This is a genomic window from Sphaerisporangium sp. NPDC049003, from assembly GCF_043197795.1.
Lineage (GTDB): Bacteria > Actinomycetota > Actinomycetes > Streptosporangiales > Streptosporangiaceae > Sphaerisporangium.
This window is the reverse complement of sequence record NZ_JBICTU010000009.1, coordinates 1-55,501: the sequence shown is the minus strand read 5'-3', so window position 1 is coordinate 55,501 and position 55,501 is coordinate 1. Positions and strand designations below refer to the sequence as shown.

The following is a 55,501-nucleotide window of genomic DNA, read 5'->3' as shown; positions in this document are numbered from 1 at the left end:
CGCCGATGGTGGCCGTCTCCCTGCGAGCGGGTTGTCGGCGAGGAGGATTCGTGGCCCAGCAGAGGCGTGGTGGACTGGGGAAGGGACTCGGAGCCCTGATCCCCACCGGGCCGGTCGTCGAGGTTCCGGGTGCGACGGGAGCGGCTCCGGAGACCTCGCCTGCATCGGATGACGGGCTGAGGCCGGTCGCGGGTGCCTACTTCATGGAGATCCCTCTCGAAGCGATCACCCGCAACCCCCGGCAGCCTCGGGAGATCTTCGACGAGGACGCCCTGCGTGAGCTGGCTGACTCGATCCGGGAGGTGGGGCTGCTCCAGCCCATCGTGGTGCGCTCGGTGGGCGGGGGACGCTACGAGCTCATCATGGGGGAGCGGCGCTGGCGCGCCTCCCAGCTCCTCGACCTCAAGGAGATTCCGGCGATCGTCCGGAGCACCCAGGACGACGCGCTGCTGCGCGACGCGCTCATCGAGAACCTCCAGCGGGAACAGCTGAACGCGCTGGAGGAGGCCGCGGCCTACCGGCAGCTCCTGGACGACTTCGGCGCGACCCACGAGCAGCTCGCCCAGCGCGTCGGGCGTTCCCGCTCGCACATCAGCAACACGCTGCGCCTCCTCAATCTCCCCGCCAACGTCCAGCTCAAGGTCGCGGCCGGCACGATCAGCGCGGGCCACGCCAGGGCGCTGCTCGGTCTCAGCGACCCTGCCGCACAGGAGCGGCTCGCCGCCCGTATCTACGCCGAGGGCCTCTCCGTGCGCACCGTGGAGGAGATCGTGTCGATGGGGGAGGCGACCGCGGCCCCCGCTCCCAAGACGCGTCGTGCCAAGGACGCGCCCGAGCCCGCACTCGTGCACCTCGCCACCCGGCTTTCCGATCACTTCGAGACCCGGGTGAAGGTCGACCTCGGCCGGCACAAGGGCCGCATCGTCGTCGAGTTCGCCACCATGGACGACCTTGAGCGCATCATCGGCGCTATGGCCCCCGGCGCGGCCAACTCCATCCGCGCCCTGGACGACTGAGTCCGCGGAGATCTGAAGGCAGGAGTCCTGCGGGTTCACCGGCCAGGCCGGGTTCAACCCGCGGGATCCAGCGGGAGGAAACGGCCTGACCCTTCTCTGCGCCGAAGCATCCGGACGGGGCGCTAGAGGCGACCAGAGAGCACATCCTGAGTGTGGTGGCTTCTCGCTGTTTCACGTGAAACGGCGAGAAGCCACCAACCAGAGGCAATGGACTCCGTCCCAGGCCGGGAGCCCCGGGTATGGACTCTTTACTTCTTCAGGGCCTGACGGATGTCGGCGACGAAGGTGTCCACGTCCTCGGGGGAGGTGTCGAAGGCGGTCATCCACCGCACGACGCCGCTGGGCGCGTCCCACACGTGGAAGAGGTAGCGGGACTGCAACTCGGCGATCGCCCCGGCGGGAAGCGCGGCGAAGACGGCATTCGACTCGACCGGCCATCGGAGGCTCAGCCCGGGGAGATCGGCTACACCGTCCGCCAGCCTGCGCGCCATCGCGTTCGCTTGGGCGGCGTTGCGCCGCCACAGCTCTCCGGTCAGCAGGGCCGACAGCTGCACGGAGATGAAGCGCATCTTCGAGGCGAGCTGGAGCGTCTGCCGCCGGAGATAGGGGCCGGCCTCGGCGAGTTCGGGGCGGAGTACGACGACCACCTCCCCGACCAGGGCGCCGTTCTTGGTGGCGCCGAAACTGAGCACGTCGACTCCGGCATCGGTCGTCAGTTCCCGCAGAGAGCACCCGAGGAAGGCGGCGGCGTTGGCCAGGCGGGCACCGTCCATGTGGAGGAGCATGTCGTTGGCGTGGGCCGTGTCCGCCAGTGCGGCGATCTCGTCCGGTGTGTAGCAGGTGCCGAGCTCTGTGACCTCCGAGATGGAGACCACCCTAGGCTGGACCTCGCTGATGTTGCCCCGGCCGCCGAGCCGCGCGGTCACGTCCCCCGGCGTCAGCTTGCCGTCGGGGGTAGGAACTGTCACGAGCTTGACCCCGAGGACCCGCTCGCTGGCCCCCGTCTCGTGGGTGGCGATGTGCGCCGTGTCGGGACAGATGATGGCCTCGTAGCGGCGTCCCAGCATCATGCTCAACGACACCATGTTGGCGCCCGTGCCGTTGAGGGCCGCGAGGCCGGTGGCGCCGTCGCCGAACTCGGCGCGGATCTGGTCGGCGAGGATGCTCGTCCACCGGTCGTCGCCGTAGGCGGGGGCGTCCCCTGTATTGGCGGCGTTGACGGCGTCGAGTACGGCCGGGTGCGCTCCGGCGTGGTTGTCGCTGGCGAAGCTCTTGGCGTAAAGCGGTTCGATCACGGGGCCAGGCTACGCCGCGCCCGTACAGGCACGCGCGGGACATGGCACCCAAGGGCCGACGGTCCTCGGTCCGTGGCGCGCCAGAGACTCAGGCGCGCCGGACGGCCGCTTCGAGGAGGCCGCGGCAGATGGCGCCGAGGTCCTTGCCCGCGGCCTCCACGGCCATCGGCAGCAGGGACGTCTCGGTCATCCCCGGAGCCACGTTGACCTCCAGGAAGTGCGGCCGGCCGAGCGCGTCGACGATCAGGTCGGTGCGGGAGAGATCCCGCAGGCCGAGCGCGGTGTGCGCGGTGACGGCCAGCTCCGAGCACGCCTCCGCCACCTCGGGCCGGAGCCGCGCCGGAGCGAAGAACTCGGTGTGCCCGGCGGTGTAGCGGGCGGAGTAGTCGTAGACGCCCTCGTCGGCGACGATCTCGACGGGCGGCAGCGCCACAGGCCCGTCCCCGAGGTCGATCACCGAGACCGCGACCTCCACGCCCTCGATGTACTGCTCGACCAGCGCGGTGTCCCCGTAGGCGAAGCAGCCGACCATGGCGGCGGGAAGCTCCTCGGCCTTGCGGACGATGGAACCCCCGAGGGCCGACCCGCCGCGTGACGGCTTGACGAAGAGCGGGAGCCCGAGCCTGTCGATGATGCGCGCCAGCACGGCCGACGCTCCGAGGTCGTGGAAGGTCTCCTTGGGCAGTACGACCGCCTCGGGCGTGCGAACCCCGACAGAACGGACCATCGTCTTTGCGACCGGTTTGTCGTAGGCGATGCGGCAGGCCGCGGGCGCCGCCCCCACATACGGAAGGGAGAGCAGCTCCAGCACCGAGCGGATGGCGCCGTCCTCTCCGCTGCCACCGTGCAGGGTCACGAAGACCACGTCGGGCGGGTCGGCGAGGACGGAGGGCACCAGGCTCGCGTCGGTGTCGCGCGCCTCCACGTCGATCCCGGCGGCACGCAGCACCTCGGTCACGCGGCGACCTGAGCGGAGGGAGACCTCACGCTCGTAGGACAGTCCGCCTGCCAGCACCAGCACGTGGCCGAGATCGCTCATCAAGAACCCTTCTTGCTTCGTGGGACCGGAAAGCGCCCCGCCGGTCGGGCGGGGCGCCTGCCGTACGTCGTCTTCAGGCTAGGTCGGGACCGGGTGTGTCCACGCCGCCGTGGGCGCGCATCGAGCCGGTGCCGAACGTGTCGCGCAGCATCAGCTCCTGCTGGACCACGCCCGCGAGGCGGCGGACGCCCTCGCGGATGCGGTCGGGCTCCGGGTAGCAGTAGGACAGGCGCATGTTCCGCGCGCCCGACCCGTCGGCGTAGAACCCGGTGCCGGGCACGAAGGCGACCCTCTCGGCCACGGCTCGTGGCAGGATCGCCTTGGAGTCGAGCTCCTCGGGCAGTGTCATCCACACGAAGAAGCCGCCGGCGGGCCGTGTCCAGGAGCAGCCGGGCGGCATGAGCGCCTCCAGCGAGCCGAGCATGGCGTCACGACGCTCGCGGTAGAGCTCGCGGAACGACTTGATCTGCTCTCTCCACGGCTGAGTCGCGAGGTACTGCCCGACGGCGAGCTGCGAGAAGCTCGAATGCGACAGCACGGCGGACTCCATCGCCAGCACCAGCTTGTCCCTGACGGCGTGCGGTGCGAGGGCCCAGCCGACGCGGAATCCCGGCGCCAGCGTCTTGGAGAACGACCCGAGATAGACCACCCCATCGGGGTCGTCCGCCCGTAATGCCCGCATCGGGTCGCCGTCGAAGCCCAGCAGGCCGTACGGATTGTCCTCCACGACGAGCACGTCGGCTCGCTGGCAGATGTCCAGCACCTGGTGGCGGCGGTCCGCGCTGAGGGTGACCCCGGCCGGGTTCTGGAAGCTCGGAACGGTGTAGAGGAACTTGACGCGGCGGCCGGAACGCGTCACCGACTCGATGGTCTCCGCGAGCGCCTCGGGGACGAGCCCCTGGTCGTCCATGGCGATGTGCACCACGGACGCCTGGTAGGCGGCGAAAGTGCCGAGTGCCCCGACGTAGGAGGGGCCCTCGGCGAGGACGACGTCGCCCGGGTCGATGAAGATCCTGGTGACCAGGTCGAGGGCCTGCTGGGAGCCGACGGTCACCACGACGTCGTCCGCGCCGGCGTCGATGCCCTCCAGGCGCATGACCTCGCAGATCTGCTCGCGCAGGTGCGGGTCACCCTGGCCGGAGCCGTACTGGAGGGCGACCGTGCCGCGCCGGGCGACGATGTCGGCGACGAGCTCGCCGACGGTGTCGAGGGGAAGGGCCGTGACGTACGGCATGCCGCCGGCGAGCGAGACCACCTCGGGCCTCGAAGCGACGGCGAAAAGAGCTCGGATCTCGGAGGCCACCATGCCGGTTGCCCGTGCGGCGTACCGATCGATGTAGGCGTCGATGCGCGACCCTTGGGCCGCGTTCCTCCGACCGTGATCCTGCTCTTCCGTCACGGTCCACCTCCTAGGCATAGCCGAGCTAGGTCATTGCGGAAAGACCAGAGTACGGCAGAGCGCGCCGGAACCTTCCCCGATTTATCACTTGAAGGGTCTTTTCTGGGCATACCAGCCCATTCCTCGCCACGCCCGGGGATCGGGCTTTCACGGCTTCTGGCCTGCTAGAAGGCATCACGGCACGACAGGCCAGGAGGTTCGATGACCAGGACCGCCGTACTCCGCTTTCACTCGGCTACCATGCCAGTTTGGAGACGCCGTAATTCGTGCGCTTTTCCGCCATGACTCGCGTTCGTCTCGCAAGGATTGGGGGCCCCGGGGTGTCGCGTCGGCTGGTGAATGTCACGCTGGACAACCTTGACGATCTACCACGCCGCTGCAGGCGGTGTGTCTTCTGGGAGCTCGATCCCGTCAGCGGGGAGCGCGCCCAGATGGTGGGTGATCCAGGGCTCGAAAAGGAGGCCTGGATCTCGGCGACCCTGCTCGAATGGGGGAGTTGCGGCAAGATCTGCTACGTAGACGGGGTACCGGCCGGCTTCGTCCTGTACGCGCCGCCGCTCTACGTGCCCCGGTCGGTGGCGTTCCCGACCTCGCCGGTGAGCGCGGACGCCGTGCTGCTGATGACCGCCCACATCATCCCGGAGTTCTCCGGCGGAGGGCTCGGGCGCATGCTGATCCAGGGAGTGGCGAAGGACCTCACCCGGCGTGGCGTCCGGGCCATCGAGGCGTTCGGCGACCTCAAGTGGGAGCAGCCGGGCTGCGTCCTGCCCGCCGACTATCTGCTCGCGGTCGGTTTCAAGACCGTTCGTCCTCACCCGCGCTTTCCCAGGCTCCGCCTGGAGCTGAAGACGGCGGCCTCGTGGCGTGAGGACGTCGAGGTGGCTCTGGAGCGGCTGCTGGGCTCCATGTCCCCCGAACGGGCGCTTCGCCCCGTCTGAGGCGATCTCAGCCCCTCGGCGGACGGCGGCCGGACCTCACAGAGCCCCCTGCGCCCGTATGCACAGGGGGCTCGGCCGCCCGTAGGAGGCGGAGGTACGGCGCGAGCTCGTACCTCAGGGCGTCTAGATGACGCCGTCGAGCTCGCGGAGCAGCATGGCCTTCGGCTTGGCGCCGATGATCTGCTTCACGACCTCTCCGCCCTTGTAAACGTTCAGCGTCGGAAGCTGGAGCACGCCGTAGTCACGCGGGGTCGCGGGATTCTCGTCGATGTTGATCTTCACGATGGTCAGCTTGTCGGCGTGCTCGGTCGCGATCTCCTGAAGGATCGGCGCGACCTGGCGGCACGGCCCGCACCACTCGGCCCAGAAGTCGACGAGAACGGGCTTGTCGCTATTGAGGACCTCTGCCGCGAAGGTGGCGTCGGTGACTGACTTGATCTCGCCCAAGGTGGTTCTCCCCTTAACTGGTGGCGTGGTCCGAGAGCCAGCGCTCGGCGTCCAGCGACGCCGAGCAGCCGGTGCCCGCGGCGGTGATGGCCTGGCGGTAGGTGTGGTCGACGACGTCGCCGGCCGCGAAGACGCCGTCGATGTTCGTCCTGGTGGTCGGAGTGTCCACCAGGATGTAGCCCTCGTCGTCGAGGTCGAGCTGTCCCTTGAAGAGCTCGCTGCGGGGATCGTGGCCGATCGCGATGAACACGCCGGTCACCGGGAGCTCGGTCTCCTCCCCGGTCTTGAGGTTGCGGATCTTGACGCCGGAGACCTTGGTCTCGCCCAGGACGTCGACGACCTCGCTGTCCCATATGAAACTGATCTTCTCGTTGGCGAAGGCGCGATCCTGCATGATCTTGCTGGCGCGCAGCTCGTCGCGGCGGTGGACCACCGTGACCGACCGGGCGAACCGGCTGAGGAAGGTGGCCTCCTCCATGGCGGTGTCGCCGCCGCCGACGACCACGATGTCCTGGTCGCGGAAGAAGAACCCGTCGCACGTCGCACACCAGGAGACGCCTCGGCCCGAGAGCCGCTTCTCGTTCGGGAGGCCCAGCTCGCGGTATCCCGAGCCGGTGGCGACGACGACCGTCCTCGCCAGGTAGGTCTCCGTGTGGGTCTTGACCACCTTGGGGTTCTGGGTGAGGTCGACCTCGGTGACGTCGTCGGCCAGGAGCTCGGCGCCGAACCGCTCAGCCTGCTTGCGGAAGTTGTCCATCAGCTCGGGGCCGAGGATGCCGTCGGGGAAGCCCGGGAAGTTCTCCACTTCGGTGGTGTTCATGAGCGCGCCACCGGCGGTGACGGAGCCCTCGAACACGAGCGGGCTGAGATCGGCGCGTGCCGCGTAGACCGCGGCCGTATAGCCGGCCGGGCCAGACCCTATGATGATCACATTACGGACGTCGCTCACGCCTCTCGCCTTTCGTGCCCATGGTGGTCGTTCGCTGAGCCGCCTGTGCGCGTCGACACGCCGCTCCGGCTCCTCGTCTCCCTGTTGTTCGATGCAGTGGCGTCAACAGATCCTAGGCGTCCGGGATTCCCTCCACGGCCAAGCGCCTTCCCGGACATGACGAAGTCCCCCGGGATCACCTGCGGGGGACTTCGACGAGATGAATGGAAAGGGCTGTATGCCCAGGTCAGGAGGGCCCTACTGCCAGCGGCCCACGGCAGGCCGCCTCATGTTCTCGCAGTTTCCGTCCACGACGTACACCCAGACGGCGTTGCGGAGACGGTCCTTCCAGAAGGCCATCACCGTGGCCTCGTTGCCCTGGTAGAGGGCCTGGTCGACACCGATCGGCTTGGCGGCGGTCTCTGAGTTGAGCCGCTTCCCGACCCTCTCGGAGATCTTGGTCACGCATCGCGCGACCGCGGGGTCCACGGAGGCGTCGCCTCCCGACCCAGGACCCGTGGCGCCGACGTAGGTCGCCAGAGGGCCGTTGAGCACGTCGCTGGAGTAGTTGAAGCCACTACTGCCGATCACGTAGCGGCGGCTCGCGGTCGTCGGTCCACCATCCGTCGCCCCTGGGCTGGAGGACACGCTTGGCAGGGCCAGGTTTTGACCGGGCCGCACCTCGTCGCCCGAGGCCGAAAGCATGGTCGCCGACACTCCGGCGATCCCGATCACGGCGGCGGCCGCCACGCTCGCCGCCGCGGGCATCGCCCACGAACGGCGCCGCGACGCCTTCCTGCGCCTGGCCGGGACGATCGAGCCGTCGTCGGCCACGACACCCAGCCCCACGATCGCGGGCTCCGGCAGCGATGGCGCTGGTCGTGCCGCCGGCACCACTGGAACGATCGGTGTCGGCGCCGGCCGTGGCGCCGAGGGCGCGGTCTCCCATGGGGAGTCGGCCATGATGCGGTCCCAGTCGGGTGCCTCGTCGAGCCTGAGCCCGCCACCGGCCCGCCTGGTCTCCGCCTCTGCGCCCAGGGCCTTGTCGATGCGGAGCGCGACGCCCATGGGCATCGCGGGAACCGGCATCGCCGCGAGCATCTCGCGTACCGCCGCCAGGTCGGCGAGGCTCTCCCCACAGGGATCGCATACCGCGAGATGCTCGCGGACCCGCACGGCCGTAGCGTCGTCCAGGAGCCCCTCTGCCAGCTCGGCGAGGATCTCCAAGTCGTAGTGCGTATCACCCGTCACGAAGTTCTGCTCCCTTCGCGGATGAGACGCGAGACAGGTCTGATCGGTTCCGCAGATGCGAAAGAATCGGGGCGAGTTTCGCCCGGCCACGCGCGCACCGGCTCTTGATCGTGCCCGTGGGCACCTCAAGCACCTGCGCGGCGTCCTCCACCGAGTAGCCCATCATGTCGACCAGCACCAAGGCTGCTCGCTGGTCGGCGGGAAGGAGCTTGAGCGCGGCCGAGACCTCCATGGAGACGTCTCGCTCACCTGTCTGGTCGGGTATCGGGGTGTCCCGCTCGGCGGCCTCGACGAGCTCGTCGTCGGCTACCGGGCGGATGGACTTGCGGCGCATGCGGTCGAGGCAGGCGTTCACGACGATGCGGTGGAGCCAGGTGGTCACCGCCGCTTCGCCGCGAAAGCTGTCTGCTTTGCGGTAGGCGGAGACGAAGGCGTCCTGAACGGCGTCAGCCGCCTCGTCAGGGTCACCGAGCGTACGCAGCGCCACGGCCCACATGCGATCGCGATGGCGGCGGACGATCTCGCTGAAGGCGTGTGGATCACCGCCGATATGGCTCGTCAGCAGGTCGGCGTCGGACAACGCTGACCGTGCGGCGTGCTGAGCCGCCGGCGGGCTATCGGGAGGAGGGTTCACAACGCGTGTCCTGTTAGGCCGATCCGGGAGAGTGCACGACTACGTCATAGATGGTGCCACGAAACTTCCCCTCAAAGGCCGGAAGGCGCGTAAACCAGATCAAAACGTACTGAGCGCTCGTGGCCTTTTCCGGGGTGAGGGTCACTGTTCCTGAGACATTCTCCTGCTTGGCGGCGGTTTTCAATGAGCTCAGGTCGGGGCTGTCGCCGACCCTGAGCTCGACCGTGGACCCGGGCGTATCACCCAGCGAGACGACCACGTCGGAGATCGTGGTCTGCTTGCCCAGCTCCACAATGAGGCCGACGCCCTTTTTGAGACCGCCGAGTTCGGCGCTCTCGTACTTGTCGGTGTGCCACTCGGTCGAAGGCTTGCCGTCGATGGCCAGGCGGGCGATCTCAGGGTGCTCGGTACGGTCGCTGCCGAGCGGGTCGAAACCGTCGGCCCTCGACGGCTTCACCGTGATGATCTTCGGGGCGGGCGCCTGCGACGCCGAGGAGGACGCCTCGGGCGACGGCGGCCGCTTGCCGAGGCTCTGGCCCAGAGTCCAGGCGCCGATGCCGACCGCGGCGATGACCAGGAGGACCACCACGGTGATCATCGCCCGGTTCGCCATGCCGCCCGAGGGTCGCTGGGCGGCCTGAGACGGAGGGCGATGGGGCACCTGCTGCCGGGGCGGCCTGGTGTGCTCGATGTCCTCGGGCGCCTCGGACCGGAGGCTGAGCGCGGGCGGCATCGCCGACACCGACACCGGAACGGGGGCGGGCCTCGGTACCTCGGCGAGGGCCTCCGCCACGGCGGCGGGGGTCGCGAGCGCGGGCAGCCCGCGCCGGGGCTCCTGCAGCAGGGCCCGGCAGGTGATGGCGTCGAGAAAACCGGGAACACCCGCCGTGACCTGGCGGGGAGTGCAGACCTTGCCGTCGTCGAGCGGGGCCGGCGGGAGGTCGACCTCGCCGTCACCCGGCCAGTGACCGGTCAGCGCGGTGTAGAGCAGGCGGCCGAGGCCCTGGGCGTCCTCACGGGCGGGGTCCTCGCTCTCGATGTCGCAGAGAGAGGCGTCCACGGCCAGGCCGAGAAGCTTGACGGTGCTGCCGGCGGTCCAGATGAGGCGGTCGGGGGTCAGGCAGAGATGGGCCAGCCCAGCCTCGTGAGCGTGGGCGACGGCCTCGGCGGCCTCCGCGACGAGCGCGGCCGCGCGCTCGGGCGCCATCGGCCCCGAGGAGACCATGTCGGTCAGGGTCTCGCCGGTGACCCATTCGCTCACGACGTAGGCCTGCCCGTCCTCCTCGGCGGCGTCGAAGACCTGGGTCAGGCGGGGGTCGGTCAGGCGGCTCGCCCCGCGGGCGGCGGTGACGACCTCGGCCACCCGCTCGAAGTCGGGGGAGAGCGTGAGAACGCAGACGGGCCGCGCGAGCACCTCGTCGATGGCCTTCCACAAGGTGGCGCCACCGGACTCGCTGACGCGGTCTTCCAGGCGGAACCGGTCGGCCAGGCGGCCACCGGGTTCCACGGCCGGGGCGCTCATGTGGCGATCCTCTCCCTGGTCGTGGGCGATGTCCGTGCGAAAACCGCCACGCCCCTCCTGCTCCTTGTCAGCCGGTGGTGCCCGATCTCCACCGTGCACAGGGCACCATGGTAGTCCGGAGCGGGTGCCGCCCGTGTTGCCCTTGGATCACGGGCGAACCGGACTTCCGGGTTACCTATGACTAGCGGCCTACCCGTCCCGCCACAAGTCCAATGATCGAGCTGATTTCGGCGATTCGCAGCCGGTGGGACGCGACCAGGTACATCAGCCCGCCGAGCCCGCCGCCCGCCACCAGCATGATCGTGGAGCTGAGCGGCGACACCCCGGCCAGTTGCTTGGTCGCCCACAGTGCGGCGAGGGCGATGACCGCGGCGGGGATGGCGGCGACGTACATGCGCGACAGGCCGGAGGCGACGACCCTGCCACCGAGCCCGCCGCCCACCTTGCGGCTGGCGAGGGTCCAGGCGACCGCCCCGCCGACCACGTACGCGGCGGTGAAGGCCAGGGCGAGCCCCATGACGATGAGGTGGGGGGGCAGCGTGAGGTACAGGATGAAGCTCAGCAGGGCGTTCACCGCGACGTTGCCCCCCGCGATCAGCGCGGGCGTGCGGGTGTCGCCGAAGCTGTAGAAGACCCGCAGCAGGAGCTGGTAGATCGAGAAGGGGACCAGCGCGAGCCCGAACACCTGGAGCACGTTTCCCATGTTCAGAGCGTCGTCCACCGAGGTGCTGCCGTGGGCGAAGATCAGCACGGTCACCGCAGGGCCCAGCACCATGAGCAGCAGCCCCGACGGCACGATCACCGAGCAGACCAGCCGCACGCCGGAGGCGAACTCCTCACGGATGGCGCCCAGCTCACCCTCGTGTACGTACCGGCTCATCCTCGGGAGCATCGCGGTGATCACCGAGACGGCGATGATGCCGTAGGGGAGCTGGAACAGCTGGAAGGCGTAGCTGTACGACGCGATGCCGGCGACATGGCCGGCCTTCTGCTCGAGCGCCTTGGCGGTGGCACCCGTGGCCAGGTTGGTGGTGACGATGTAGCCGACCTGGTTGAACCCGACGAAGGCGAGCGTCCACACGCCCGCCCTGCCCATCTCGCCGAGCCGCGCGTTGCGCAGGTCGAACCGGGGCACGAACCGGAACCCCACACGGTGTACGGCGACGATGAGGACGATCGACTGGATCACGATGCCGGCCGTGGTGCCGATGCCGAGAAGGGCCAGGTCGGACGATGTGACCGCCTCGATGTCGCCGCCCGCGTGGCTGACGAAGTGGTAGAAGAGGCCGACCGCGATGACCACGAGGTTGTTGAGCACGGGCGCCCACATCGGCGCCGCGAACCGGTCGCGGGTGTTCAAGATGGCGCCGGCGATCGCGCCGATGCCGAAGAACGCGATCTGGGGAAGGATGAAGCGCGCCAGCGTGGTGGCGACCTGGGCGCTGCGGGGATCCAGGTCGGTGGTGAGGAGCGCGATGAGCAGCGGGGCGCACAGCACCCCGAGCACGGCGATGGCCAGCAGCGCCATCGTGGCCACGGTCATCAGCCGCTGCTCGTAGGCCCGGCCGCCGTCGGCGTCGTGCTTCTGCGCCTTGACGATCATCGGGACGATCACACTGCTGAGCACACCTCCGATGAGGAGGTCGAACAGGATGAACGGGATCGTGTAGGCGACGTTGTAGGCGTCGCCCAGGGCCGCGACGCCGATGGCCGACGCGAGCACGGCCGTACGTACGAAGCCGGTCAGGCGGGACACCATGGTGCCCGCGGCCATGACCGCGCTGGCGCGCAACATCCGGCTCATGAAGGCCCCTCTCGATGTTGTGCGGGTTCCGGTACGGCTCGCGGGCCGGTCCGCCCCGGCCTGCGGCCCTTCGCGGAGCGCCGGGCGTGGCGGCGCAGGACGCGCAGCATCACGGCGGCGAGCACCACGGTGAGGGCGGCCCCCACGATCACCAGGACGATCGCGGTGTAACCGGTCATGCGAACGGTCACCTCGACCGGAAGGCCGTAGCGCACGCCGCTCTCGCTGGTGAGCTGCACCTTGACCGTCGTCTGGCCGTCGCCGTTGCCCATCATCGGGATGTCCAGCGACCTGGTCTTGCCCGGGCTGATGGTGACCGGAGACTCGTACGTGCCGATCGTGAGGAGCTTGCGGTTGCCGGACGTGATCTTCACGCCGACCGTGACCTCCTCGTCCTGGAGGTCGTTGCGGATGCTGATCGGGACGATGCCGTTCTTCCCCGCGAGCGTGCGCTGCTCTCCCGTGGAGACGGAGATCGCGTCGGTGCGCTCGCTGACGGCCGAGTCGATCTGCTTGAGCAGCGGGTTCGCGCTGCCCGTGCGGCCACGCCAGGCCGTCGAGGTGAGCCTCAGCAGGGCGGTGTCGAAGACCCTGCGGTGGTCCTTGGTGACGGTGGCGGTGAGCTCCGCGCGGTTGCTGAGCTTCTTGACGTCGCTGATGTAGGACTTGGCGAGCTCGGCCTGCTCGTCCTTGTCGGTGTACACCAGGTCGGTGCGGGGCACGCCGTCCTTCGGCGGCTTGACGGAGCTCAGGGAGACCGGCTTGAGCCACGGCGCGGAGGCCGCAGTCTTCAGCACGGTGGTGACGAAGGCCGGGTCGGGATTCCAGCGGCGGGGCGGCGCGGCGATGACCGAACGCGCCTCCTCCGGCCGTTCGGCGCTGATCATCGCGGTCTCGGCGAGGAACCGCTGGCTGATGAGGGTGGTGGTGCCGGGAGCGGTCGTGCCGGTCGTCGTGAGGAGCTGGCTGAGCACGGGATCGGCGAGCAGCACGTTGACACTGCCCTGGACGGTCGCGAGCGAGGTGGCGGCGTCGGGCGTGTAGGCCGGCGGAGGGCTTGCGGGAAGGGCCGTGGAGGAGAGCAGCACCGTGCGGACGTCGCCTACGGCCAGCACGTCGAGGGCGTCGTGGTCGATCACGCCGCCGACCGGCCAGTTGGTGGCGGTGCCCACCTCCTTGCCGAGCAGGTCGCTCGCGACGGAGGCGCCCTTGTCGATCGCGATGCCCGTGGCGGTGTCGAGCCCCTGGTGGCTCACGGCGGCGACGTCGGGGTCGGCGTACGGGGTGGCGATGACGGGAACCTTGGCGAGCGAGGCGCGCAGCCTCTGCAGCCACTGCGCGACACCCTGGTCGGCGGTCTTCCTCGTCGTGGCCGTGCCCGTCTTGAGGCTGTAGTCCTTGGACATGGCCTGCGCGTCGTCGAGGAGGGCCGGATCGACGAACCAGCTCACGCCCTTGGACGGCGTCTCAGCGATCTTCAGGACCTTGCCCAGGCGCCCGTCGTCGGCGACCGCCTGCCGCAGGCCGTCGTCGACGAAGGTGGCGTCGTCGCCGCGATGCGGCTGGTCGACGATGGGAAGCGCCCAGGCGATCTTGGTGCGGGTGATCGGCTGGTCCTTCGGTGCGTACGGAAGGAACGTGCGCTGGGAGGCCAGCGGCCGGCCCACGCCGTCCACGAGCTCGATCGTCAGGGGGTAGACCCCGAACCGGACCATCCCCAGCGAGGCCGGGGTGACGTTGAACTCCCAGGGGAGCTTGCCCGAGGCGGGGAGCTGGCTCACGTAGACCGTGCTCCGCGAGGAGTCGAGGATCTGGCCGCCGTCGGCGAACGCCTGCATCTCGGTGCGGTTGGCGAACGGCTGTCGCGAGAAGCGCAGCCGGACCGAGACCCCCGCGAAAGCGGTCGCGCCGGTGTTGGTGACCGAACCCGAGATCGAGATGGGTGTGGCCGGCTCGCGGGGCGCCTGCGGTGTTATGGAGTCCACCACTATCTGGGCGTCCTGACGGCTGGAAGCCGGCGCGCTCGTGATCCCCCTCGTCTCCGCGGTACTAGTGGAGGTCGTGCCCACGGGGCCCGTGACGGCCCCCGGGGCGATGGCGGCACTGGCGATGGCCGCCGGGGCGATGAGGAACGCGGCGGTCAGAACGGAGATCAGGGCGGCTCCGCGGGTCACGTGCCGGCCAGGGGTGGAGTTCGGCGCACGCCCAGAATGGTATGGCCTAAAGCAGAGCGGGCGGCGATTCGCAGCGGGGGAGGCCCATCACGGGCCGTACTTCCCGGGAGCCGGGCATCCGCACGGTCCTGTGCCGCGCCGCCTGGAGGTCCACGTACTTCCCCGGGGTGAGTGTGAGCAGGTCAAGGGCCCTCAGCCGCAGGGCCGTACGGCGCTCCCCGGTGGGGGTGTACACCAGGTCGTCGGGGTCATGCGAGTCCGCCAGGCGCTCGTCGATCAGTACGGTGAGTTCATCCGGGAGCAGGAGGGGTGACACCGATGTGGCGGCGTAGTCGGTGGCGGAGTTGACCAGGAAAGCGGGCGCCGGCCGCACCCGCCGCGCGCCGAGCAGCGCGCCGACGGCGCCGGGCCGAGGGGGTGAGGCGACCGTCGTGACCACGGCCACGGGCTCGCGTGAGCTGCGCGTCGTCACCTCGAACACCGTGACCCGGATGCACGAACCAGGCTCGACGCCGAGAATTTCGGGGAGGTCGTCGGCGCACGTCAAGGCGCGCGGAAGCCGTACGATCTCATGGTGGATCTGGTGGGACAGGAGCCGGCGGTGGATCGCGAGGGCGTCTTTCATCTCTCGTGCTCCTTGTCTTGTCCGGGTGCCCCCGACAGATCTGCGACTGACCGTAACCTGGTGATCGCATGGGGCGTGTTCCCGGGCGGGTTACACCAGGGCTAGCGCGGAGATTCTCTTCCGTAACCGAAGGACCTACCCAGCTTGTCCGTCTCAAATCTGAGCGTTAGTCAGCAGAGGGCCGTGATCGACCTATTCCGGCGGATTGCCCCAGTCGCCGATGAGCTCGGCGAGCTGTTCGCCACGCATGGGCACGAGCTCGCCGTCGTCGGCGGGTCGGTCCGCGACGTCTTTCTCGGGCGCATCGGGAACGACCTCGACCTGACCACCGACGCCCGCCCCGAGCGGGTGCTGGAGATGGTCAAGGGATGGGCCGACTCCATCTGGACCATCGGCATCGACTTCGGCACGGTGGGCGTCCGCAAGGGCAGCTGGGTCCTGGAGATCACCACCTACCGCAGCGAGTCGTACGATCCGAAGTCCCGCAAGCCCGAGGTGGTCTACGGCGAGACCCTCGAAGCCGACCTCGAACGACGCGACTTCGCGATCAACGCGATGGCGGTGCGGCTGCCGGGGCACGAGTTCGTCGACCCCTACGGCGGGCTGTCCGACCTCGCCGCGAAGGTCCTGCGCACCCCGGGCACCCCCGAGGCCTCCTTCGACGACGACCCGCTGAGGATGCTGCGGGCGGCGCGCTTCGCCTCCCAGCTCGGCTTCGCCGTCGATCCGCCGGTCGTCGCCGCCATGACCTCGATGGCCGACCGCATCGAGATCGTCTCCGCCGAGCGCATCCGTGACGAGCTCGACAAGCTGATCTGCGGCGAGCACCCGAGGGAAGGCCTGGGCCTGCTGGTGGACACCGGCCTCGCCGCCCATGTGCTGCCCGAACTGCCCAAGCTGCGCCTGGAGATCGACGAGCACCACCGGCACAAGGACGTCTACGAGCACACGCTCATCGTGCTGGAGCAGGCGATCGCGCTGGAGGCGGCCGGCGCCGACCGCGTGCTCCGCTGGGCGGCGCTGCTGCACGACATCGGCAAGCCCAAGACCCGGCGGTTCGAGGAGGCAGGCCGGGTCTCCTTCCACCACCACGAGGTGGTCGGCGCCCAGATGACCAAGAAGCGCCTCGCCGAGCTGCGGTTCCCCAAGGACGTCGTGGCCGACGTCTCGCGCCTGGTCGAGCTGCACCTGCGTTTCCACGGCTACGGCACCGGCGAGTGGACCGACTCGGCCGTGCGCCGCTACGTACGCGACGCCGGGCACCTCGTCGAGCGGCTGCACAAGCTGACCAGGGCCGACTGCACGACCCGCAACAAGCGCAAGGCCCAGGAGCTGTCACGCACCTATGACGACCTGGAGGAGCGCATCGCCCGCCTCGCCGACGAGGAGGAGCTGGCGAAGATGCGGCCCGAGCTCGACGGCAACGAGATCCAGAAGATCCTCGGTGTCGGTCCCGGGCCCGTGGTCGGCAAGGCCTACAAGTTCCTGCTTGAGATGCGCCTCGACGAGGGCGTCGTCGGCAAGGAGGCCGCCACGGCGGCACTGGTGGAGTGGGCGCGCGGCCAGGGCGTCGTCCCCGGCTGAGCCCTTCGCCCGTTCATGGGCCGGCCGGGTCGTCCACAGGTGGACGGCTGTTTCGCGGGGTCGTCCACAGGCCGGGCCGGTCCTCGTGGCGGGGTACGCGGCCGGGGTTAGGGTGACCGAGTGGACGCCCGAACGCTGACCGATCTCGACCGCAGACACCTGTGGCACCCCTATGCCCAGGCCTTTCCCGCCGTCCCCGCACACCCCGTCGTGAGGGCCGAGGGTGTGCGGCTGACCCTCGCGGACGGCCGTGAGCTGGTCGACGGCATGTCGTCCTGGTGGGCGGCGATCCACGGCTACAACCATCCGCGTCTCAATGCCGCCGCCCGCGAGCAGCTCGACGACATGGCCCATGTGATGTTCGGCGGCCTCACCCACGAGCCCGCCGTGCGGCTGGGGCGGCGGCTGGCGGAGATGACGGGCCTTCCGAAGGTGTTCCTCGCCGACTCCGGGTCGGTGGCCGTCGAGGTGGCCATCAAGGCGGCGATCCAGTGCACGGGCAGGAGCCGCCTGCTCACCGTCAGGGGCGGCTACCACGGCGACACGTTCGGCGCCATGTCGGTGTGCGACCCGGTCAACGGCATGCACCACCTGTTCAGCGGCGTCCTTCCCCAGCACGTCTTCGCGGACAGGCCACCGGGCGGCTACGGCCGGCGTCCGGGAGGCTCCGAGGATCATGAGGTCGACGAGGCCTATCTCGGCCATCTGGCGGACCTGGTGGCACAACATGCCGGTGAGCTGGCGGCGATCATCGTGGAGCCCGTGGTGCAGGGAGCGGGCGGCATGCGCTTCTACCACCCGGCCTATCTCCGGAGGCTGCGTGAGCTGGCCGACGAGCACGGCGTCCTGCTCATCGCCGACGAGATCGCGACGGGCTTCGGCCGCACGGGCGAGATGTTCGGCTGTGACCACGCGGGCGTCAGGCCCGACATCATGTGCGTCGGCAAGGCGCTGACCGGCGGCTATCTGACCCTGGCGGCCACGCTCTGCACCCTGGAGGTGGCCGAGCGGGTCGGCGTGCTGATGCACGGGCCGACGTTCATGGGCAATCCCCTGGCGGCGGCCGTCGCCGACGCCTCACTGGCCCTGCTGCATGAGCGCCCCTGGCGAGACGAGGTCAAGCGCATCGAGGCCGGCCTGGTCGAGGGGCTGGCCGGCGCGGCCGGCGCTCCCGGAGTGAGGGATGTCAGAGTGCTCGGGGCGATCGGCGTGATCGAGACGGTGCACCCCGTGGACACCTCGAAGGTCCAGGACATCGTGATGGAGCACGGCGTCTGGCTGCGGCCCTTCGGGCACCTCGTCTACACGATGCCGCCCTACACGATCGATCCCGACGATCTGGCACGCGTCACCACCGCGATGACGGCGGCCGCGGCCACATTGCCGGCCTAAGTGATGCCGCGGGGTCGCGCGGTTACTGGGTGACCCTTTGGGGGGAGAGGGGGGTGGCCTTTCCGGCGATCAGGCGGTAGCCGAGGGCGCTGAGGACGTATCCCACCGAGGCGATCACCAGCACGAGGTAGGACTTGCCGTTGGCCGGGAGGATCAGCGCCACCACGGAGGCCGCCAGCACGAGCATGCCGTTGAAGAGCATGTCGTAGATCGAGAACACCCGGCCCAGATAGGCGTCCTCGACGTCGCGCTGCACGATCGTGTCGGTGCAGATCTTCACGCTCTGCCCGGTGACGCCCAGGACGAAGCCCCCCGCGAGGAACCCCACCTGCTGGAACGGCAGGCAGAGCAGCAACTCAAGCACCCCGCCCGTGGCGAGCATGATCGGGATCCACGTCTCGGGACGGAAGCGCTCGGTGGCCCACGGGGTGATCAGCGCGGCCACGAAGAAGCCGAGGCCCGAGGTGGCGAGCACCCCTGTGATGTGGCTCAGGCCCGCCTCGACGTCCGTGGTGAAGTAGAACCGGTAGAGCATCACGGTCATGACGATGAACATGCCGTACAGGAACCGGTGGGCGCCCATGCTGGCCAGTGCCGCGGCAGGGGCCCTCAGGCGCACGATGTGACGGGCACCGTCGATCATGCCGGTGACCACGTTGCGTACGGCCTCGCGGGCCTGCGGCCGGTTCGGGTCGTACGAGGGCCCGAGCAGGGCCCTCCGCATCGTGGAGGCGATCAGCGAGCTCAGACCGAAGACCACGCCCGAGACGACCAGCAGCATGGCCGTACCGCTGTGCTCGGCGCCGAACAGGAGGCGGAGCAGGAACCCGATCCCGGCCCCGATGAACGTGACGATCGTGCCCGAGGTCGGGGTGACGGCGTTGGCCAGCATCAGGCGCTCGCCCTCGACCACGTGGGGAAGCGCGGCGCTGAGAGCAGAAAGGAAGAAGCGGTTGACCCCGAGCACCGCGAGTGCGGCGCCGTAGAAGCACCAGTCGGGGGCGTTCAGCGCGACCAGCAGGGCGGCCAGGATCAGCAGGACCCCGCGGACCACCGGCGCGATCACCAGGATCTGGCGGCGCGACCAGCGGTCGATGAACACCCCGGCGAACGGGCCGAGGATCGAGTAGGGAAGCAGGAGGACGGCGAACGCGACGGCCGCTTCGGCCGCGCTGGTCTGCTTCTCAGGCATGAAGAAGGCGTAGCCCGCCACGGCGAACTGGAACACGCCGTCGGAGAACTGCGAGACCAGGCGGGTGGCGAACAGACGTCTGAAGTCCCGGCCTCGAAGGACGGCACGAAGGTCGGAGACGTAGGACACGCGGGTCAGCCTACTGGCCCGGTGTCGAAGGCCACATCGGGAACATCCCCGATATGCCCCAAGGGGAGAACGCCCACCGCTTCGGTCGAGCGTGGTGGAAAGCGGCTTTCACCGGGGTCTGGTCGATTACCACGCCGTTGATCCAGTCGCGTCCCATTCCGGTTCGCCCGAGGTAGACGCTTGGTCCACCTGGGAGGACCTTTCCTTATCCGGGGATGACGCTTGTCCAGCGAACGGGCCTGACGGAGGGCCGGGCGCATGACCTGAGCACACATGATCACGTACCCTCGATCGAGTGACCAATGACGAACAGGTCGTGCTCGTGAACGCCGAAGGCGAGGCCATCGGCACCGCTCCCAAGTCCGCTGTGCACGGCGCCGACACGCCCCTGCACTTGGCGTTCTCCTGCTATGTCTTCGACGGCGAGGGAAGGGTCCTTCTGACCCGGCGCGCGTCCCACAAGCGCACCTGGCCGGGGGTGTGGACGAACAGTTGCTGCGGGCACCCTCTGCCGGGTGAGCCTCCCGTGGAGGCGGTCGTCCGCAGGCTCTCCTACGAGCTCGGGCTCGCCGCCGACAGCCTCGAACTGATGCTCCCCACGTTCGCCTACCGCGCGGTGATGCAGGACGGGACGGTGGAGCACGAGATGTGCCCGGTCTACCGGGCCATCGTCTCCAGCGATCCGCGGCCCAATCCGGACGAGGTCGGGGAGACCCGGTGGATGCCCTGGAAGGAGTTCACCAACGACGTCATGAGCGGGCTGCTCGCGATCTCTCCGTGGTGCGGTGAGCAGGTGCCACTGCTCCTCGCTCTCGGCGCCGACCCCGCCGCCTGGGAGGCCGCCGACCCGGCCGACCTGCCCCCAGCGGCCAGAAGCCCTCGATAGGACCTCCCAATACACGAAGAAGCGCCCGGATGATTCCGGACGCTTCCTCATCTCTGTGCCGGCGTCTCTGTGCCGGCGGCGGCCCCGCGCGGGCCACTGTTCGCGTACGGCCGCCGTCGGGCGCTCCCCGGGTGGGTCAGCGCTCGATCTCGCCGCGGATGAACTTCTCGACCCACTCGCGGGCGTCGTCGTCGGAGTACTGCTCCGGCGGTGACTTCATGAAGTAGGACGAAGCCGACAGGATCGGCCCCCCGATGCCGCGGTCCATGGCGATCTTCGCGGCGCGCACCGCGTCGATGATGACGCCGGCGGAGTTGGGGGAGTCCCAGACCTCCAGCTTGTACTCCAGGTTCAGCGGGGTGTCGCCGAAGGACCTGCCCTCAAGGCGGACATAGGCCCACTTACGGTCGTCCAGCCACGGCACGTGGTCCGACGGGCCGATGTGGACGTCGGCCTTGGCCATCTCGTGCGGGATCTGCGACGTGACGGACTGCGTCTTGGAGATCTTCTTCGACTGGAGGCGCTTGCGCTCCAGCATGTTCATGAAGTCCATGTTGCCGCCGAAGTTGAGCTGGTACGTGCGCAGCAGCTCGACGCCGCGGTCCTCGAAGAGCTTGGCCATGACGCGGTGGGTGATGGTCGCGCCGACCTGGGACTTGATGTCGTCGCCGACGATCGGGACGCCGGCGTCGGTGAACTTCTGCGCCCAGACCGGGTCGGAGGCGATGAAGACCGGGAGCGCGTTGACGAAGGCCACGCCCGCGTCGATGGCGCACTGGGCGTAGAAGCGGTCGGCCTCCTCGGACCCCACGGGAAGGTAGGACACCAGGACGTCGACCCTGGCCTCCTTGAGCACCGCCACAACGTCGGCCGGAGACTCGTCGGACTCCTCGATCATCTCGCGGTAGTACTCGCCGAGACCGTCGTAGGTCGGGCCACGCTGCACGGTGACGCCCGTGGGCGGCACGTCGCAGATCTTGATCGTGTTGTTCTCCGAGGCCACGATCGCCTCGGACAGGTCGCGGCCGACCTTCTTGGCGTCGACGTCGAACGCCGCGACGAACTCCACGTCACCGACGTGGTAGTCGCCGAACTGGACGTGCATCAGGCCCGGCACCCGGCTGGCGGGGTCGGCGTCCTTGTAGAACTGCACACCCTGCACCAGCGCCGCGGCACAGTTGCCGACTCCGACGATGGCTACGCGCACGGAACCCATCGCACTCGCTCCTTTACTCATTCGTCTTATCAGGAACGGGCTCGGCGTCCTGCGCCCCCGCCCTGTCCGCTCTTGGCCGGACGGCTTGCGCTCGTTCGGTATCGATCAGCTCGTTCAGCCAGCGCACTTCACGCTCGACTGATTCCAAACCGTGGCGCTGTAATTCCAAGGTGTAACTGTCCAACCGCTCACGCGTGCGGGCGAGAGCCGTGCGAACCCCGTCGAGTCGCTCTTCCAAGCGGCTTCTGCGACCTTCAAGGATGCGCAGCCGTACCTCGGCCTCGGTGTGGCGGAAAAAGGCGAAGTGGACGCCGAAACTCTCGTCTTCCCAGGAGGAGGGCCCCGCCTGGGTGAGCATCTCGTGCAGGCGCTCCTTGCCCTCGGCCGTCAGCTTGTAGACGATCTTCGACCGCCGGCCGGTGAGTGGCAGAGAGGTGTCGCGGGGGGTCTGCGTGGGGGTGCATGGACCGCCCTCGTCCGGCGCCTCCTCCGCGATGAGACCGTCGGCCAGAAGCTGCCGAAGGCACGGATAGAGCGAGCCGTAGGAGAACGCACGAAACATGCCGAGCAGGGCATTGAGCCGTTTCCGCAGCTCATAGCCGTGTAAGGGAGTCTCGTGAAGCGAGCCGAGCACGGCCAGTTCCAGGACTCCGCCCCTGCTGACCGCCACTGGAACCGCCCCCTCTCGCATCGATGTGCTCTGCCGATGTATCGAGTCGATACATCCAGAGGATACGTCGCGTCGGCATAGTGTGCAATCGGCAAAAGCTCAAGCGGTTGGGCGGAATAGTCAAAAAAGTCGTAGTCTGACGCTCATGTGGTCACAGCGAGGGGTCGTGGACTACGGCCTCGCGAAGCGGGCGACCGTACAGTCGCTCCGCTCCGGTCGCGCGGCCAGGAGCGACGTGTGCGATGCGCATCCCTACCTTCTGCGTGCCGCCAGGTATCACGGTGAGCCCACCGAGCGCGTCTGCCCAATATGCGAATGCCGGAACGTGACCCATGTCACATATGTCTATGGCGACCAGCTAGGCCGCGGTGCGGGTCGTGTAAAAGCCACGTCAGACCTTGTTCAGATGGCCCACGAATACGAGGAATTCCGGGTCTACGTTGTTGAGGTCTGCCAAGGTTGTTCATGGAATCACCTGACGGTTTCCTTCGTCCTAGGCAACGGCGGGCCACCGGGCAACTCCGGCAAAGACGGACAGACCGCGGAGACGTAGTCCAGCGAAGTCGAGCTTCACGGCTCAGGAGGCACGCCTCTCCGCCTGACGCTGACAGACGTCGAAGACCCTCCAGATCGCCAGATGACCCAACGAGGACGCGTGAGTTACAGCAGCTATGGCTCCGAGCCGACCGGCCGCCCCGACCCAGTCGAGGGCCCCGGCGGACCAGCTCGCCCCGGGCGGCGCCGTCGCTCTGCCCCAGATGGCGCGCCCGCCGGTGGACCCCCGTCGCAGCGCCCCGCACCCGACCCGGCCTCCGGGCGCCGTGCCGCGCCGCCGCAGGGCGGGGACCCTGGCTGGGGCCCGCCGCAGGGCCGCTCCGGTGACCCGAGGCAGGGCGCGGGCGACCCCCGCTCCCGCCCAGGCTCGCCCGACCCGCGTTCTCGCTCCGGATCCGCGGACCCGCGCTCACGCCCAGGTCCCGCCGACCCCCGCTCGCGTTCCGGCTCCCCGGACCCGCGCTCGCGGCCCGATGCCTTCCCAGGTGGTGGCGATCCGCGTCGTGCTCAAGGTGAGCCCCGGGGCCGGCGCTCCGAGGCGGCCTTCGAGGACACCCAGTCGATAGGGCAGTTGCCTCCGCCCGGCCAGGGCGCGCCACGGCGCGAGGTCTCCGGCTCGGAGACCGTCGTGAGCCGTGACATGGGCGGCAGGCGAAGCCGCAGGTCGCCCGGCGGTCCCGGGCCGGGTGCGCCCGGTGGCAGGGGTCCGGGCGACGGGCCTCCCGGTGAGGGCCCGGGCAGGCGGCGGCAGAGGGACGACGAGCCGCCCGGCCGTACGGGCTGGAGGCGGTTCGTCCCCAACTGGAAGATCGTGATGGTCGGCTTCGCCGTCCTCGCGGCCGGCGTCTTCGGCATGATCGCCGTCGCGTACGCCAACACTCCGCTGCCGAGCGAGAACGACGCCCAGAAGGCCGCCACCGCCCAGGCCAGCACCTTTCTCTATTCGGACGGCTCGACGATGGCCCGCCTGGGCACCGAGCGCAAGGCCGTCAAGCTCGCGGACGTGCCGAAGTACGTGCAGGACGCGGTGGTCGCGGCCGAGAACGACACGTTCTGGACCGACCCCGGCATCTCCCTGTCCGGCATCGCGCGGTCGGCCTGGAGCACCGCGACCGGAACGCAGCTGCAGGGCGCGTCCACGATCACCCAGCAGATGGCGAGGAACTACTTCAACGGCCTCAGCCAGGAGGTGGCGATCAAGAGGAAGGTCAAGGAGATCTTCATCGCGATCAAGCTGGACAAGGACTGGGACAAGGAGAAGGTGCTTGAGTACTACCTGAACACCGTCCCCTTCGGCCGCAACACCTACGGCATCGAGGCCGCCGCCCAGAAGTTCTTCGGTCATGGCGTCAAGAAACTGACAAAGGCCGAGGGCGCCTACCTCGCCGGACGCATCCAGCAGCCGGGCAACTTCGACATCGCCGAGGAGAAGAAGAACTACTCCGGCACCCAGTTCCGCTTCAACTACGTCCTCGGGCAGATGGCGAAGCTCAACCCCAAGGAGTACGGGGCCTTTCCGACGACGCTGAAGTTCCCGACGCCGAAGCCCCGCAGGGATTCCTCGGCGTTCGGCAAGCTGCGCGGCTACATGCTGACCCAGGTGCTCAGCGAGCTTGAGTCCAAGGGGCTGCCGCGGTCCGAGATCGAGACCGGTGGCTACAAGATCTACACGACCTTCGACAAGAACCTCATGCTCGCCGCGAAGAAGGCCGTCGTCCAGACCACCGCGGGGCTCCCGAAGGAGGTCCACACCGGACTCGCCGCCGTCGACCCGCGCAACGGCCGGGTGATCGCCTTCTACGGCGGCAACGACTACCTCGGCAAGCATCCCGACCAGTTCAACGAGGCGTTCCAGGCCCGCAAGCAGGCGGCGTCGGCGTTCAAGCCGTACGTGCTGGCGGCGTGGCTGGAGGCGGGCCACAGCCTGAAGAGCTACGTGAGCGGCAAGCAGCCGCTCAAGCTCGAAGGCACGACGCCGATCTTCAACGGTCACGCGACGCCGGCCTCGATGGACATCGTCTACGCCACGCAGCACTCCATCAACACGGCCTACGGCCAGATGGGCGCCGAGGTCGGGCTGGACGCCGTCAAGCGGATCGCCGAGGACGCGGGCCTGAGCAAGGACAGCCTCGACAAGGACGTCAACGACCACCGGTTCCTGTTCTCCATCGGCAGCGCCGGTGTGACCCCGGTTGAGCAGGCGGGCGGCTACTCGATCTTCGCCAACGCCGGCAAGCACTACCCGACCCACACGGTCATCAAGGTGATCGGTCCCGACAAGATCGAGGTCATCACCGAGGACAAGACGCCGAAGCAGGTCATCTCCGAGGAAGTGGCCGCGGACGCGATCGTCGCCCTGCGGTCCGTGGTGAAGGGCGGCACCGGTACGGCCGCGGCCCTGTCCGACCGTCCGGTCGCGGGCAAGACCGGTACGAACAATGACAACAAGGAAGCGTGGTTCGTCGGCTTCACCCCGCAGCTCTCCTCGGCGGTCGGCATGTACAAGGAAGACCGCAAGACCGGCGCCGAGCTGTCGCTGGGCAACAACTTCGACGGAGGCACCGTCCCCGCGCGCGTGTGGCGGGCCTTCATGGCCGAGGCCATGAAGGGCCAGAAGGCCGAGGAGTTCCCCCCGCCGACGAACATCGGCTCGCCGCTCGACCTCGCGCCCAAGCCGGTTCCGACGCCCACCCCCACACCGACCGACGAGGGGTTCCCGGACGACAACGGCTGGCCGGACGACAACGGCGGCGGGGACAACGGCGGCGGCGACAACGGCGGCGGCTGCCTTCCCTGGGACGACGCCTGCAACAACGGAGGCGGCGACCCGATCAACCAGGGCGACGCCCCGGGCGGCACCTCGACCACGCCGTCACCGCCCGCCCCCTCACCGTCGCCCACAGGCGGGCGCCGGTCGACGCCCGCGCCCACCCGGTGATCGGATAACGCCATGAGCCGATCGACGTACGTCCCCGGTCCCGCCGCCCCCGTGGCCCGTGCCGTGCTGCCCCTGGTTCCCCTCGGGCTGCTCGCGGCCCTCGGGGCCGTGCTCGCGTACGCCTGGAAGGCGCCCTGCCGGTTCGGCGGGGCGTGGAACGACGGCACCCAGCAGTTCCTCAACTTCTGCTACACCGACATCTATCCACTGTGGTGGAACGAGAAGCTCGACCAGGGGCTCGCGCCGTACTTCGGCCACGACGTGGAGTACCCCGTCGGCATCGGCTCCCTGATGTGGGTCATCCAGAAGATCGTGTCCGGGCTGAACGAGCCGGGGGTCTGGTTCTACGACCTCACCGTGCTCGTCATGGCGGCTTCGCTGATCGTGGGCGTCCTGGTCATGGCGTCGCTGGCCGGGATGCAGGGCCGTCCCTGGGACGCCGCCTGGTACGCGCTCGCGCCCGCGCTCATCCTCACGGCGTTCATCAACTGGGACCTGCTGTGCGGAGCCCTCAGCCTCGGGGCCTTCCTCGCGTGGTCGAGGAACAGGCACTTCCTGGCCGGGGTGCTGCTGGGCCTGGCGATCGCCACGAAGTTCTACCCGCTCGTCCTGTTCGGCCCGCTGTTCCTGCTGGCGCTGCGCACCCGCAGGTTCCAGGCCTTCCTCTGGACGCTCGGCGGCACCGTGATCGCGTGGGCGGCCGTGAACCTGCCATTCATGCTTCTCGCGTTCAAGGGCTGGAAGAGGTTCTACGCCTTCAGCAGCGAGCGCGGAGCCGACTGGGGATCGGTCTGGTACTTCTTCCAGACGAAGCAGTGGCCGGTCCTCGGGGATCCGAGCCGCATCGACATGCTCGGCATCGCGTCGTTCGGCGTGTTGTGCCTGGCCATCGCCGTGCTGGCCCTGACCTCGCGCACCCGGCCGAGGCTGATGCAGCTGTGCTTCCTGGTCCTCGCCGCCTTCATGGTGACCAACAAGGTGTGGTCCCCGCAGTACGTGCTGTGGCTGGTGCCGTTCGCGGTGCTGGCGCGGCCGAACTGGAAGCCCCTCCTGCTCTGGCAGGTGGCCGAGTGCTGGTACTTCTTCGCGATCTGGCTCTACCTCGTCGGCATCCAGCCCGGCAACGAGGCTCTCGGGATCAGCGACGGCACGTACTTCACCGGGGTCTGGGGCCGGGTGGCCACGATCGCGATCATGGCGGCGTTCGTGGTCAGGGACATCCTGCGGCCCGAGCACGACGTGATCCGGCGGGGCGGCGTGGACGACCCGATCGGCGGCGTCTTCGACGGGGCCGAGGACCGCTTCGTCCTGCGGGTGGCTCCGCGCGCGGTCGAGGACCGGCCCGCGTGAGCTCGGCCTGAGGTCCTGATCGAAAGTCCAGGATGACCCTCTATTCTCCTTCCTGTGCAGACCTCCCTCCAGGAGACCGTTTCCCGGGTGCCCTCCGGGCGCCGGTCCGACGGCGACGCGCTGGTTCTGTGGCTGGGTTCGCGCCTGGGGATCGTCGTCGCGGCGACGGTGGGAGCGAGCGTGCTGGCGGGGGACAAGCTCCTCACGCCGTTCCTGGACCGCTGGCAGCACTGGGACGCCAAGCTTCTCGTGGACATCGCGAAGTACGGCTATGACGGGAACCCCGCCACCGACCCCGACGCCGGGCTGCCCGCCTTCTTCCCCGGGATGCCCCTCGCCCTGCGCCTGGTCCATGTGATCGTGCCCGACTGGTCGCTCGCCGGCCTGCTCATCTCGTTCGTCGCGGGGCTGGTCGCGATGACGGCGCTGGCGAGGCTCGGCGAGTTAGAGGGCCCCGAGGGCGCCGGCTGGCGGGCCGTACTGGCGCTCCTGCTCTGCCCGACGGCGGTCTTCCTGTTCGCCGGGTACACCGAGTCGCTCTTCCTGGCCTTCGCGGTGCCCGCCTGGCTCTACGCGCGACGCCAGAACTGGATGGCGGCGGGCCTGCTCGCCGCCGGGGCCTCATGTGTGCGTATCACCGGGCTGTTCCTCGCCCTGGCCCTCATCGTGGAGTTCGTCATGCGCCGGGGCCGGGCCGGCAAGGCCGCGTGGCTGCTGGTCCCGTTCCTGCCGCTCGTGCTCTACTCCGCCTACCAGCACGGACGTACGGGCGACTGGCTCGCCTGGCAGCACGCCCAGGAGGCCGGCTGGGGACGGCAGATGGTGTGGCCGTGGCAGTCGTTCTGGACGACCTGGCAGATGGCCGCGGGCGACGGCCAGTTCGTCTGGGCGTTCCGCATGGAGATCGCCGGCGCGCTCGTGGGGTTCGCCGTGGTGATCTGGCTGCTCCTCGCGCGGCGGTGGAGCGAGCTGGTCTACGTCGGCCTCCAGCTCGGCGCGCTCGTCTTCTCCGCGTACTACCTGTCGATCCCGCGTGCCCTGCTGCTGTGGTGGCCGCTGTGGGTCATGCTCGGGCAGGCCTCCGCGCGGCGGCGGCCCGTGCTCATGCTGTACGCGCTGGTCGCGGGGCCGCTCATGGTGCTCAACACCATGACCTTCATCAGCGGGGCATGGGCAGGCTGAGGCGCTGGGCCGCAGCCTGTACCCACTTTCCCGGTGGAGTAATCCGGGGACTTATCCACAGGCTGTGGATCAAAGGTGATCGCGAAGGAAGGCGATGTCGGCCGCCTGGCCTTCGCCCGGGGTCTCCACCACGATCGGAGCCCCGGCCGCGCGGCACACGCTGAGGATCAGCTCGGGGTCGATCTGGCCGCTGCCCAGGTTGGCGTGCCGGTCGGCTCCCGAGTCGAAGGCGTCCCGCGAGTCGTTGCAGTGCACCAGGTCGATGCGGCCGGTGATTGCCTTGACGCGGTCGACCACGTCGGCGAGTTCCTCGCCGCCGGCGTGGGCGTGGCAGGTGTCCAGGCAGAAGCCCACGTCGAAGCCGTCGAGCGCCTCCCACAAGCGGGCCACGCGCTCAAGCTTGCGCGCCATCGCGTTGCCACCGCCCGCGGTGTTCTCGATGAGCACCGGGATGGGGGTGTCGAGCCGCTCGAACACCTTCCGCCAGTTGTCGAAGCCGAGCTGGGGGTCGTCGTCCTTGCCGACGTGGCCGCCGTGCACGATCAGGCCCTTGGCGCCGATGGAGGCCGCGGCCTCCAACTGGCTGGCGAGGAGCTTGCGGCTCGGGATCCGGATGCGGTTGTTCGCGGTCGCGACGTTGATCACGTACGGGGCGTGGACGTAGACGTCGACCTCCGACGCCTTGAGGGCGTCGGCGGCGGCCGGGACGACCGGCCCCTTCCACCCCTGGGGGTCACCGAGGAAGAACTGCACGACCTCGGCCTTTCGCGCCGTGGCGTGGGCCAGTGGGTCGTCTTGGTCGACGTGAGCTCCGATACGCACCATGGGACGAGCGTAGCCGTTTCAAGAACCGGCCCAGGGGCAGGTGGAGCGCCGGGTTGGTACGCCCAGAAACCCGCGTACCGTGAGACATAGGAGACGACTGTGGCCTATCGCCGCCGCGGAATCAGCCTGTTAGGCCTGATCTACATCCTCATCGGCATCTACGTTGCCTGGGTCCACGACTACATCACGCCCAGCCTGCTCAAGAAGGTCGCCCAAGCCCTTCTCGCGGTCTTCCTCTGGTTCCTCATCCTGCTCGGCGTCGATCTTCATATCGGAGGCTGACATAGCTTCCGCCCACCTGCCACGCCGACGGGGGCGCCTCGGGGGGCGCCCCCGTCGTTCGCGTCTCTGGCGAATTGGCCATCGCCCGTTACGTTGTGACCGTCAGGGGATGAACCCGCCGTGGTAGATGCCCGTCGCCACGCCGACGAACGACATGACGATGGCGACGATGTTGACCGAGCGCTCAGCGGTCGTGGCCGAGACGTACTGTGAGTACATCCCGACGACGAACCCCACCAGTCCGGCCCACGACGCGATCATGTGGGCGCTGACGACGAACCCGCTGACGAACGCCACCAGACCGCAGGCGAACGCGACCATGGTCAACATGTTCTCGCGGGTGTGCTTCCTGCCGTCGGTGTTGAGCGTGAGGCGGAAGGGCTCGCTCTCGGTCGGGCCAGGGGCTTGTGGCATGGCGGCCACCTCCTCTCTTCCCTCCGTGACGTTCCCCTTACAGGCGGCGGACAATCGCGGCGGGGCAGTCGGCCGGTCCTGGTAGACTTCTGGGGCCGCGTTTGTTATGCGTGTGTTATCGACCGCGCTTAGTCGCTCCGCCACCGAAGGCGGCACGAGAACGTCGGCGTCCTCCTGTCACGGCATGGTGTCGTGACCGCAAAAGTCCAGAGGAGGTTGGAAGTCCGCATGCGTCGTTACGAACTGATGGTCATCCTTGACCCGTCCCTCGATGAGCGCACGGTGACTCCCTCGCTCGACCAGTTCCTCACGGTCGTCCGCAATGACGGCGGCACCGTGGAGAAGGTCGACGTATGGGGTCGTCGCCGGCTGGCCTACGACATCATCAAGAAGTCCGAGGGCATCTACGCCGTCGTCGACCTCACGGCCGAGCCGGCCACGGTCAAGGAGCTCGACCGGCAGCTCAACCTGAACGAGGGCATCCTGCGTACCAAGGTGCTGCGTCCCGACATGCACTGAGCGGCTTCGGGTCATGCCGAAGCCCGGCTTTTGTCGGGCGGTAGCCGTACTCTGAGGCCCAACAGGCTGCGCAGATTCACGCAGGAAGGCGAAAGCGACCGATGGCAGCAGGCGACACAACGATCACCATCGTCGGCAACCTTGTCGACGACCCGGAGCTGCGTTTCACCCCCTCGGGGCAGGCCGTGGCCCGGTTCCGCATCGCATCCACTCCGCGGTTCATGGACAAACAGACCAACGAGTGGAAGGACGGCGAGAGCCTCTTCCTGACCTGCAACGTGTGGCGCCAGGCGGCCGAGAACGTCGCCGAGAGCCTCCAGCGCGGCATGCGGGTCATCGTTCAGGGGCGGCTGCGCCAGCGGTCGTACGAAACGAAGGAAGGCGAGAAGCGCACCGTTTACGAGGTCGAGGCCGACGAGGTCGGTCCGTCCCTTCGTAACGCCACGTGCAAGGTCAACAAGACCGCCCGTCAGGGCGGTGGCGGTGGCGGGTTCGGCGGCGGAGCCGACGACCCGTGGGCCTCGGCCACTCCGGCACCTCCGGGTGGCGGTGGCTACGGTGGCGGCGGCGGCGGTGGTGGCTACAACCAGGGTGGCGGCTTCGGCGGCTCCCACGGTGGCGGCGACCTCAGCGACGAACCGCCTTTCTGATCAGAAGTTCAATCCCAGTAACCGATCGACCATTCCCGCAACGTGCGGGGCTCTCTTAGGAGGAGCACCACGATGGCGAAGCCGGCACTGCGCAAGCCGAAGAAAAAGGTTTGCCTGTTCTGCCATGACAAGATCTCCTACGTCGACTACAAGGACACGGCGCTGCTTCGGAAGTTCATCTCCGACCGCGGCAAGATCCGTGCCCGCCGGGTGACGGGCAACTGCACCCAGCACCAGCGTGACGTGGCGACCGCGATCAAGAATGCCCGTGAGATGGCCTTGCTGCCGTACACGAGCACCGCGCGCTGACAGGAGGCGGAGACATGAAGCTCATTCTCACCAACGAGGTCTCGGGCCTCGGCGCCCCCGGTGACATCGTCGAGGTCAAGGACGGCTACGGCCGCAACTACCTGATCCCGCGCGGGTTCGCCATGCGCTGGACCCGTGGCGGCGAGAAGCAGATCGAGTCGATCAAGAAGGCGCGCGACGCCCGCGAGATCCGTGACCTCGGCACCGCCAAGGAGGTCGCCGGCAGGCTCGGCTCCCTCCGGGTGACGCTGAAGACCCGGGCGGGCGAGTCCGGCCGCCTGTTCGGCTCGGTGACGACCGGTGACATCGCCGACGCGGTCAAGGCCGCCGGCGGTCCGCTGCTCGACCGTCGCCGCATCGAGATCACGAACGCGATCAAGAGCGTCGGCTCCCACCGCGTCTCGGTCCGGCTGCACCCCGAGGTCGCGGCCAACCTTGACGTCGAGGTCGTCGGCAACTGAGCGACCCGCTCGTGAAGTGAATGGAGGGCCCCTTCCCGATCCGGGGAGGGGCCCTTCGCCGTCGCATGGGAGGGTGGGATTCCACCGGCGATAGGGCTGTATGTGGTAATGCGTCGTACCGGATATCCTGAGCGACGAATTCCCTCGGTTACACCCCCTTCTGGAGGCCTGAATGCTCCGTCCCTCGATGCTGCTGGCGCTCGGCGCCCTCGCGACGGTGGCGGTGGCATGCGCTCCGGCCTCCGACACCTCCTCGCCGTCGGGTACGACCACCGCCGCCCCCTCGGCGTCCGAGTCCTGCGCCAAGGACCAGCTCAAGCTGCTCAAGCCGGGCACCCTGACCGTCGGCACCGACAAGCCCGCCTATGAGCCGTGGTTCAAGGACGACAAGCCGGCGAACGGCCAGGGGTTCGAAAGTGCCGTCGCCTACGCGGTGGCGAGCAAGCTGGGCTTCGCGACCAGTGAGGTGACCTGGTCGGTCGCCCCCTTCAACTCGGCCTTCGCCCCCGGCCAGAAGCAGTTCGACTTCGACGTCAACCAGGTGTCCATCACCCCGGCACGGGCCAAGGCGGTCGACTTCAGCGACGGCTACTACACCGTCAAGCAGGCCGCCGTCACGCTGGACAGCTCGAAGTTCGCCTCGGCCACCTCGCTCGCCGACCTCAAGGACGCCAAGATCGGCGTCCAGGTCGGCACCACGTCCCTTCAGGCCGTGAAGGACGTCATCAAGCCCGGCGCCGAGCCGAACGTCTACAACGAGCAGATCGACGCGGTGACCGCCCTGAAGAACAAGCAGGTGGACGCCCTGGTGGTCGACCTGCCCACCGCGTTCTACGTCACCGCCGCGCAGGTCGACGGCTCGAAGATCGTCGGTCAGTTCGGCAGCGGCTCCGGTACGCCCGAGCAGTTCGGCCTGGTCTTCCAGAAGGGCAGCCCGCTGGTGAGCTGCGTGAACAAGGCGATCGGGGAGCTCACCTCCTCCGGCGAACTGGCGAAGATCGAGTCCCAGTGGCTCGGGTCTGCGGCCGGTGCGCCGGAACTGCGGTGAACGACCCGTCCATCGAACCCGGCGGGACCTCGACAGCCGAAGATCCAGCCGCCTCGACGGCGGGATGGGCCAAGAGCGAACGCCAGCGCGAGCGTGAACGGCTCCGCCGCCGCATGGACCTGCGGTCGAGCTCAGTCGCGACCGTCTCCACGATCGTGTTCTTCGTGCTGGTGATCTGGCTGGTCACCGCCTCCCCGGGCTGGCCCAGGGTCAAGGAGACGTTCTTCGACCTCGGGCAGTTCACCGACGCGTTCCCCGACGTGCTCCGGGGGTTCCTGCTCAACATCAAGATCTTCCTGATCGCTGAGCCGCTGATCCTCATCGTGGGCCTCGTGGTCGCGCTCGTACGCAACCTGCACGCGCCGGTGTTCTTCCCGCTGAGATCCCTCGCGGTGCTGTACACCGACGTGTTCCGCGGGGTGCCGACGATCCTGGTCATCTACCTGGTCGGCTTCGGGCTGCCCGCGCTGCGGTTGCAGGGCATGCCGTCCGACTTCGCCACCTTGGGAGTCATCGCGCTGACGCTTTCGTACGGCGCGTACGTCGCCGAGGTGTTCCGGTCGGGCATCGAATCCGTGCATCCCAGCCAGCGCGCCGCCGCGCGCTCGCTCGGGCTCACCCACGGCCAGACGATGCGGTTCGTGGTCCTGCCCCAGGCCGTACGCCGCGTCGTGCCGCCGCTGCTCAACGACTTCGTGTCGTTGCAGAAGGACACCGCCCTGGTCGCGACGATCGGGCCGCTGGAGGCGCTGCGCCAGGCGCAGATCCACGCGGCCGAGACCTTCAACTACACCCCTTACCTCGCGGCGGCGCTGCTGTTCATCCTGCTGACGATCCCGATGGCCCGTTTCACCGACTACCTGTCGGCCCGTTCCCAAAGGCGGCGAGGCATGTGAGCGGCCTGCTGGAGATCGAGGGCGTCTGGAAGCATTACCACCGGCACAGCGTGCTGCGCGGCATCGACCTGTCGGTGGACTCCCACGAGGTGGTCTGCCTGATCGGCGCCTCGGGGTCGGGCAAGTCGACCCTGCTGCGCTGCGTCAACCTGCTCGAAACAGTGGACGACGGTGCGATCAGGCTCGACGGCACCGAGATCACCGACGTTCGGGCGAACCCGGACGATGTGCGCAAGCGCATCGGCATGGTCTTCCAGTCGTACAACCTGTTCCCCTACATGACCGTGCTGGACAACATCACGCTCGCGCCGAGGAAGGTGCACGGCGTGGGGCGGGCGCAGGCCGAGGAGCAGGCCCGTGAGCTGCTCTCCCGGTTCGGCCTGGACGGCAGGGCCGCGGCCTACCCCGACCGGCTGTCCGGCGGCCAGCAGCAGCGGGTGGCGATCATCAGGGCGCTGGCCACCCGTCCCCGCCTGCTCCTGCTCGACGAGGTGACCTCGGCCCTCGATCCGGCGCTGGTCGCCGAGGTGCTGGAGATCATCCGTGAGCTCAAGGAGTCCGGCATGACGATGATCCTCGCCACCCACGAGATGGGCTTCGCACGCGACATCGCCGACAAGGTGTGCTTCCTTTCCGAAGGGGTCCTGCTGGAGCAGGGCACGGCCGAGCAGATCTTCACCGATCCCCGGGAGCCCCGCACCAGGGAGTTTCTCCGCCGGGTGCTCGGCGCCCGCCGCATATGACCAGACCGGCGGCGTACGGGCGGTGCGCGCCGGGCTCGGCGGGCCGGTCGGCATCGGCCCGTCAGGCCGGTCAGCCGCCGGTGACCAGCCACGCACGGCCGTACGCGCGCAGCCCGAGGGTGACCGCCCGGGCCGCCATCCAGGCGACGAACGCCATCCACAGTGCCACGAGGCCGCCGCCGAGGTGGACCACGCCGAAGGCCGCCGGGAGGTAGACGATCGTCGTGAGGGAGGAGGCCCAGGCGAGGTAGCGCCGGTCGCCCGCTCCGATCAGCACGCCGTCGAGGACGAACACCACCCCGGCCAGGGGCTGGAGCAGCGCGACGATCCACAGGACCGCCACGAGCTCGGCGCTCACGTCGGGGTCCGCGCCGAACAGGTGCGGGATGGCCGGCCGAAGGACGATGATCACGAGCCCGAGGAACACCCCGTACCCGATGCCCCAGGCCACCATGGTCCGCGTGGCGGCACGCGTCTGGCGGACGTCCCCGGCGCCGAGGGCGCGCCCGGTGATCGCCTGACCCGCGATCGCGATGGCGTCGAGGGCGAACGCGAGCAGCGACCAGATCTGCGTCGCGATCGAGTGCGCGGCGAGCTGGGCGATCCCCATGCGCGTGGCGACGGCCGTCGCGAGGATCAGCACCAGGCGCAGGCAGACCGTGCGGATCAGCAGCGCGATCCCCGCCGTGCCCGAGTCCCTGATGCCCGCGAGGTGCGGCTCCAGCGAGACGCGGTGCTCGCGGGCCGCCCTGGCCGCGACGAGCAGGTAGACGACCGCCCCGAGCCCCTGGGCGAGGACGGTGCCCCAGGCGGACCCCGCGATGCCCCAGTGGAGGACGAGCACGAACACTGCGTTCAGCACCGCGTTGAGCGTGAACGAGCCGATGGCGACGGCCAGCGGGGTCACGGTGTCCTGGAGCCCGCGCAGGATGCCCGTACCGGCCAGGACGATGAGCATGGGCGGGGTGCCCAGCAGGCTGATCCGCAGGTAGGTGACCGCCTGGCCGGCCACGCCGGGGGAGGCGCCGAACAGCTCGACGATCCACGGCGCGAGCGGCCAGCACGTCGCGATCAGCGCCAGGCCGATGGCGGTGGCCAGCCAGAGTCCGTCGATGCCCTGCTTGACCGCCCGCGCGAGGTTCCCGGCGCCCACCTGCCTCGCCACCGCCGCGGTGGTGCCGTATGCCAGGAAGACGCAGACGTTCACCAGGGTGGTCAGGGCGGTGCCGGCGATGCCGAGCGCCCCGAGCGAGGTCGTGCCGAGACGGCCGACGATCGCGTAGTCCACGAGGATGAAGAGTGGCTCGGCCACCAGCGCGCCGAAGGCCGGAACGGCGAGCCTGAGGATCTCCCGGCTCCCGACGTGGGGGGTAAGAGTCACTTGTCCATCTTGCCCCTTACGTCGCCGTGCTCGGGACGGGGGCGGGCGACTGTCCACGTGTCGCGCCAAGTTTCTTTTCTCCACAGCTCGTGGATATCGTTTTCCCTGCTCAATAGGGGTTCTGTGGTTATGCACATCGGTTATCCACAGGGTTGTCCCCAGCGCGCCCACACCTCATGACGAGAACTGCACACGTTATCCACAACCTTGTCGACAGGACGCGTTGCCGGTTCCTTCAGAACCGGCGAAACTGTCACCCCGGCTACTTCGGGGGTGGCACGGGAGTTCGAAGGAGGCGGCCAGTTGAGCAGTGAAGTGGTCCCCGCCTTCGACGCCCCGTTCGAGCGCACGCCCCCCAGCAACATCGAGGCCGAGCAGTCGGTGCTCGGCGGCATGCTGCTGTCCAAGGACGCCATCGCCGACGTCGTCGAGGTGCTGCGCTCCGACGACTTCTACCGGCCCGCCCACCAGATCATCTACGACGCCATCCTCGACCTGTACGGGCGCGGCGAACCGGCGGACGCGGTGACGATCTTCGGCGAGCTGTCCAAGCGCGGTGAGATCGCGCGCGTGGGCGGCGGCGCCTATGTCCACACCCTGACCGCCGTCGTGCCCACGGCGGCGAACGCCGGTTACTACGCCAAGATCGTGCGGGAGCAGGCGATCCTGCGGCGGCTCATCGAGGCCGGCACCCGCATCGTCTCCTACGGGTACGGCGGGCAGAACGAAGAGGTCGACGAGCTGGTCGACCGGGCCCAGGCCGAGATCTACGCGGTCACCGAGCGCCGCACCAGCGAGGACTACCGCCCGCTGTCGGAGATCATGCCGGGCGCGCTCGACGAGATCGAGGCCATCGGCAGCCGCAGCGGCCAGATGGTCGGCGTCCCGACCGGTTTCCAGGACCTCGACGCCCTGATGAACGGCCTCCACCCCGGCCAAATGATCGTCGTGGCCGCCCGTCCCGCCATCGGCAAGTCGACCCTGGGGCTCGATTTCGCCAGATCTGCCGCTATCAAGAACCATATGGCGACAGTCGTGTTCTCTCTGGAAATGTCCCGGAACGAGATCACGATGCGCCTGCTGTCGGCCGAGGCGCGGGTGGCTCTGCACACCATGCGCTCCGGCACCATGAACGACGACGACTGGACCCGCCTCGCGCGCCGCATGAGCGAGGTCGCCGAAGCACCCCTCTTCATCGACGACTCGCCCAACATGTCGATGATGGAGATCCGTGCCAAGTGCCGCCGCCTCAAGCAGCGTCACGACCTGCGCTTCGTCATCGTCGACTACCTCCAGCTGATGAGCTCCCCGAAGAAGACCGAGAGCCGCCAGCAGGAGGTCTCCGAGATCTCCCGTGCCCTCAAGCTCCTCGCCAAGGAGCTGGAGGTGCCCGTCATCGCGATCTCCCAGCTCAACCGAGGCCCCGAGCAGCGCACCGACAAGCGCCCCCAGGTGTCCGACCTGCGCGAATCAGGGTCGATTGAGCAGGATGCCGATGTTGTGATCCTCCTCCACAGGGAGGACGCCTACGAGCGCGAGTCGCCGCGCGCCGGCGAGGCCGACCTCATCGTGGCCAAGCACCGTAACGGCCCCACCGCCACGGTCACGGTCGCCTTCCAGGGTCACTACAGCCGCTTCGTCGACATGGCGCCCCACTGAGCCTGCGGTTGTTGGTCAGGGCGAAGGCGCGATCTGTGTCACCGGGTTCAGGGCAGGACCACGCGGGCGTGGGAGGTCAGGCGCCCGTCGCCGGTCAGTACGTGCAGCGCGAAACCGGGAGGCAGGTCGAAGTCGACCGGCGGCCACGCCGTGGACTCCTGCGGGAGCAGCCCCGTCGAGGCCACGCCCGGCGCGACGTACACCGGGAGGCCGGCGAAGGTGGTCGCGGCGGCGCTGTGGACGTGCCCGACCAGGAGGCCAACGACCTGGGGATGCGCGTGGAGCACCGCCTCCAGGCGCTCGGGCTCCTTGAGCCCGATGTCGTCGACGTAGGGGATGCCGACCGGCAATGGCTGGTGGTGCATGCCAACGAGGACCGGCGTGCCGGACGACTCCAGGACCTCGGCGAGCCACCGCAGGGTCTCGTCGTCGAGGTAACCGTCGTCGCGGCCGGGGATGCTGGAGTCGCACAGGGCGATCGTCGCGCCGCCGGCGCGGAGCACCTGGTTGACGGGCGCGCCGGTGTCGCCGGGCTCGCCGAGCAGCACCTTGCGGAACTCCGGCCTGCTGTCGTGGTTACCCGGGCAGATGATCGTCGGGTAGGGGAACCGCAGCAGTTCGCGGGCGATCTCGTACTCCTCGACGGTCCCGTGGTCGGCGATGTCACCGGTCACCAGCACGGCGTCGATCGGCCCGGGAAGGCCGGAAAGGTGACGTACGACCCGCTCCACGCGCTCGGCACTCCGCGGGGAACCGTCGATGTGGACATCGCTGACATGGGCGATCGTGATCATGCCTTCAGGTTCTCACAGGGATGGGAATGATGGCAGGTCCACAACGGCCGCTAATCCGATCGCGAGTGGCTCACCGCTCACCGATGGTCGACCTGAGAATCTCGGCGGTCGTACGGTCGGCGGGGAAGAAGGACTCGATGGCCAGTTCGGCGACCGTGATGTCCAGCGGGGTGCCGAACGTCGCGATCGTGCTGAAGAACGCGAGCTCGCGCCCTTCGTGACGGAAGCGGAGCGGCACCACGATCTCACCGGGGCCGGGAATCTCCACGTCGGGCTCCGGCTGGTCGCAGGGGTACGAGCAGAGCTCCTCGTAGAGCGCCTCCAACTGCGGATCGGCGGTCAGCGCAAGCTGGCGCCGGAGCCGTCCGAGCAGGTGACCCCGCCACTCGCCGAGGTTGACGATGTGCGGCGCCATGCCCTCGGGGTGCAGGCTGGCCCGTAGCACGTTGGCGGGCGCCGCCAGCAGGTCGGGCGACACGGGCCCGGTGAACAGCGAAAGGCTCACGTTGGCGTCGACGAGGTTCCAGCGCCCGTCCACCACGACCGCCGGATAGGGCTCGTGACCGGTGAGGACCTGCCTCAGGGCCGTACGCACGGCCGTCATCCGCGGCGCGTCCAGCGTGGTCTCGGAGTACACGGGGGCGAACCCGGCGGCGAGCAGCAGGTGGTTGCGCTCGCGGAGCGAAAGATCGAGCTCCTCCGACAGGTGGAGGACCATGTCGCGGCTCGGGTTCGACCGTCCGGTCTCCAGGAAGCTCAGGTGGCGGGTCGAGATGTCGGCCTGGATGGCCAGGTCGAGTTGGCTGAGCCTGCGATGCTCACGCCACTGGCGGAGGAGCTCGCCTACGGGTCGCTGGGAGCGCGCCGTGGTCGTCATGCTGTGAGGCTATTCGGTCACCTCACCACCTGCGATTACGTGCCAGGTAACCGGAGGCGTTCGCGAGTCGTCGGCCGTGATGACGTGCCGGGTGACCGGAGGCGTTCGCGGGTCGTCGGCCGTGATGACGTGCGAGGTGACCGGAGCCGTTCAGAGACCGACGTGTCAGGCGGTCGAGCCTCCGTCGACGAGCAGGTCGTTGCCCACCGCGAAGCCCGCCTCGTCCGACGCCAGCCAGAGCACGCTCGCGGTGATCTCATCCAGTGTGCCGACCCGCCCGATCGGGATCTGCAGCTTCATACGGGCGTCGCGGTCGGCCTCGGTCTCACCGGGACGCCTCGACATCGGGGTGTCGTGCGGGCCGGGGCTCACCACGTTGATCCGGATACCCTCGCCGATGTACTCCAGCGCGGCCGTGCGGGTCAGGGCGGCCACCGCCGCCTTGGACGCGGCGTACGCTCCGAGGCCGGGGATCCTCTTGTGGGCGCCGATCTGCGAGGCAACGTTCACGATCACACCGCCGCCGCCCTCGCGCATGGCGGCGATCTCGTGCTTCATCGACAGGAAGACGCCGGTCACGTTGGCGTCGAGCGTGCGCGACCACTTTGTCTTGAAATTTCATGTCTTCTCCTGAAGTCTTATCTTGACCGTTCGTTCCAGATCAAGGGCATACGTCGGGCCGTACAGAAAGGCCGCGGTTCAGTCGAGGACCGAGAGAGCCTGGGCCGCGGCGTCGCGGAGCCGTGCGGCGTCGGGGGACCCCTTGCTCATCAGGCGCAGCCCTTGCAGGAACACCAGCAGGAACCGCGCCAGTGCCCGAGGATTCCTGCCCTCGGGCAGCTCACCCTGGGCGCGGGCCCGCATCAGCGTCGAGGTGAGCGCGGCCTCCAGCCCCGCCCAGTTGGCGTCCAGAACGCGCGCGACCTCACGGTCCCCCGGAAGCATCTCGGCCGCCGCGTTGACCACCATGCAGCCCCGCCGCCGCACGTCCTCGATCGAGTCGGCCGCGTAGAACTCCACCAGCGCCCGTACGGCGGGCAGCGCGGGACCGGGCTGGGAGAGGATCTCGATGGGCGAGGGGCTGCGCGTCTCGATGTAGCGAGCCAGTGCCTTCATGTAGAGGTCGTGCTTGCCGCCGAAGGTCGCGTACAGGCTGGCCCGTCCGACCCCCAGCCGCTCCACGAGATCGGCCACGGAGGTCGCCTCATACCCCCGCTCCCAGAACAGCTCCAGGGCCGCCTGGAGCGCCGCGTCCGGATCGAACTCCTTCGACCTCGCCATGCATGCAACCGTATCAAGAACGATCGGTCAAATAAATACCGGGGTACGGCGCCCCCGCGTGGGCCGTACCCCGGTGGAGGGCGAGGGTCACTCCCAGCGGAACGCCCGCGCCGCGAACAGGCCGGCCCCCAGCATCCAGGCGGCAAGGACGACCAGGTGAAGCACCTGCGGGGACGTGCCGGCCCACGTGTCGCGCAGGGCCTGGCCGAACGCGCCCGTCGGGGTGAAGTCACTGAGCCCGCGCAGGACCTCGGGCATCAGCTCGCGGGGAAGCCACATCCCCGCGAGGAAGAGCAGGGGGAACATCACGATCGCCCCGATCCCGCCGGCGGCGCGGCTGTTCGGCACCACGGCCGCGATGGACAGGCCCAGGGCGAACATGGCGCACACCCCGAGCAGGAAGACCAGGACGAACCACGGGAGCTCGGCGGGCACGTGCGTGCCGAGGACCAGATGCCCGAAGAGGATCATCAAGAAGGTCGCCACGACCGTCGTCAGCAGGTTGAGCAGCAACTGGGCGGCCAGCAGCGAGCCCGGGGAGGCCGGGGTGATGGACAGGCGGCGCAGGACCCCGCGCTCCCGGTACACCGCGAGCACCGTCGGGATCACGCTGAAGGCCGAGGTCACCACCGACAGCAGGATCATCATGGCGGGCAGTTGGGTGTCCACCACCCGCTCGCCGCCGAGCGCGGGATCTGGGTCGCGGAAGCCGGGGATGGCGCTGCCGAGCACGAGCAGGAGCGCGAGGGGAAGCAGGAGCGCGAAGAACGCGGTGAGAGGTTCTCGCAGGTAGAGCTTCGTCTCCGTCAGGGCGAGCTTGCGAAGGCTCGTCCCCCTGCGGGTGGTGCCGGCGCGGATGGCAGTGGTCCGCATGGAGGTCCTCCTAGGACGCGTCGGTGGCCGGGTGGCCGGTGAGGGCGAGGAAGGCGTCGTCCAGCGTGGCGCGTTCCATCTGGAGCCCGGCGGGGACGATCTGGTTGGCCGCGAGGGCCGTGGTCACGGGGAGAAGGAGGTTCTCCGCCCCGGTCACCGTGACGCCCTCGCCGTCCCTGGTGACACCGGTCACTTCGGGGACCGACCTGAGGACGCGTTCGGCTTCGGGCGGGGCACGGAAGCTGATCCGTTGCCCCCCGTCCACCCGCGCGATCAGCCCCGCCGGTGAGTCGATCGCCGCCACGCGGCCCTCGTCGATCACGGCGATCCGGTCGCAGAGCCGCTCGGCCTCCTCCATGAAGTGGGTGACCAGGACGATCGTGACGCCGCGGGACCTGACCAGCTCGATGAGGTCCCAGGTCTCCCGCCGCGCCTGCGGGTCGAGGCCCGTGGTGAGCTCGTCCAGGATCGCCACGCGCGGGGCGCCGACGAGCGCCAGGGCGATCGACAGCCGTTGCCTCTGCCCACCGGAGAGCTTGGCGAACGCCGTGTCCCGCTTCTGGCCGAGGCCGACCTCCTCCATCAGCTCCCGCCAGTCCGCGGGCCGCTCGTAGAAGGAGGCGTAGAGGTCGAGCGCCTCCCACACCCTGAGCTTGTCCGGGAGTGAGCAGTCCTGGAGCTGCACTCCAACCCGTTGCCGCAGCTCGGCGCGGTCGTGGCGGGGATCGAGACCCGTGACGGCGACCGTGCCGCCGTCGGGCGTGCGGAGCCCGGAGACGCACTCGACCGTCGTGGTCTTCCCCGCGCCGTTGCGCCCGACCACGCCGAAGATCTCGCCTTCCTCCACGGCGAACGACACGTCGTCGACCGCGACCTGCTTGCCGTACAGCTTGCGCAGCTTGGTGATCTCGATGATTCCCATGCCGACGACGTTAGGAATCGCGGTGTGCCGGCGGAATGCGCCTGCGGCCCGAACGGGGGTGTACTTAGGTACACCTCAACCGGGTGCCCACGGCCACTTCGAACTACCGGCCCGTTGAAGCAGACTGGGCGCATGGTCCTCAAGACGATGGTCGGTTTCGGTCGCGGCCTGGCGCTCGTCACGCTGGCCGTCACGAACCTCGTCATGCTCGCGGTCTCCGCGGTCGTGCTGGTGCTGTGCTTCGGACTCGGGATGATCTTCCTGTTCCCGGCCACGGTTCGCATGGTCCGCGGACGGGCGCGCCAGGCGCGCCAGATCGCCGGCGCGTGGTCGGGGGTGGAGATCGACGCCCCCTACAGCCCCGCTCCGCCTCCGCCCCAGCCCCAGCGGGACGGCTGGTACCGCGAGGGGCGGCAGCTCTACCGCACGTCCCTGGTCCCGTCCTTCAACAGGACCTGGAACTGGATGACCAAGGACCCCGCCACCTGGCGCGACTTCGCCTGGCTGCTCGCCGAGCCGCCGGTCGGCGGCCTGCTGGCCGCGTCGCCCCTGATCATGGTGGGGTGCGGCGTCGTCCTGGTGCGGGTGTGGCAGCCCGTTGAGGTGCTCGCCGGGGTCGTCCTCGCCATCGCGGGGGTGCTCGTGGCCCCGAGGATCGCCCGCGTCCACGGTCTGTGGACACGGCTGCTGCTGGCCCCCACGAAGAAGGCCCGCCTGGCCAACGAGGTGCGGCACCTCACGCAGGTGCACACCGAGGCGGTCGACTCGCAGGCCGCCGAGCTGCGGCGCATCGAGCGCGACCTGCACGACGGGGCCCAGGCCCGCCTGGTGGCCATCGGCATGACCCTCGGCGCGGCCGAGGAGCTGGTGGACTCCGATCCGACGGCCGCGAAAGCCCTTATCGCCAAGGTCAGGGAGGCCTCGGCCGCCTCGCTGATCGAGCTGCGTCAGCTCGTACGCGGCATCCACCCGCCGGTCCTCGCCGAGCGCGGCCTCGGCGACGCCGTACGGGCGCTCGCCCTCGACAGTCCCCTCAAGGTCACGGTCAGCGTCGAGCTGCCCGTACGTCCCGAGGCGCCCGTCGAGTCGGCCGCGTACTTCGTCATCACCGAGCTGCTCGCGAACGCCAGCAGGCACGGAGACGCCAGGAACGTCGCGGTCGACATCAGCCACCGCCGTTCCGCCCTGCGCGTCACCGTCACCGATGACGGGCACGGCGGAGCCGACCCCTCGCGCGGCAGCGGCCTGCGTGGCATCGAGCGGCGGCTGTCCGCGTTCGACGGCGTCCTCGCCCTGAACAGCCCGCCAGGGGGACCGACCGTGGCCACCGTGGAGCTTCCGCGCGCGTTCCCGGCGGACGCCGTCCGCCGATCGACGCTGCCGGTGTGGAAGCAGAGGCTGCTGGCCGTCTGCTGGGGGCTGTTCTGGCTGCCGCTGTTCCCCCAGGGCCTGGCGGCCATGTTCTCCAAGATCTTCGGGTCGGATGTGCGGAGCTGGTTCCTCGCGCTCTACCTGCCCGAACCGTTCCAGTGGCCGGTCATCCTCGGCATGATCGCTCTGGGTGTGGCCATGGTTTCCTTCGCGGTCATGACCACCAAGCAGATGAAGGAGCGAGAAGGCTCGTGCGTGTAGTCCTGGCCGAGGATCTCTACCTGCTGCGCGACGGCCTGGTCCGTCTCCTCCAGGCGCACGGGTTCGAGATCGTCGCGGCGGTCGAGTCGGGGCCCGAGCTGCTCAGGGCGCTGCTCGACGAGCGTCCCGAGGTGGCGGTGGTCGACGTACGGCTGCCGCCCACCTTCACCGACGAGGGGCTCCAGGCGGCGCTCACGGCTCGCCGGGCGATCCCCGGGCTGCCGGTGCTGGTCCTGTCGCAGCACGTGGAGCAGCTCTACGCCAGGGAGCTGCTCGCCGACGGCACCGGGGGCGTGGGCTACCTGCTCAAGGATCGCGTCTTCAACTCCGGGCAGTTCGTCGACGCGGTGCGCCGGGTGGCGTCCGGGGGCACGGCCATGGATCCCGACGTCATCGCCAAGCTGCTGGCCAGCAACGCCCGCCACGAGCCGCTGGGCAAGCTCACCCCGCGCGAGCGCGAGGTGCTGGAGCTGATGGCAGAGGGCCGCTCGAACGCCGCCATCGCCCAGCGGCTGTACCTGAGCGAGAGCGCCGTGAGCAAGCACACCGCGAACATCTTCGCCAAGCTCGACCTCGCCGTCTCCGACGACGGCAACCGCCGCGTGCTCGCCGTGCTCACGTATCTCAACGGCACCCGAGGCTGACGGATCCTTCGGTCCAGGCTCGCTGGTTCCCGGGCCGCCAAATGTCCGACCCAGGCGCTACCTTTCTGGGAACGAGACGTTTCGAAGGGGATGGATCAGGGTGAAGTTCCAGGTGAACCGCGATGTCCTGGCCGACGCGGTGGCGTGGAGTGCCCGCACGCTGCCGGGCCGCCCCGCCTTGCCGGTGCTGTCCGGCATCCTGCTGGAGGCGCTCGACGACAGTCTCTCGCTCTCGGTCTTCGACTACGACGTGTCCGCCCGCGCCTTGATCGAGGCCGACGTCGCCGAGCCGGGCAAGGTGCTCATCCCGGGGCGGGTGCTCGCCGAGATCACCAAGAGCCTGCCCGCCGAGCCGGTCCAGATCGTCACCTCCGGGTCCGAGGCGGTGCTGACCTGCGGCGGCGCCGAGTTCGGCCTGCTCACCATGCCTGTGGAGGATTTCCCGACCCTTCCGGCCATGCCACCGAAGGCCGGCGCGGTGGGAGGGGGCGTCTTCGCCTCGGCGGTCGGCCAGGTGGCCGTCGCCGCGAGCCGCGACGACACGCTTCCCATGCTCACGGGCATCCGGGTCGACATCGACGGCGTGAACGTCTCCGTGGCGGCCACCGACCGCTACCGCATCGCCGCCCGCGACTTCCTCTGGAACCCCGAGCGCCAGGGGCACACGGCCGCCGTGATGGTCCCCGCGAGGGTGATGGTCGAGGTGGCGCGCTCGCTGCGCGCGGGAGAGGTGTCGATCGGGCTCGGCGACGGCATCGCCGGCTTCGAGTGCGCGGGCCGCGTCACGACGGTGCGCCTGCTGGACGACCAGTTCATCGACTACCGCGCGCGCCTCGTCGACGACTGGTCGATCCGGGCGGGCGTCAAGGTCGTCCCGTTCGTCGAGGCCATCAAGCGCGTGGCGCTGGTCGCCGAGCGCAACACCGCCATCCGGCTGTCGTTCACCCAGGGCCAGGTGCTGGTCCAGGCGGGCGGCGGTGACATCGGCCGGGGGGCCGAGGCGGTCGAGGCCGAGCTCGAAGGCGACGACATCCAGATCGCCTTCCAGCCCCACTATCTGCTCGACGGGCTCTCCGGCGTCGAGAGCGAGAAGGCACGCGTCAACATGGCGTCGCCGACCCGCCCGGTGCTGATCACCGACGACGAGGGCGACCCCACGTTCCGCTACCTGGTGATGTCCCTGCGACTGGCTTGAGGGCCGCCCAGGCCGAGCGTGTCAGTCCAGGAGCGCGGGAGTGTCGGTGAGGGCGATCGCGATGTGCTCCATGCAGGCGTGGCCGGCGCGCTCGGCGGCGGCCGCGTCGCCGGAGGCGATCGCACGGGCGATGGAGTCGTGGGGGATGTGGCCGTTCTCCAGCGGAGCCCCCGCGGCGGCGATGCTCGCGCGCAGCGCGGCCGAGAAGTCCTTGTAAAGCTCGATCAGCACGCGGTTGTGCGTGGCCTCGACGACCGCGATGTGGAAGGCGAGGTCGGCCTCCACGAAGGCGTCGACCTCGGCCTCCACCCAGGCCTGCTCCCGGCGGGCGAGCGCCGCCTCGATGAGCTCGATGTCCCCCTCGGTGCGCCGGACGGCCGCGAGCTTGGCGGCCTCGACCTCCAGCGCCCGCCGCACCTCCAGGATCTCCAGGTGCTCGGCCGTGCGCAGGCGCCTGGCCATGGCTCCGGAGAGCTCGCTGGTGGCACGCACGTACGTGCCGTCGCCCTGGCGGCACTCCAGCAGACCGGCGTGGGTGAGGGCGCGGACCGCCTCGCGCACGGTGTTACGACCGACGCCGAGTTGCTCCGCGAGCACCGTCTCCGTAGGGATCTTGGCATGCAGGTGCCATGATCCGGAGGTGATCTGCTCCTTGAGCTGCTCGATCACCTGGTCGACGAGGGAAGCCCGCTGCGCCGTACGCAGACTCACAGTCTGCCTCCTCCGGGAAACCAATCATCCTACGAGTCAATGATTGGTCGACCTTAATTATTCCGGTGTCTCCGCGCCAAATCCGGAGCTCCGGCGAGGAGGCCTACCGTGCGAAAACCGCGGATGTCACGGCACCGGCGACGGTCGACCTGACACCGACCGCTTCGAGTGCCCTACGATACGCGCCCGTCTGCTGCTCCCGGTTACCGGCCTTGCCCCATAGGTCACCCAGCTCGCGCCAGACGCCCGCGATCTCCCGGTCGCGGACCGTTCCCGCCGCCGGCGCCGCCGACAGAAGGGCTCCGGCACGCTCCAGGTTCGTCTTGACGGAGTCATCGGACCGTGCCAAACCGACTTCGGCCAGCACCAGGTGCGCGGACGCCGCAAGGGTTCCGGGAGCGTCGGAGAGCAGCTCCAGGGCCTTCGAGGCGAGGTCTTCCGCGCGACGGGTGTCGCCCGACCTGAGCTGGACGCGCGCCAGCGCGATCAGGCTCCGCGAGTGCTCCACGGACTCGGCCGGGAGAACGGAGAAGACCTGGGTCGCGCGGGAGACGAGCTCGTCGACCTGCCCGAGGTCGCCACCAGGGCGGGACGCGGAGATCTCGGCCCAGCGCATGGCGATGCGAGCCATCTGGGCGGCGATCCTCGCGGGCCTGCCCGCGGAGAGGGCGTCGTCGGCGAACTGCACCGCGAGCGCCGAATCCTCGCCCTCGGCGGCCGAGACACTGGCCTGCCAGAGCGAGAGGATCTCCGTGGTGCGGTCGGCCGGGACGGGCACGCCGGCGTCGGCGAGCACCTGCTCGACGTACGGCAGCCCGATCTCGGCGTCGGCCAGCGCCGCGGCGAGGTCGACGGCGACCTCCCCATGGAAAAGTGACAGTTGTGTGACCTGGTCCAGCGCCCTGGTACCCAGATCGCGGGCGCGCATCACGTCGCCGGCGCGCTGGTAGCACCGGCACAGTGCCACGGTGAGCGGCACGTCGGCCAGGCGCTCGGGGTGCGCGGCGGCCTCGCGGCGCAGGCGCTCGTACGCCTCCACCGCGCGCCCGATGCGACCCTGAGCCTCCAGGGCACGCGCACGCCCAAGGCGGGCATGCGCGGCGAGGAGCGCGTTGTCCTCACCCGCGGCCTTGACGATGTCACCGAAGCGGTCGGCGGCGATGGCCGCGTCCCCGTGGTAAAGCTCCAGCTCTGCGTGACGCAGCCCGAGCTCGGTGTCGATGCGCTGGCGCGGCTCGATCCCGTGGAGGAGAAACTCGGTGGTGCATCCTAGGCGTTCCGCGAGCAGGCGGGCGACCACCGGCGTCGGCGTTCGCTTGCCGGACTCGATGAGAGAGACATAACTGTCGGAGAGGTCGGGTCCAGCCAGCTGGGCCTGAGACATTCTCCTGCTCAGACGCAGCCCGCGGACGCGGTCACCGATGGTTCCCTGACTCGGCATGTGATCTCTTAGGGCGGGGATATGGTCAATGGTTCCGCCATGATGGCACGAAGCAGCCGAATCGGGTATACCCACGTCAAGAATCCCGAGGGGAAGTCTGTCTCACCCCTCGGGATTCAGGACGAAAGCGGACTAATCATCGTCGTCAGAACTGGGAAAGAGCATCTGGCAGACCTCGAGGTACAGGGTCTCCGGATACGGAATGTAGGGGACGGTCGACAGGGCCTGATCTTGGCCCGCCGACTCCAGGACGAACTCGCCGTACCCCAGCATGCGGCCGAGCAGTGAGCGCTGGAAGCTCATGTCGGTCACCTTGCCGAGCGGCATCATCGCCACCCGGCGGGTGATCAGGCCGGTGGTCAACAGCATGCGTTTGGACGTCACCACGAAGTAGTCGACCGACCACTCCGCCACTTTCCACACGAAGCGGATCAGTAGGAGAAGCCAGGCCCACCAGACGATGACCAACGCCTGTGACCCTTGGTTCGCACCGAGCCACTTGCTCAGCAACCCTGCCAGGACCAAGCCGCCGAAGACCTCGGCGACCGGTCGTAACAGGACGGCCGGGTGGCGTCGCACCATGATGACCTGGTGTTCCTGGGGGAGAAGGTAACGATTGACCGACGACGGAGCAGAGTCCCCGTGGGTCACAAGTCTCATGTCAGCTTCGTGAAGAATAGCGCCAGCGAATCCGCCGCGTTCACCACAGTGTCCATTGCTCCCTTGACCGCGCTTGCCGCGTCAGCCGGTCTGGTGAACAGGTAGAAAGCCACAAACGCGATGGCTGTGTACGTTAGAACCTTCTTGACCTGCACTGCCGCCTCCGTTAACCGCTCACCCACTGCACCCACCGTATACATTACCCAGCCCAATGGCCGGGTAAAGCGCATCCGCACCCCATAGTCTTTAGGGGTCTGGATGTGACCTGCGTCACCCTTGCTCGCCGGCGACCACTGCCAGCACCTGGAGGTGCTTGCGAGCGATTCGCTCGACCAGGCTTGGGTACGCGTAACCAGTGACTTCCATCGCACCGTGGTGAGCCGCTTCGATGCAGCGCGTCACCGTCGCGGCGGGATGAACCCCGGCGAACTCGACCTTAAGCACCGTCTCGACCTGTGTATAGGCGTCAATATCCGGCAGCTGGTCCATAGCTCTCCCAGGTGTGCGTTCGCGGCCTGAGGGACCGGAACACAGTGACATCGTCATCACTCTGTGTACCCACCGAAACACATTATGTAACGAGACGAACGTCAACCTGGGGAAAAGAAGGGAAAGGAATTCAGACGACGCCGTAGAGGCGGTCGCCGGCGTCGCCGAGGCCGGGCACGATGTACCCGTGCTCGTTGAGCCGCTCGTCGAGTGCGGCCGTGACCACGCGCACCGGCCGGCTGAAGTCCGAGAACACCTTCTCCATGAAGGCCAGTCCCTCGGGGGCGGCCAGAAGGCAGATGGCCGTGACGTCCTCGGCGCCGCGCTCGAAAAGCAGCTCGATGGCCGCCGCGAGGGTGCCGCCGGTCGCGAGCATCGGGTCGAGCACGTAGCACTGGCGACCCGAAAGATCTTCCGGGAGCCGGGTCGCGTACGTCTGGGCCTTGAGGGTGCCCTCGTCGCGGATCATACCGAGGAAGCCGACCTCGGCGGTGGGCAGCAGCCGGGTCATGCCGTCGAGCATGCCGAGCCCGGCCCGGAGGATGGGCACGACCAGGGGCGCGGGACGCGCCAGCCGTACCCCGTGAGCGGGGGCGACGGGGGTGTCGACCGTCGCTTCGGTGACCCGCACGTCGCGGGTCGCCTCGTAGGCGAGCAGGGTCACGAGCTCATCCGCGAGCCGGCGGAACGTCGGGGAGTCCGTGCGTACATCCCGCAGCGTGGTCAGCTTGTGGGCGACGAGCGGGTGGTCGACGACGAGGGTCTTCATGGCTGCCAAAGGTATCTCCTGGGAACGGGTAAATGGTACGAGCGGGTCGGTAACGGCCATCACACCCTAAGCTGGCCAGGCACGGCCGTTTTTGATCACAATTTGCCCGAGGGGCGTACGGGGACTGAGTGATTCTGCGAGCATTGCCAACTGTAAGAACCGCGTCGGTGGGGTGAAGATGACAGACGTAGATGCTCTTGACTTCGCCATCGTGGTCTACCGCGAGGACGACCAGTGGGAAGCCGAGATGCTGCCCATAGGTCTCACGGCCGATCTGCACGGGCTGATCCACTCCCTGCGCCAGCAGCCGAGCATGGGCACGACGATTGGCCTGGTCGCCGTGGGGGATGACTTCTTCGTGGCATTACGGGTGTTTGGTGAGCGCGTCGACGTGTTCCTCTCCGACATCACGGCATCGTGGGACTGGCCTCTGGCCCAGCAGGTCCTTGAGCTGCTTGATGTCCCGGTGCCGGAGGAGGAGGAGCTCGACATGGTCCTCCCGGCGGGAGATCTGTCGATCTTCTCCGACCTCGGGCTCGACGAGATGGAGCTCGGCGCCCTCTCCGGTGACCTCGAACTGCTGCCTGATGAGGTGCTTTCCAGCATCGCCGCCCGGCTCGGATTCTCCCAGCCGTTTGAACGTGCCGTCGACTCAGCCCTCGGCTGACCTCGGGAGCCCCGATCATGCCCTCGAGACCAACCCACAGCGCCATGTTCGCCGCGGCCTTCGTCCGCACACCCGACGGGTGGAGCGGCGCGGAGGTCGACCTGACGAGCGCCGAGATCGCCGATGACCTCGGTGACGCGGTGCAAGACGCCCTCGGCCTCCAGGGCGACGAGCTCGCCCTGCTCTGCGTCGAGGTGGAGGACGAGTGGTTCGCCCTTGTCCGCTACGACGGCGACGCCGAGCCCCGGGCTTTCGTCTCCGACGTCCATTCCGCGGCGAGCGACCCCCTCGGAGAGCTCTTCAGCGAGCTCGCCGGGGTGCTCGTGCCCGACAAGGAGGCTGATCTCGGGGTCCGGCCCGCCGGCGACTTCGAGCTGCTGAGCGACCTCGGGGTGAGCGCCGAGGAGCTGCTGGAGCTCAGCATGGAAGAGGGCGTGCTCCCCGCCGACACCCTCTCGGTGATCGCGGAGAAGCTCTCCTTCGCGGACGAGCTCGACCGGCTGCGCTAGCGAGAGATCGCGTACGTGGGCGAGTCCGGTTTCGAGGAACCCATGAGGCTCGCGCTGGCGCAGGCCGTGAGGGCGGGCGAGAGGGGCGAGGTGCCGGTCGGCGCGGTCGTCCTCGGCCCCTCGGGCGAGGTGCTGGCGGCGGCCGGGAACGATCGTGAGGGGAGTGCCGATCCCACGGCCCACGCGGAGATCCTGGCGCTGCGCGAGGCGGCCCGCGTGCGCGGGGAATGGCGCCTGGCCGGCTGCACGCTCGTGGTCACCCTGGAGCCGTGCACGATGTGCGCGGGGGCCGCGGTGCTCGCGCGGGTCGGCAGGGTCGTCTACGGCGCCGCCGACGAGAAGGCGGGCGCGGCCGGTTCGCTCTGGGATGTGGTCCGCGATCGGCGGCTGAACCACCGTCCTGAGGTGATCCTGGGCGTGCTCGCCGGGGAGTGTTCCGCCGTGCTCAGAGACTTCTTCACGGACCGACGACCATGAAAGCCCCCTTTCTTCGCATAACGGACGCTTACGACGCGCGAGCAGGGGCGCGGATCCGGTAGGCTGCTCGGCGGTGGAGTCGCCTAGTGGCCGAGGGCGCACGCCTCGAAAGCGTGTGATGGGGCAACCCATCCGTGGGTTCAAATCCCACCTCCACCGCCACTACGAAGGGCCCCAGCCCGCATCACCGGCTGGGGCCCTTCGCGTGTCTCCGTCTGACGCCGTGTGCGAGGTGGCGCGGGCAGTCCCATGAGGAGATCGCCCCTGCCGACAAAAGGCTTCAAATGGGGCAATTAGCCCCGGGCTCGGGCCGGCTATCCGGTGCCGGTCGTGGGGACCCTCATACCGGGGCATTGGCCTACATAAGGCGATAAGCCGGGTATGCACCTGGGCGTGAGTCGTGCTTGTCATCCGGAATTTATGGTTATACATCGTCAAAAGGTGGGGCATACGCGAAATCACCGCGTATGGCGGGTGTATAGGTGCTCAGTGTGCGGGCCTGGAAGTGCGGGGCCCACCCTGGCACCGGCGGCGTGATTCCGTACTCCTCGGCCGGGCGGAAACCGAACAGCGGGTAGTAGTCGCTGTGACCGAGCAGCACGACAACGGATTCGCCGAGCGCGTCCGCCGCCCCGAGAACGGCGTGCATGAGCGCGTGCCCGACTCCTTGCCGCTGGAATGCGGGGAGCACTCCGAGCGGGCCGAGCCCGAGCACGGATACGGCGCCGACCGAGGCCCGGCTGCAGACCACATGCCCGACGACGGATCCATCGCCCGAGGTGGCCACCAGGGAGAGCTCGGGGATCCAGGCGTCGCAGGCCCGCAGCGCGTCGACCAGGCGGGCCTCCGCGGTATGCCGGCCGTCCCCGGCGGAAGGCGGGCCGGTCTCCACGGGGGCCTGGCCGGGTGCGGGCGGCTTGGCGAAGGCGGCGGTGTGCACCTCGCGGATGGCTGGGATATCTGCTGGGAGTTCACGTCGTATCAACACTTGTTCAGGCTTTCGGCCCCCAGACGAGCCGTCAACCGAATAAACCCACCAATCGGCGCCTCGCGGCCGGGCCGTACGGACAAGGGGGCGATGGTCCCGCGTGCCGCACCGATTTCCCTGAGGGACCGGTGAATCGGGAGCTTCCCACCCGCCGGATCGGGTCCGTGAAAGCGGCGAATGCGATTCAGGGATGCGCCGAATGTCCGAAACCAAGCCTTTGCCTCTTACGGGATGCTCGCTGGATTTCGTCCGGTTAAGGTGAGATATGTAGTTTCTCGCGACGTTTGGGATATCCCGAGGAAACCAATACGAAGCTCCGCGCGCCCGGGTGTCGCCCGGGCCTCAGACCACCTCTATTAACGGAAGTGATCTCCTATGCTCAGGAAAGCTCTCGCCACCGGATTCCTTGTGGCCTCCGTCCTCGTCATCCCGGGGACGGCGGCGGTGAGCTCCGCCGGCGCGTCCACCGTGGCCGGCGCCTCTGTGGCCTCTCCGACGACGGACCACGCCTCCTGCAAGGGCAAGAGGTGCGCCACCAGACAGGGCCACCACAAGAAGAAGCGCGTCACCCACCACAAGAAGCACAGCGGCAAGCACAAGAAGCACGCCGGTGCCCCGCACAAGAAGGCGCACGCCGCGAGCCGCCACCACAACAAGGCGCACAGGATGTCGCACATCGTCAAGCACTAGAAACGGCCCCGCTCCCGGCCAGTTCTCCGTCGCCCCGCGAGGACCTCCTCACGGGGCGACCACCGCGGGCGCAGGACCTCATCAGGGGTCGAGCGTGCTCCCCTCGACGTTCTCCGTGCGGCCGTAGAGCACCTGCTCGTTGATCTCAAGGTTGTTGATCAGTCGCAGGGCGGCCGTGATGGCCGTGCCGACCAGGTCGCCGTCCACCTCGCCGTACTCGATCTGGAGGATCGTGTCCGCGGCCCGGTCGTCGTCGGCCACGCGCTGGGGATCGTGCCAGGCGCCCTCGGCGCCGGTCTCCGTGGCGGCGCGCATGATGGATCCGACGGCATGCGCCTTGGCCTTCGGGATCGTGAGGGTCAGCAGCTCGCGCTCCACGCGATCGAGCCTCACGTCGTCATCGGCGCCCCCGAACAGCAGCGCGTACAGGAGATCCTTGGCCTCGCACAGCAGCGCCTCCGCGCTGGGCGCGCGGTGCTCGGGCGAGATGAGCGGGCCGCCCTTGTGCGGTGGATCGAGCAGGTGGCCCTCTCCCTCCAGGACCTCGCGGGTCAGAGCCCGGTAGTGTTCGATGTATCCCGGCAGGGACGTGTGGTCGAGGGCGAGCCGGCGGATGCGGGCGGCCCTGGCGACCCGCTCGGCCTCCTCCTGCTGACGCGCCTGGCCGTTCACCGCCTGTACGGGCTGACGCGCGGCCCGCGCCTGGTCGTTTCCCGCGTCGTCGTCCTCGTCGCCCGTGATCACCTGGTCGGCGCCGCTCTCCCAGACCGGATGGGCGTACACGCCGTCCTCCGCCGAGGGGCCCCGCGGCACCTGCCTCGGGATGGAGTAGGTCATCTCATCCGCTCGTAGGACCAACGCCATCAACTGCTCGACCAGCCAGTCCGTGGGCTGCTCGTGGAGACGTACGCGCAGGCGTTCGCGCAGCTCTCCGGCGAGCTCTTCACGGACCTGCGCCACGAGGTGCGTGACATCTCGCATTGGGTCACCGTCCGACGTTGCGTTCCAGCGGCCTGAGCCGTGTCGCCCCTGCGACTGTCGCAGCTTAGGAACCCGCAGGCCGGAGGATGGCCGGTAAGGGAACTGTTTTACCTAGGACGCCGGCGGCTGACGGACGGTATGCGGATCATTCGGGTGAGGCGCCCGTGGGAGCGTCCACATCGAGCACTCGCGCGTGGAGCACCGAGCGCTGGTGGAGCGCCGCGCGCAGCGCCCGGTGAAGACCGTCCTCAAGATAGAACTCGCCACGCCACTGCACGACATGAGGGAAAAGATCGCCATAGAACGTCGAGTCCTTGGCGAGCAGGGAATGCAGGTCGAGCACCGCCTTCGTGGTGATCAATGAGTCGAGCCTGACCTGCCGGGGCGGTATCCGCGCCCATTCACGATGCGACAGGCCATGCTCTGGGTAAGGGCGGTTGTCACCGACTGACTTGAAGATCACCTATTCAGTTTAAGAGAGTTTTCGACCTTTGCCTGCTTCAGTGGCTCGGTGGTGAGGTGCCGAGTGGCTCAGACGCTGCCCGAGAAGGTGTCGCACTGCCCAGGGTCACCGGACTTGTAGCCGGTGCTGAACCACTTCATCCGCTGCTGCGACGTCCCATGGGTGAAACCTTCCGGGTTGACGCGGCCCTGTGCCTTCTGCTGGATCCGGTCGTCTCCGACGGCGGCCGCGGCGTCGAGCGCTTCCTTGATGTCGGTGTCGGTGAAGGGCTTCTCGTAGAAGCCGGTGTCCACGGCGTTCTTGGCCCAGACCCCCGCGTAGCAGTCCGCCTGAAGCTCCAGCCGCACCGAGCCGCTCTCGGCGCCCTGGCTGTTCCCGCCGACCTTGTCCATGGTCCCCAGGAGGTCCTGCACGTGGTGCCCGTACTCGTGGGCGATCACGTACGCCTGGGCGAACGGGCCGCCCTTCGCGCCGAACTTGCTCTGCAGCTCGTCGAAGAAGGTCAGGTCCAGGTAGACGAGCTTGTCGCTCGGGCAGTAGAACGGCCCGACCTCCGAGGTCGCCTGGCCACACCCGGTGTTCACCGCCTGGGAGAACAGCACGGTCTTCGCCTGCGTGTACTGGCCGTTGCCCGCCTTGTCGAAGGCGTCCCGCCAATAGGCCTGAATGCTGTTGACGACACCCACGACGCGGCAGTTCTCCGACTTGTCGGCGTCGGAGCCCTTCTTGCATTCCTGGGAGGTGTCGGAGGTCGGCTGGACACCCGTCGTGTCACCCCCGCCGGTGATGTCACCGGGGTTGATTCCAAAGATCAGTGCGGCGATAAGAGCGATGATGCCCGCCGCGCCTCCGCCGATGGCCAGACCGCCACCGCGAAACCCGCCACCGCCACCACGGTTCTCGACCTGCGAGGAATCAAGGTCGACATCGTCACGGAAATCCATTGGCCCGTTTTCCCTTTTCTTAGGTTTTCAGGGTCATATATGACCCCGCTAGGAGCTGTTTGGAGTTCGGATCATGTGGTTGAGGTGAGGAGCTTCAGCCACATGATCGAGCCTCGGAGGTGGAGTCCGGCCTCGTAGCTT

At 68.8% G+C, this 55,501-nt stretch carries 57 protein-coding genes, 1 tRNA gene and 1 pseudogene; 26 read left to right on the top strand and 33 right to left on the bottom strand.

Translation table 11 applies throughout. From position 1 onward, the window contains the following. The first annotated feature begins 50 nt into the window (after window positions 1–50). Window positions 51–1,016: a ParB/RepB/Spo0J family partition protein gene (locus ACGFIV_RS11955; RefSeq protein WP_358551207.1), complete on the top strand. Its 966-nt coding sequence runs from the start codon at window positions 51–53 to the stop codon at window positions 1,014–1,016. A gap of 248 nt (window positions 1,017–1,264) precedes the next feature. Here ACGFIV_RS11955 and ACGFIV_RS11950 read toward each other — a convergent pair whose 3' ends face one another. The 3 genes from ACGFIV_RS11950 to ACGFIV_RS11940 all read right to left on the bottom strand — a co-directional run bounded on the left by ACGFIV_RS11950 (window position 1,265) and on the right by ACGFIV_RS11940 (window position 4,767). After that, the gene (locus ACGFIV_RS11950; protein WP_358551209.1) at window positions 1,265–2,311 is read right to left on the bottom strand and encodes a beta-eliminating lyase-related protein; all 1,047 of its coding nucleotides are present in this window, start codon (window positions 2,309–2,311) and stop codon (window positions 1,265–1,267) included. Window positions 2,312–2,399: 88 nt separating this feature from the next. Continuing rightward, window positions 2,400–3,350 carry a D-alanine--D-alanine ligase gene (locus ACGFIV_RS11945; RefSeq protein WP_358551211.1) on the bottom strand — a complete coding sequence of 317 codons (951 nt, stop codon included), beginning with the start codon at window positions 3,348–3,350 and terminating at the stop codon, window positions 2,400–2,402. Between the two features lie 73 nt (window positions 3,351–3,423). After that, on the bottom strand, window positions 3,424–4,767 hold the full coding sequence (locus ACGFIV_RS11940; RefSeq protein WP_392834258.1) for a PLP-dependent aminotransferase family protein: 1,344 nt from the start codon (window positions 4,765–4,767) through the stop codon (window positions 3,424–3,426). Between the two features lie 302 nt (window positions 4,768–5,069). Here ACGFIV_RS11940 and ACGFIV_RS11935 point away from each other — a divergent pair, with 302 nt between their 5' ends. Next, window positions 5,070–5,687: a GNAT family N-acetyltransferase gene (locus ACGFIV_RS11935; RefSeq protein WP_358551213.1), complete on the top strand. Its 618-nt coding sequence runs from the start codon at window positions 5,070–5,072 to the stop codon at window positions 5,685–5,687. Between the two features lie 123 nt (window positions 5,688–5,810). Here ACGFIV_RS11935 and trxA read toward each other — a convergent pair whose 3' ends face one another. The 8 genes from trxA to ACGFIV_RS11895 all read right to left on the bottom strand — a co-directional run bounded on the left by trxA (window position 5,811) and on the right by ACGFIV_RS11895 (window position 15,072). Next, a complete protein-coding gene (gene trxA, locus ACGFIV_RS11930) occupies window positions 5,811–6,134 on the bottom strand; it encodes a thioredoxin (protein WP_358551215.1) in 324 nt (107 codons plus the stop codon). Between the two features lie 13 nt (window positions 6,135–6,147). Then, entirely contained in the window at window positions 6,148–7,083 is a 936-nt protein-coding gene (gene trxB / locus ACGFIV_RS11925; protein ID WP_358551217.1) for a thioredoxin-disulfide reductase, read from the bottom strand. Window positions 7,084–7,320: 237 nt separating this feature from the next. Continuing rightward, entirely contained in the window at window positions 7,321–8,313 is a 993-nt protein-coding gene (locus ACGFIV_RS11920) for a zf-HC2 domain-containing protein (protein WP_358551219.1), read from the bottom strand. Further along, window positions 8,303–8,947, bottom strand: coding sequence for an RNA polymerase sigma factor SigM (gene sigM, locus ACGFIV_RS11915; protein ID WP_358551221.1), 645 nt, complete (start codon window positions 8,945–8,947; stop codon window positions 8,303–8,305). The genes ACGFIV_RS11920 and sigM overlap by 11 nt, the downstream gene beginning before the upstream one ends. A gap of 13 nt (window positions 8,948–8,960) precedes the next feature. Next, on the bottom strand, window positions 8,961–10,469 hold the full coding sequence (locus ACGFIV_RS11910; protein ID WP_358551223.1) for a protein kinase family protein: 1,509 nt from the start codon (window positions 10,467–10,469) through the stop codon (window positions 8,961–8,963). Between the two features lie 181 nt (window positions 10,470–10,650). After that, window positions 10,651–12,273 (bottom strand): murein biosynthesis integral membrane protein MurJ, encoded by a 1,623-nt coding sequence (gene murJ / locus ACGFIV_RS11905; protein ID WP_358551225.1) that lies wholly within the window; start codon window positions 12,271–12,273, stop codon window positions 10,651–10,653. Then, window positions 12,270–14,447 carry a DUF6049 family protein gene (locus ACGFIV_RS11900; RefSeq protein WP_358551227.1) on the bottom strand — a complete coding sequence of 726 codons (2,178 nt, stop codon included), beginning with the start codon at window positions 14,445–14,447 and terminating at the stop codon, window positions 12,270–12,272. Before ACGFIV_RS11900 ends, murJ begins: the two co-directional genes overlap by 4 nt. Window positions 14,448–14,493: 46 nt before the next feature. Next, entirely contained in the window at window positions 14,494–15,072 is a 579-nt protein-coding gene (locus ACGFIV_RS11895; RefSeq protein ID WP_358551228.1) for a YbaK/EbsC family protein, read from the bottom strand. A gap of 144 nt (window positions 15,073–15,216) precedes the next feature. Between ACGFIV_RS11895 and ACGFIV_RS11890 the strand changes: the two genes are divergently transcribed. Beyond that, on the top strand, window positions 15,217–16,656 hold the full coding sequence (locus ACGFIV_RS11890; protein ID WP_392834246.1) for a CCA tRNA nucleotidyltransferase: 1,440 nt from the start codon (window positions 15,217–15,219) through the stop codon (window positions 16,654–16,656). 120 nt (window positions 16,657–16,776) lie between these two features. Next, window positions 16,777–18,048 carry an adenosylmethionine--8-amino-7-oxononanoate transaminase gene (locus tag ACGFIV_RS11885; protein ID WP_358551230.1) on the top strand — a complete coding sequence of 424 codons (1,272 nt, stop codon included), beginning with the start codon at window positions 16,777–16,779 and terminating at the stop codon, window positions 18,046–18,048. A 22-nt stretch (window positions 18,049–18,070) separates the two neighbouring features. Here ACGFIV_RS11885 and ACGFIV_RS11880 read toward each other — a convergent pair whose 3' ends face one another. Beyond that, complete coding sequence (locus ACGFIV_RS11880) at window positions 18,071–19,369, bottom strand: MFS transporter (RefSeq protein WP_358551232.1); 1,299 nt, start codon at window positions 19,367–19,369, stop codon at window positions 18,071–18,073. Between the two features lie 295 nt (window positions 19,370–19,664). On the opposite strand from ACGFIV_RS11880, the gene idi reads away from it, so the two are divergent. Continuing rightward, the gene (idi, locus tag ACGFIV_RS11875; RefSeq protein WP_358551234.1) at window positions 19,665–20,255 is read left to right on the top strand and encodes an isopentenyl-diphosphate Delta-isomerase; all 591 of its coding nucleotides are present in this window, start codon (window positions 19,665–19,667) and stop codon (window positions 20,253–20,255) included. 136 nt (window positions 20,256–20,391) lie between these two features. On the opposite strand, the gene ACGFIV_RS11870 is transcribed toward idi, so the two are convergent. Beyond that, complete coding sequence (locus ACGFIV_RS11870; protein ID WP_358551236.1) at window positions 20,392–21,471, bottom strand: inositol-3-phosphate synthase; 1,080 nt, start codon at window positions 21,469–21,471, stop codon at window positions 20,392–20,394. Window positions 21,472–21,484: 13 nt separating this feature from the next. Next, complete coding sequence (locus ACGFIV_RS11865) at window positions 21,485–22,141, bottom strand: PadR family transcriptional regulator (RefSeq protein ID WP_358551238.1); 657 nt, start codon at window positions 22,139–22,141, stop codon at window positions 21,485–21,487. 145 nt (window positions 22,142–22,286) lie between these two features. Here ACGFIV_RS11865 and ACGFIV_RS11860 point away from each other — a divergent pair, with 145 nt between their 5' ends. The 4 genes from ACGFIV_RS11860 to ACGFIV_RS11845 all read left to right on the top strand — a co-directional run bounded on the left by ACGFIV_RS11860 (window position 22,287) and on the right by ACGFIV_RS11845 (window position 28,166). Further along, window positions 22,287–22,694 carry a DUF5318 family protein gene (locus ACGFIV_RS11860; RefSeq protein ID WP_358551240.1) on the top strand — a complete coding sequence of 136 codons (408 nt, stop codon included), beginning with the start codon at window positions 22,287–22,289 and terminating at the stop codon, window positions 22,692–22,694. A 630-nt stretch (window positions 22,695–23,324) separates the two neighbouring features. Next, window positions 23,325–25,634 (top strand): transglycosylase domain-containing protein, encoded by a 2,310-nt coding sequence (locus ACGFIV_RS11855; RefSeq protein WP_358551490.1) that lies wholly within the window; start codon window positions 23,325–23,327, stop codon window positions 25,632–25,634. A gap of 12 nt (window positions 25,635–25,646) precedes the next feature. Further along, window positions 25,647–26,984 (top strand): glycosyltransferase 87 family protein, encoded by a 1,338-nt coding sequence (locus ACGFIV_RS11850; RefSeq protein WP_358551488.1) that lies wholly within the window; start codon window positions 25,647–25,649, stop codon window positions 26,982–26,984. 54 nt (window positions 26,985–27,038) lie between these two features. Beyond that, complete coding sequence (locus ACGFIV_RS11845; protein ID WP_358551486.1) at window positions 27,039–28,166, top strand: mannosyltransferase family protein; 1,128 nt, start codon at window positions 27,039–27,041, stop codon at window positions 28,164–28,166. A gap of 69 nt (window positions 28,167–28,235) precedes the next feature. Here ACGFIV_RS11845 and ACGFIV_RS11840 read toward each other — a convergent pair whose 3' ends face one another. Then, window positions 28,236–28,991, bottom strand: a complete 756-nt coding sequence (locus tag ACGFIV_RS11840; RefSeq protein WP_358551484.1) for a deoxyribonuclease IV — start codon at window positions 28,989–28,991, stop codon at window positions 28,236–28,238. A 99-nt stretch (window positions 28,992–29,090) separates the two neighbouring features. On the opposite strand from ACGFIV_RS11840, the gene ACGFIV_RS11835 reads away from it, so the two are divergent. Continuing rightward, window positions 29,091–29,273, top strand: a complete 183-nt coding sequence (locus ACGFIV_RS11835; protein WP_358551482.1) for a hypothetical protein — start codon at window positions 29,091–29,093, stop codon at window positions 29,271–29,273. Window positions 29,274–29,375: 102 nt separating this feature from the next. On the opposite strand, the gene ACGFIV_RS11830 is transcribed toward ACGFIV_RS11835, so the two are convergent. Further along, window positions 29,376–29,687, bottom strand: coding sequence for a hypothetical protein (locus tag ACGFIV_RS11830; RefSeq protein ID WP_358551480.1), 312 nt, complete (start codon window positions 29,685–29,687; stop codon window positions 29,376–29,378). A 228-nt stretch (window positions 29,688–29,915) separates the two neighbouring features. Here ACGFIV_RS11830 and rpsF point away from each other — a divergent pair, with 228 nt between their 5' ends. From rpsF to ACGFIV_RS11795, 7 genes are all read left to right on the top strand, one after another. After that, a complete protein-coding gene (rpsF, locus tag ACGFIV_RS11825) occupies window positions 29,916–30,206 on the top strand; it encodes a 30S ribosomal protein S6 (protein ID WP_358551478.1) in 291 nt (96 codons plus the stop codon). 101 nt (window positions 30,207–30,307) lie between these two features. After that, on the top strand, window positions 30,308–30,856 hold the full coding sequence (locus ACGFIV_RS11820; RefSeq protein ID WP_358551476.1) for a single-stranded DNA-binding protein: 549 nt from the start codon (window positions 30,308–30,310) through the stop codon (window positions 30,854–30,856). A 72-nt stretch (window positions 30,857–30,928) separates the two neighbouring features. Beyond that, window positions 30,929–31,165, top strand: coding sequence for a 30S ribosomal protein S18 (gene rpsR / locus ACGFIV_RS11815; RefSeq protein ID WP_061256131.1), 237 nt, complete (start codon window positions 30,929–30,931; stop codon window positions 31,163–31,165). Between the two features lie 14 nt (window positions 31,166–31,179). After that, window positions 31,180–31,626 (top strand): 50S ribosomal protein L9, encoded by a 447-nt coding sequence (rplI, locus tag ACGFIV_RS11810; RefSeq protein WP_358551474.1) that lies wholly within the window; start codon window positions 31,180–31,182, stop codon window positions 31,624–31,626. Between the two features lie 172 nt (window positions 31,627–31,798). Beyond that, window positions 31,799–32,674 carry an ABC transporter substrate-binding protein gene (locus tag ACGFIV_RS11805; protein WP_358551473.1) on the top strand — a complete coding sequence of 292 codons (876 nt, stop codon included), beginning with the start codon at window positions 31,799–31,801 and terminating at the stop codon, window positions 32,672–32,674. Beyond that, a complete protein-coding gene (locus ACGFIV_RS11800; protein ID WP_358551471.1) occupies window positions 32,671–33,570 on the top strand; it encodes an amino acid ABC transporter permease in 900 nt (299 codons plus the stop codon). The genes ACGFIV_RS11805 and ACGFIV_RS11800 overlap by 4 nt, the downstream gene beginning before the upstream one ends. Next, window positions 33,567–34,313: an amino acid ABC transporter ATP-binding protein gene (locus ACGFIV_RS11795; protein WP_358551469.1), complete on the top strand. Its 747-nt coding sequence runs from the start codon at window positions 33,567–33,569 to the stop codon at window positions 34,311–34,313. Before ACGFIV_RS11800 ends, ACGFIV_RS11795 begins: the two co-directional genes overlap by 4 nt. Window positions 34,314–34,383: 70 nt before the next feature. Here ACGFIV_RS11795 and ACGFIV_RS11790 read toward each other — a convergent pair whose 3' ends face one another. Beyond that, complete coding sequence (locus ACGFIV_RS11790) at window positions 34,384–35,694, bottom strand: MATE family efflux transporter (protein ID WP_358551467.1); 1,311 nt, start codon at window positions 35,692–35,694, stop codon at window positions 34,384–34,386. A 303-nt stretch (window positions 35,695–35,997) separates the two neighbouring features. Between ACGFIV_RS11790 and dnaB the strand changes: the two genes are divergently transcribed. Beyond that, complete coding sequence (gene dnaB, locus ACGFIV_RS11785; RefSeq protein WP_392834225.1) at window positions 35,998–37,353, top strand: replicative DNA helicase; 1,356 nt, start codon at window positions 35,998–36,000, stop codon at window positions 37,351–37,353. A gap of 47 nt (window positions 37,354–37,400) precedes the next feature. Here the strand turns inward: dnaB and ACGFIV_RS11780 are convergent, their stop codons facing one another. From ACGFIV_RS11780 to ACGFIV_RS11755, 6 genes and pseudogenes are all read right to left on the bottom strand, one after another. After that, window positions 37,401–38,147 carry a phosphodiesterase gene (locus ACGFIV_RS11780; RefSeq protein WP_358551463.1) on the bottom strand — a complete coding sequence of 249 codons (747 nt, stop codon included), beginning with the start codon at window positions 38,145–38,147 and terminating at the stop codon, window positions 37,401–37,403. Window positions 38,148–38,217: 70 nt separating this feature from the next. Further along, window positions 38,218–39,024 carry a helix-turn-helix transcriptional regulator gene (locus ACGFIV_RS11775; protein WP_358551461.1) on the bottom strand — a complete coding sequence of 269 codons (807 nt, stop codon included), beginning with the start codon at window positions 39,022–39,024 and terminating at the stop codon, window positions 38,218–38,220. 165 nt (window positions 39,025–39,189) lie between these two features. Beyond that, a pseudogene (locus ACGFIV_RS11770) lies at window positions 39,190–39,621 on the bottom strand (SDR family oxidoreductase); the annotation flags it as partial. Window positions 39,622–39,723: 102 nt separating this feature from the next. Then, the gene (locus ACGFIV_RS11765; protein WP_392834220.1) at window positions 39,724–40,305 is read right to left on the bottom strand and encodes a TetR/AcrR family transcriptional regulator; all 582 of its coding nucleotides are present in this window, start codon (window positions 40,303–40,305) and stop codon (window positions 39,724–39,726) included. A gap of 87 nt (window positions 40,306–40,392) precedes the next feature. Further along, entirely contained in the window at window positions 40,393–41,178 is a 786-nt protein-coding gene (locus ACGFIV_RS11760) for an ABC transporter permease (protein ID WP_358551459.1), read from the bottom strand. 10 nt (window positions 41,179–41,188) lie between these two features. Further along, a complete protein-coding gene (locus ACGFIV_RS11755; RefSeq protein WP_358551457.1) occupies window positions 41,189–42,100 on the bottom strand; it encodes an ABC transporter ATP-binding protein in 912 nt (303 codons plus the stop codon). Between the two features lie 132 nt (window positions 42,101–42,232). On the opposite strand from ACGFIV_RS11755, the gene ACGFIV_RS11750 reads away from it, so the two are divergent. From ACGFIV_RS11750 to dnaN, 3 genes are all read left to right on the top strand, one after another. Next, window positions 42,233–43,732 carry a histidine kinase gene (locus ACGFIV_RS11750; protein WP_392834215.1) on the top strand — a complete coding sequence of 500 codons (1,500 nt, stop codon included), beginning with the start codon at window positions 42,233–42,235 and terminating at the stop codon, window positions 43,730–43,732. After that, a complete protein-coding gene (locus tag ACGFIV_RS11745; protein WP_392834212.1) occupies window positions 43,723–44,376 on the top strand; it encodes a LuxR C-terminal-related transcriptional regulator in 654 nt (217 codons plus the stop codon). Before ACGFIV_RS11750 ends, ACGFIV_RS11745 begins: the two co-directional genes overlap by 10 nt. Window positions 44,377–44,476: 100 nt before the next feature. Then, a complete protein-coding gene (gene dnaN / locus ACGFIV_RS11740) occupies window positions 44,477–45,571 on the top strand; it encodes a DNA polymerase III subunit beta (protein ID WP_358551451.1) in 1,095 nt (364 codons plus the stop codon). Window positions 45,572–45,592: 21 nt separating this feature from the next. On the opposite strand, the gene ACGFIV_RS11735 is transcribed toward dnaN, so the two are convergent. The 6 genes from ACGFIV_RS11735 to upp all read right to left on the bottom strand — a co-directional run bounded on the left by ACGFIV_RS11735 (window position 45,593) and on the right by upp (window position 49,641). Next, a complete protein-coding gene (locus tag ACGFIV_RS11735) occupies window positions 45,593–46,282 on the bottom strand; it encodes an FCD domain-containing protein (RefSeq protein WP_358551449.1) in 690 nt (229 codons plus the stop codon). 103 nt (window positions 46,283–46,385) lie between these two features. Further along, the gene (locus tag ACGFIV_RS11730; RefSeq protein ID WP_392834206.1) at window positions 46,386–47,723 is read right to left on the bottom strand and encodes a helix-turn-helix domain-containing protein; all 1,338 of its coding nucleotides are present in this window, start codon (window positions 47,721–47,723) and stop codon (window positions 46,386–46,388) included. A 132-nt stretch (window positions 47,724–47,855) separates the two neighbouring features. Further along, the gene (locus ACGFIV_RS11725) at window positions 47,856–48,383 is read right to left on the bottom strand and encodes a PH domain-containing protein (protein WP_358551445.1); all 528 of its coding nucleotides are present in this window, start codon (window positions 48,381–48,383) and stop codon (window positions 47,856–47,858) included. Then, on the bottom strand, window positions 48,380–48,565 hold the full coding sequence (locus ACGFIV_RS11720) for a hypothetical protein (RefSeq protein WP_358551443.1): 186 nt from the start codon (window positions 48,563–48,565) through the stop codon (window positions 48,380–48,382). The genes ACGFIV_RS11725 and ACGFIV_RS11720 overlap by 4 nt, the downstream gene beginning before the upstream one ends. An 88-nt stretch (window positions 48,566–48,653) precedes the next feature. After that, a complete protein-coding gene (locus ACGFIV_RS11715) occupies window positions 48,654–48,872 on the bottom strand; it encodes a three-helix bundle dimerization domain-containing protein (RefSeq protein ID WP_358551441.1) in 219 nt (72 codons plus the stop codon). Window positions 48,873–49,002: 130 nt separating this feature from the next. Then, window positions 49,003–49,641, bottom strand: a complete 639-nt coding sequence (upp, locus tag ACGFIV_RS11710) for a uracil phosphoribosyltransferase (RefSeq protein WP_358551439.1) — start codon at window positions 49,639–49,641, stop codon at window positions 49,003–49,005. 178 nt (window positions 49,642–49,819) lie between these two features. On the opposite strand from upp, the gene ACGFIV_RS11705 reads away from it, so the two are divergent. From ACGFIV_RS11705 to ACGFIV_RS11690, 4 genes are all read left to right on the top strand, one after another. Next, a complete protein-coding gene (locus ACGFIV_RS11705; RefSeq protein ID WP_358551437.1) occupies window positions 49,820–50,308 on the top strand; it encodes a tRNA adenosine deaminase-associated protein in 489 nt (162 codons plus the stop codon). 17 nt (window positions 50,309–50,325) lie between these two features. Beyond that, window positions 50,326–50,817 carry a tRNA adenosine deaminase-associated protein gene (locus tag ACGFIV_RS11700; RefSeq protein WP_392834198.1) on the top strand — a complete coding sequence of 164 codons (492 nt, stop codon included), beginning with the start codon at window positions 50,326–50,328 and terminating at the stop codon, window positions 50,815–50,817. Window positions 50,818–50,859: 42 nt separating this feature from the next. Then, window positions 50,860–51,294, top strand: a complete 435-nt coding sequence (tadA, locus tag ACGFIV_RS11695) for a tRNA adenosine(34) deaminase TadA (protein ID WP_358551433.1) — start codon at window positions 50,860–50,862, stop codon at window positions 51,292–51,294. A gap of 72 nt (window positions 51,295–51,366) precedes the next feature. Then, window positions 51,367–51,456 (top strand) — tRNA-Ser (locus ACGFIV_RS11690). Between the two features lie 262 nt (window positions 51,457–51,718). Here ACGFIV_RS11690 and ACGFIV_RS11685 read toward each other — a convergent pair. Continuing rightward, a complete protein-coding gene (locus ACGFIV_RS11685; protein ID WP_358551431.1) occupies window positions 51,719–52,234 on the bottom strand; it encodes an N-acetyltransferase in 516 nt (171 codons plus the stop codon). A 423-nt stretch (window positions 52,235–52,657) separates the two neighbouring features. On the opposite strand from ACGFIV_RS11685, the gene ACGFIV_RS11680 reads away from it, so the two are divergent. Further along, window positions 52,658–52,972 (top strand): hypothetical protein, encoded by a 315-nt coding sequence (locus ACGFIV_RS11680; RefSeq protein ID WP_392834193.1) that lies wholly within the window; start codon window positions 52,658–52,660, stop codon window positions 52,970–52,972. Window positions 52,973–53,053: 81 nt separating this feature from the next. Here ACGFIV_RS11680 and ACGFIV_RS11675 read toward each other — a convergent pair whose 3' ends face one another. The 3 genes from ACGFIV_RS11675 to ACGFIV_RS11665 all read right to left on the bottom strand — a co-directional run bounded on the left by ACGFIV_RS11675 (window position 53,054) and on the right by ACGFIV_RS11665 (window position 55,360). Beyond that, entirely contained in the window at window positions 53,054–53,953 is a 900-nt protein-coding gene (locus tag ACGFIV_RS11675) for a hypothetical protein (protein WP_358551427.1), read from the bottom strand. A 145-nt stretch (window positions 53,954–54,098) separates the two neighbouring features. Then, on the bottom strand, window positions 54,099–54,416 hold the full coding sequence (locus ACGFIV_RS11670; protein ID WP_358551425.1) for a type II toxin-antitoxin system VapB family antitoxin: 318 nt from the start codon (window positions 54,414–54,416) through the stop codon (window positions 54,099–54,101). A 68-nt stretch (window positions 54,417–54,484) separates the two neighbouring features. Beyond that, window positions 54,485–55,360, bottom strand: coding sequence for a neutral zinc metallopeptidase (locus ACGFIV_RS11665; RefSeq protein WP_358551423.1), 876 nt, complete (start codon window positions 55,358–55,360; stop codon window positions 54,485–54,487). Window positions 55,361–55,501: the final 141 nt, after the last annotated feature.

Excerpts from the sequence above, each read along its gene's own strand:
- ACGFIV_RS11945 (WP_358551211.1), bottom strand. The coding sequence starts at position 3,350 with ATGAGCGATCTCGGCCACGTGCTGGTGCTGGCAGGCGGACTGTCCTAC.
- ACGFIV_RS11940 (WP_392834258.1), bottom strand. The coding sequence starts at position 4,767 with ATGCCTAGGAGGTGGACCGTGACGGAAGAGCAGGATCACGGTCGGAGG.
- ACGFIV_RS11910 (WP_358551223.1), bottom strand. The coding sequence starts at position 10,469 with ATGAGCGCCCCGGCCGTGGAACCCGGTGGCCGCCTGGCCGACCGGTTC.
- murJ (WP_358551225.1), bottom strand. The coding sequence starts at position 12,273 with ATGAGCCGGATGTTGCGCGCCAGCGCGGTCATGGCCGCGGGCACCATG.
- ACGFIV_RS11895 (WP_358551228.1), bottom strand. The coding sequence starts at position 15,072 with ATGAAAGACGCCCTCGCGATCCACCGCCGGCTCCTGTCCCACCAGATC.
- ACGFIV_RS11870 (WP_358551236.1), bottom strand. The coding sequence starts at position 21,471 with ATGGGTTCCGTGCGCGTAGCCATCGTCGGAGTCGGCAACTGTGCCGCG.
- ACGFIV_RS11860 (WP_358551240.1), top strand. The coding sequence starts at position 22,287 with ATGTGGTCACAGCGAGGGGTCGTGGACTACGGCCTCGCGAAGCGGGCG.
- ACGFIV_RS11850 (WP_358551488.1), top strand. The coding sequence starts at position 25,647 with ATGAGCCGATCGACGTACGTCCCCGGTCCCGCCGCCCCCGTGGCCCGT.
- ACGFIV_RS11840 (WP_358551484.1), bottom strand. The coding sequence starts at position 28,991 with ATGGTGCGTATCGGAGCTCACGTCGACCAAGACGACCCACTGGCCCAC.
- ACGFIV_RS11830 (WP_358551480.1), bottom strand. The coding sequence starts at position 29,687 with ATGCCACAAGCCCCTGGCCCGACCGAGAGCGAGCCCTTCCGCCTCACG.
- rpsF (WP_358551478.1), top strand. The coding sequence starts at position 29,916 with ATGCGTCGTTACGAACTGATGGTCATCCTTGACCCGTCCCTCGATGAG.
- ACGFIV_RS11820 (WP_358551476.1), top strand. The coding sequence starts at position 30,308 with ATGGCAGCAGGCGACACAACGATCACCATCGTCGGCAACCTTGTCGAC.
- rpsR (WP_061256131.1), top strand. The coding sequence starts at position 30,929 with ATGGCGAAGCCGGCACTGCGCAAGCCGAAGAAAAAGGTTTGCCTGTTC.
- rplI (WP_358551474.1), top strand. The coding sequence starts at position 31,180 with ATGAAGCTCATTCTCACCAACGAGGTCTCGGGCCTCGGCGCCCCCGGT.
- ACGFIV_RS11805 (WP_358551473.1), top strand. The coding sequence starts at position 31,799 with ATGCTCCGTCCCTCGATGCTGCTGGCGCTCGGCGCCCTCGCGACGGTG.
- ACGFIV_RS11780 (WP_358551463.1), bottom strand. The coding sequence starts at position 38,147 with ATGATCACGATCGCCCATGTCAGCGATGTCCACATCGACGGTTCCCCG.
- ACGFIV_RS11775 (WP_358551461.1), bottom strand. The coding sequence starts at position 39,024 with ATGACGACCACGGCGCGCTCCCAGCGACCCGTAGGCGAGCTCCTCCGC.
- ACGFIV_RS11765 (WP_392834220.1), bottom strand. The coding sequence starts at position 40,305 with ATGGCGAGGTCGAAGGAGTTCGATCCGGACGCGGCGCTCCAGGCGGCC.
- ACGFIV_RS11760 (WP_358551459.1), bottom strand. The coding sequence starts at position 41,178 with ATGCGGACCACTGCCATCCGCGCCGGCACCACCCGCAGGGGGACGAGC.
- ACGFIV_RS11755 (WP_358551457.1), bottom strand. The coding sequence starts at position 42,100 with ATGGGAATCATCGAGATCACCAAGCTGCGCAAGCTGTACGGCAAGCAG.
- ACGFIV_RS11750 (WP_392834215.1), top strand. The coding sequence starts at position 42,233 with ATGGTCCTCAAGACGATGGTCGGTTTCGGTCGCGGCCTGGCGCTCGTC.
- ACGFIV_RS11730 (WP_392834206.1), bottom strand. The coding sequence starts at position 47,723 with ATGCCGAGTCAGGGAACCATCGGTGACCGCGTCCGCGGGCTGCGTCTG.
- ACGFIV_RS11725 (WP_358551445.1), bottom strand. The coding sequence starts at position 48,383 with ATGAGACTTGTGACCCACGGGGACTCTGCTCCGTCGTCGGTCAATCGT.
- ACGFIV_RS11715 (WP_358551441.1), bottom strand. The coding sequence starts at position 48,872 with ATGGACCAGCTGCCGGATATTGACGCCTATACACAGGTCGAGACGGTG.
- upp (WP_358551439.1), bottom strand. The coding sequence starts at position 49,641 with ATGAAGACCCTCGTCGTCGACCACCCGCTCGTCGCCCACAAGCTGACC.
- ACGFIV_RS11705 (WP_358551437.1), top strand. The coding sequence starts at position 49,820 with ATGACAGACGTAGATGCTCTTGACTTCGCCATCGTGGTCTACCGCGAG.
- ACGFIV_RS11700 (WP_392834198.1), top strand. The coding sequence starts at position 50,326 with ATGCCCTCGAGACCAACCCACAGCGCCATGTTCGCCGCGGCCTTCGTC.
- tadA (WP_358551433.1), top strand. The coding sequence starts at position 50,860 with ATGAGGCTCGCGCTGGCGCAGGCCGTGAGGGCGGGCGAGAGGGGCGAG.
- ACGFIV_RS11680 (WP_392834193.1), top strand. The coding sequence starts at position 52,658 with ATGCTCAGGAAAGCTCTCGCCACCGGATTCCTTGTGGCCTCCGTCCTC.
- ACGFIV_RS11675 (WP_358551427.1), bottom strand. The coding sequence starts at position 53,953 with ATGCGAGATGTCACGCACCTCGTGGCGCAGGTCCGTGAAGAGCTCGCC.
- ACGFIV_RS11665 (WP_358551423.1), bottom strand. The coding sequence starts at position 55,360 with ATGGATTTCCGTGACGATGTCGACCTTGATTCCTCGCAGGTCGAGAAC.